Raw genomic sequence first — 45,458 nt, forward strand, 5'->3', positions numbered from 1 at the left:
TGGAGTTCCGCATCCTCAACCGGATGCTCGCCGGCCATGATTTCTACGAAGGCATCCGCGCCGCCATCATCGACAAGGGCTCGAAGCCGCAATGGCGGCCGGCAAGCCTCGCTGCGGTTAGCGAAGCGGATGTCGACGCCTATTTCGCTCCGCTCGGCGAACGGGAACTCTTGATATGAGCGAGGTGACCTCGAGGCGCGTCGTGCTGCAGCCCTCCGGGGTGGAGGTGATCTTCGCCTGGTTCCAGCGCGTCATATCGGGCTACTGCCTGCTGTTCGGCATTCTCTACTGGATCAGGCTGATCGGCTTTTATCCGGGCACACTGTGGCGTTTCGACCTGATGCCCGTGCACTGGCAGGTCGCGGCGGTGGTGCTCGCCGTGTTCTTCCCCTTTGCCGCTGCCGGCCTGTGGATGCTGGCGTCCTGGGGCCCGGTGATCTGGTTCATTTGCGCGGTGACCGAGACGGTCATGTATGCCGGCTTTCCCGAGCTATTCGGCCATCGCTTGCTGATTGTCGTCTCGCATGCGGCGGTGGCGGTGCTCTACATTGTCTTCCGCGTCGTCATCTACCTGCAGAAGCGCCCGGTCCGCCACTAAGCCCTTGAGCACATTGGCGGCCCGGCTGTCGCCTCGAATGAGCCCCGCAATCGTTGCCGAAATCTTTAGGTTAATTATCCTTGCTCGGGTGACCGTTCGTTAAGCCTCTTGCGAAACCTCTTACCGGTAAGCTCTTGTTAGCCCTAGCGTTTAAGTCGAATTTTATGAGTATTCGATAGTGTCGCGATCAAGGTGAAAAACAAAAAATCACCAGGGCGACAAACGAGAGGCAAAGACAATGATCAATTCGCGTCCGGCGGCGAAGACCGCCAACGTATCCGACGATCGCCGCGAGGCTATCCGTTCCCTGTACATGGAATCGCTGCAGCTTGTTGAGCGGCTGCACCGCCGCCTGCTTGATGTGATCAAGGACGAATTCGACCGCAACGGCCGTTCCGACATCAATGCCATCCAGGCGCTGCTGCTGTTCAATATCGGCAATTCCGAGCTGACCGCCGGCGAGCTGCGCTCGCGTGGCTACTATCTCGGCTCGAACGTCTCCTACAATCTGAAGAAGCTGGTCGATCTCGGCTTCATCAACCATCAGCGCTCGCGCATCGACCGCCGTTCGGTCCGTGTCTCGCTGACGCCGAAGGGCAACGAGGTGGCGGAGGTCGTTGCCGGCCTCTACGAGCGTCATGTCGGCTCGATCGAACAGGTCGGCGGCATCAACACCGACGAGTTCAAGCAGATGAACCGCGCTTTGCAGCGGCTCGACCGCTTCTGGAACGACACCATCGCCTACCGGATGTAAGGCGCCGCATCGGATCCGGCCCGCGCCACAGAAGCGCGGCCGAAATATCGACCTTCAGTCAGGGCCGGTGCCGAGAGGCATCGGCCTTTTCTTTTCCTGATCCCAAAGCCCAAATATCCGGCCAGGTTTGCTTTCGCTGCAGCAGTGCCTAATGTCACGGCCTGGAGGGGCACGTTATGGGTGAGGGAAAACGCACGAAGATTTGCTCGGTTGCCGCAGTGCTTTTGTTGGTCTCGCAAACGGCTTTTGCCGAGGAATGGTGGAAAGATTCTTTCGCTGGGGAAGGCAGCGAGCCCTGTGACAACAATGACTCGATAGTGACGTTTACCGACAAAGCAATGGAGATGTGGGAGGTCCGCTGCACGTTGGACAAGGTTCAGAAGATCAACCGCCTGGATGTCGTCATCCTGGATATGACGTGTACGGACGGCGAGAGCACAGACAAGAGGCGGGAGCTGCTGCTCAAACTCGAGGACAACAAAGTCCTGCGCTACCCCCAGCATGAGGTGTTGCAACGATGTTCGGAATTGAAGGCGAAGCCAGGTCCGGGCCCAAAGGTTGAAACCTCACACTGAGGGATCGTGAGGATAGGCAGCGCGTCTCGTGGAGCGGCCGAACCGCCGTCTGCTTGACGCGATCAAGGATGCCGATCGATACCGAAAAAGCACGGGCCTTTCATTTCGCTGCGGCGCCCGATGCAAATCGCGGGCCAAGGCCACGTTGCCGCCATATTCCAATGGAACCGAGAGTGGCAGTGATGCTGGTGTGAAGACCATGCGTTCACCCGCAATCCGTATCGCGCCTGGGCGCTGTCACACCAAGGTGATACGGAGCATGGTTGGCTAATTGTTAAGATTGCCAATTTTACAGTGCGGGCGAGATCGCCCGGTGATCAACGCAGCAAGTGATCGAACTGCTACAAATGTCTGGAACGTCCATGAGAACCAGCCGTCGTTTTTTCCTCTCCGGAGCCTCCGCGCTCGCAGCCGCGGTGGTCGCCGGCGGCGCCAATGCGCAGGATGTGATCGGTGATATCCTGAAATCCTCGGCGCGCGGCAATTGGGACGACCAGTTCGACGCCCGCGCCAGCGAGGGCGGCAAGGTGGCCTCGACGCTGCCGATCTTCAGCCCGCAGACCGTCGTCTTCACGGAACAGGCGGTCGGGCAATACCAGAACATTGTCGGGCAGGGTGGCTGGGTCGAAGTTCCCGCAACCAAGAAGCTGCAGCTTGGCGTCGACGACCCGGATGTGGTGCCGTTGCGCAAGCGGCTGATGGTTTCCGGCGACCTGTCGCAGAGCGCCGGCATTTCGACGGCCTTCGATTCCTATGTCGACTCGGCGGTCAAGCGCTTCCAGCTGCGCCACGGCCTGCCTGCCGATGGTGCGCTCGGCAAATACACCTATGCGGCGATGAACGTTTCGGCGCAGATCCGGCTCGGCCAGCTGCAGACCAATCTGCAGCGGCTGCGCGAGAAGGCCGGCACGCTGGGCAGCCGTTACGTGCTGGTCGACATTCCGGCAGCGCAGGTCGAAGCGGTCGAGAACGACCGTGTCGTGCTTCGCCACACCGCGATCGTCGGCAAGATCGACCGGCAGACGCCGATCGTCAATTCCAAGATCAACGAGATCATCGTCAATCCATACTGGAATGCGCCCGTCTCGATCGTGCGCAAGGACATCATTCCGCTGATGCGGAAAAATCCCGATTATCTCAAGAACAGCCACATCCGCCTGTTCGCGCCCGATGGCAGCGAAGTCGATCCGATGAATGTGGACTGGTCGACCGACGACGCCGCCAAGTACCGTTTCCGCCAGGATCCCGGCTCGGAAAACGCCATGGCCTCGGTGAAGATCAATTTCCCGAGCCCTGACGGCGTCTACATGCACGACACGCCGCAGCAGAGCCTGTTCGGCAAGATGTTGCGTTTCGATTCCTCGGGCTGCGTGCGCGTGCAGAATGTGCGCGACCTCGTCACCTGGATCCTGCGTGACACGCCCGGCTGGGACCGCCAGCATTTCGAGGCGGCGATCAAGACCGGTGAAAACACGCCGATCCAGGTCACCAATCCGGTGCCGGTCCACTTTCTCTATCTCTCGGCCTGGTCGACCGGTCCGGGTGTCGTGCAGTTCCGCGACGACGTCTACGCGCTTGACGGCAACAACGAACTGCAGATCACGTCTGCGCTGTAAGCGTTTGATTCTTATCTAAAAAGGCCGCCTCTCAGGGCGGCCTTTTTATTGATTGGGTGCCGCGGCGTTTTCACGGGACGGGCGGCTGGACGGATCGGCCGGCTTTGCGCATGGTCGGCGGAAAGCCTGGAACCGGACCATGGAAGTCGCCGTCTTCATTCTGGTCGTGCTCGTCTTCGTGGCGCTTTCCGGCGCTCTGGTTCGCCTGGTGCGGGTGCCGTTGCCGGTGCTGCAGATTGCGATCGGTGCCGCGCTCGCCTGGCCGGTGCGCGGCATCCATGTCGAGATCAATCCGGAACTGTTTCTGCTGGTGTTCATTCCGCCGCTGCTGTTCGGCGATGCCTATGGCGCACCGAAGCGTGAACTGATGGCGCTGCGCGGACCGATCCTGGATCTGGCCATAGGGCTGGTCTTCTTCACCATCGTCGGCTTCGGCTACGCCTTGCACTGGCTGGTGCCGAGCATCCCGCTGGTGGTCGCTTTTGCGCTTGCCGCGGTGCTGTCGCCGACCGACGCGGTGGCCGTGTCCTCGATCGTCGACAAGAATGTCGTTCCGGCGCGGCTGATGCACATCCTCGAAGGCGAGTCGCTGCTCAACGATGCTTCGGGCCTCGTCATGTTCCGCTTTGCCGTGGCAGCGGCGCTGACCGGCAGCTTTTCCTTTGTCGCGGCTTCGCTCAGTTTCCTCTATGCCGTGGCTGTCGGCATCCTGATCGGCGTGGCGGCGTTGTTCGTCGCCGCCAAGCTGCTGCAACTGCTCAACCGCATCGGCGGCGTGCCGGCCGAGGCGCAGGTGCTGGTGATGGTCCTGCTGCCCTTCATCGCCTATCTCGGCGCCGAGCATGTCGGAGCTTCCGGCATCCTGGCGGCTGTCACCGCCGGCCTGCTCACCGGCGGCTCCGGCGTGTTTCGCTTCCTCGGTGTCTCGGCGCGCATGCAGACGATGTCGCTGTGGACGACGCTTTCCTTCGTTTTCAACGGCGCTCTCTTCATCGTGCTCGGCCTGCAGCTTCCCGACATCATCCGCCATGTGCCGCCGGAACTCATGAGCCTGCACCCGATCATCCAGCCGATCGCGACCGTCATCGCGCTGACGCTGTGCCTGATCGCGTTGCGCTTCCTGTGGATCTGGGTGGGCGATATCGCGGCCGGCATCGCCGCGCGTCTGGGCAAGCGCAAGGTGGAGCCGTTCGGGTTGGGCGTGCGGCTTGCCGGTTCGGTGGCCGGCGTGCGCGGCGCCATTACGCTGGCCGGCATCCTGTCACTGCCGCTCGCCATGCCGGACGGCTCGCCGTTTCCGGCGCGCGACCTGGTCATTTTTCTGGCCGCCGGCGTCATCATCTGCTCGCTGGTCATCGCCAGCCTCGCTCTGCCGACGATCGCCAGGGGACTGGTCGAGCCCGGTGAGGATGCCGGCGCCGCCGAGGAGCGCCTGGCGCGCGTCGGCGCCGCCAAGGCGGCAATCGCGCGCATCGAGAGCATTGCCGGAGCCGCTGATGATGAGGGAGGCGATGTGCCCGGCGCCAGGCTTGCCGCTGCCGACAGCATCGTCGCTGGCTACCGGCGCCGCATCGCCGCCTCGGACGAAGCCGATGAGGCCCGCGCTGAGGCGCGCGAAGCCGGAAGGCTGGAACTCGAGCTGAGATTTGCGGGCATCGAAGCCGAGCGCGAGGCCGTACGCGCCATGTTTCGCCGGGGCGAGATCAACGACCACACGTCGCAGGCGCTGTTTACCGAGATCACGCTCACCGAGGCCTTGCTGAGAGGCCGCAAGGCGAGGAAATAGCGACCTGAAGGCTTCGCTGGCGCAATCCGGCCAGCAAATTTCGCGCCGCAAACGTGGCGGGGCGAAAACAACTGTGTTAATGGCCCGGCAAATGCAGGTCGCCCAAAAGTGTGCAGCGGTTTTGGGACAACGACTTGCATAAATCGAAAATTGCCCCCGAACCCCGAGGATTTCAGGCCATGGCAACAGCAGCGGCAGTGTCGAACAAATTCGAATCCTTCTTCGAAACCACGCTGGCCGATGCCGATCCGGAGATTTTCGGCGCCATCCGCAACGAACTCGGTCGCCAGCGTCACGAGATCGAGCTGATCGCCTCGGAAAACATTGTTTCCCGCGCGGTGCTTGAGGCGCAGGGCTCGATCATGACCAACAAATATGCCGAGGGCTACCCGGGCAAGCGCTACTATGGCGGCTGCCAGTTCGTCGACGTGGCCGAGGAACTGGCCATCGAGCGCGCCAAGAAGCTGTTCGGCTGCAACTTCGCCAACGTCCAGCCGAATTCCGGCAGCCAGATGAACCAGGCGGTGTTCCTGGCGCTCTTGCAGCCGGGCGACACGTTCATGGGCCTCGACCTCAATTCCGGCGGCCATCTGACCCATGGTTCGCCGGTCAACATGAGCGGCAAATGGTTCAAGGTCGTCTCCTACGGCGTGCGCCAGGACGACCATCTGCTCGACATGGACGCCATCGAGAAGACCGCCCATGAGACCAGGCCGAAGCTGATCCTGGCCGGCGGCACCGCCTATTCGCGCGTCTGGGACTGGAAGCGGTTTCGCGAGATCGCCGATGCGGTCGGCGCCTATCTGATGGTCGACATGGCGCACATCGCCGGCCTGGTCGCCGGCGGCGTGCATCCGTCGCCGCTGCCGCATGCCCATGTCGTGACCACCACGACGCACAAATCGCTGCGCGGCCCGCGCGGCGGCATGATCCTGTGCAATGACGAGGACATCGCCAAGAAGATGAATTCGGCGGTGTTCCCAGGCCTGCAGGGCGGCCCGCTGATGCATGTCATCGCCGCCAAGGCTGTCGCTTTCGGCGAAGCGCTGAAGCCAGGCTTCAAGGTCTATGCCGAGAGCGTTGCCGCCAACGCCAAGGCGCTCGCCTCAAGCCTCAAGGAGACCGGTCTCGACATCGTCTCCGGCGGCACCGACAACCATCTGATGCTGGTCGATCTGCGCCCGAAGAACGCCACCGGCAAGCGCGCCGAGGCAGCGCTCGGCCGCGCCAACATCACCTGCAACAAGAACGGCATTCCGTTCGACCCGGAAAAGCCTTTCGTCACATCCGGCGTGCGTCTCGGCACCCCGGCCGGCACCACGCGCGGCTTCGGCCAGGCCGAATTCCGCGAGATCGGCAAGCTGATCGCCGAAGTGCTGGACGGTCTCAAGGTCGCCAATTCCGACGAGGGCAATGCCGCTGTCGAAGCTGCGGTCAAGGCCAAGGTCGTGGCGCTGACCGATCGTTTCCCGCTCTATCCCTATCTCGGCTGACGCGATAGGAAGTCTTACCGCCTGCTGCAACCACAAGCGTCGTTGCAGCAGGCCGGGGCGGCCGGCAGGAGCCTTGATGATGCGACCATTTCGTTTCGCCGACCTTGGCGCCGTTGGCGCTCTGGCCGCTTTGATCGCCGTGCCTTTCCCCGGCATCGCCTTGGCGCAAACCGCCCCTGCTCAAGCCGCGCCCGCGCAACCCGCACCTCAGCCCGAGCCGGCGGCGCCCGCCCAGCCGGCACCCAAGCTCGAAACTTTCGGCAGATGGTCGACCCTGGTCGACGAGGTCGACACCGGTGAGGATCTGCGCAAGACCTGCGCTGCCTCGACCGCCTTTATCGGCGCGGGCGGCGTGCCCGGTACCTTGACGCTCGTCATCACGAACGGCGATGCACTGCCGCCGGATGCCTACCCGTCCGTAACGATCGCCGTCGACAACAAGGATCTGCCGGCCGGCAAGTCCGTCGCCGCCACCTTCGGCGACGACAAGGGCCGTGTTGCCGCAAAACTCCATTCCGATGGCGCCGTCAACGGCCGGCTCAGCTGGACCGTGGACAACCAGGCCAAGACCAGCCTGGCGCTCCTGCGCGCCATGCGGCGGGCATCGGTGCTTGACGTCTCCTTCGGCGACGCGCCGGTTGGAAGCATATCCATGGACGGCTTCACCAAGGCCTATCGCAGTCTCGGCACATCATGCGGATTTCCGACCGCCGACGTCGCTCCCTGAAGACATCGGTACGCTGTGCGGCCGCCTGGCGAGGCTGGCAATCCTGCTTGCGCCTCGCTATCTCTGTGCGACGAGGGGCTCTGAAGGGCGATTGTTGGCGACACTTTGCCATCGCTGCAAAAACCTCTAAGCCTTTCGCTTCACCAGATTCGCCAACCAAAGGCTTCTCCATGCGCTGTCCCTATTGCCAGTCGGAAGATACGCAGGTGAAGGATTCGCGCCCCGCCGAGGATGGCGCGGCGATCCGCAGGCGGCGCGTCTGCCCCGATTGCGGCGGTCGCTTCACCACCTTCGAGCGCGTGCAGTTGCGCGACCTCGTCGTGGTCAAGAAATCGGGCCGCAAAGTACCCTTCGACCGCGACAAGCTGCTGCGTTCGGTGGAGATCGCCGTGCGCAAACGCAATGTCGATCCCGAGCGCATCGACCGCGCGGTGACCGGCATCGTGCGCCAGCTCGAAAGTTCCGGCGAGACTGAGGTTGCTTCGGGAGAAGTCGGCCGGCTGGTCATGGAAGCGCTGAAATCGCTCGACGATGTCGCCTATGTGCGTTTCGCCTCGGTCTACCGCAATTTTCGCGAGGCCAAGGATTTCCACGAACTGCTGGGCGAGCTCAAGGGCGACGAAATCAAGGGTGAAGAGGAAGCCAGCTGAGCATGACTGCAAGCGAACAGGCCGCCCTTGATCGCCGCTTCATGGCGGCGGCACTCAGACTGTCGCGAAAAAATGCAGGGCGCACCGCGACCAACCCCTCCGTCGGCACGCTGATCGTACGCGATGACGGCAATGGCCCGATGATCGTCGGCACCGGCGTCACCGCTGTCGGCGGCCGCCCGCATGCCGAGACCGAGGCCTTGGCCGAGGCCGGCGACCTCGCGCGCGGCGCCACCGCTTACGTCACGCTGGAGCCTTGCGCCCATCACGGCCGCACGCCGCCTTGCGCCAATGCGCTGGTCAATGCCGGTGTCGCACGCGTCGTCGGTGCGGCCAGCGATCCCGATTCGCGCGTATCCGGCAAGGGCTACGCGATCCTGCGTGCCGCCGGTGTCGAGGTGGTCGAGAAAGTGTTGGCCGAGCAAGCCGCCGAGCAGATGGCCGGCTATTTGATCCGATCATTGAGAAAACGCCCAGAAGTGATTCTCAAGCTTGCGCTTTCCAGCGACGGCAAGATCGGCAGGGAAGGCGGTGGGCAGGTGTCGATCACCGGAGATATCGCGCGCCGCGAAGTGTATCTGATGCGGGCCGAGGCGGATGGCATACTGGTTGGTATCGGGACGGCCCTTGAGGATGATCCGGCCCTGACGGTGCGTTTGCCGGGGCTGGAGAACCGTTCGCCTGCCCGCATCGTGCTCGACCGCCAGATCCGGTTGCCGGAGGCCTCGAAGCTGGTTTCGGGCGTCGACCGGGTGCCGCTCTATGTCGCCGCCTGCCTGGAGGCCGATCCGCTGCGGCGGGCAGCACTCGAACGCGCAGGCGTGCGCTTCATCGGCACTGAAACACATGAGGGCGGCATCGCTCTGCCGGAACTGCTCGAGGATCTGGCCGCGCTCGGCATGGGCAGCGTGCTGGTCGAGGGCGGCGCCAAGGTGGCGAGCGCCTTCCTGGCCGATGGGCTGGTCGACCGCATTGTGCTGTTCCAGGGGCCGGAAGCGATCGGCGACGACGGCATTGCATCGCCGATCGACGCCGACCATATCCCGGCAGGATTTCGCAAACTGCGCGACATGCGTTTCGGCGAAGACAGCTACGCCGAGTGGATAAGGGATATCTGATGTTTACCGGGATTGTCACCGATGTCGGCACTGTCGCTTCCGTCAAGCCGCTCAGGGAAGGGGTGGGGTTGCGCATCGACACCGCCTATGACCCGCAGACCATCGCCATCGGCGCCTCGATCTCCTGCGGCGGTGTTTGCCTGACAGTCACTGCCTTGCCCGACAGCGGCTCGAACGCGCGCTGGTTCGAGGTCGAGGCTTGGGAAGAGGCGCTGAGGCTGACGACGGCCTCGGGCTGGAAATCCGGCACCAAGGTCAATCTGGAGCGGGCGCTGAAGATCGGCGACGAACTCGGCGGCCACATCGTTTCGGGCCATGTCGACGGCATGGCCGAAATCGTCGAGCGCAAGGATGAGGGCGAGGCCGTGCGCTTCACGCTGGAGGCGCCGCGCGACCTGGCGAAGTTCATCGCGCCCAAGGGCTCCGTCGCGCTCGACGGCACCTCGCTCACCGTCAACAAGGTCGAAGGCACGCGCTTCGACGTGCTTTTGATCCACCATTCGCTGACCGTGACCACCTGGGGCGAGCGCAAGGTCGGCGACCGCGTCAACCTCGAGATCGACACCATGGCCCGCTATGCGGCGCGGCTGGTGGAGGCGACGAAAGAGGGGCTTTGATGACCAAGGACAGGGTGAATTCCACGCAGGAAGACAAGTTGATGCGTGAGGTGCAGGCCGATGTGAACACCGAAGAGCACTCGCAACTCGATCTGTCCGTCAACGACAGCAGAGTCTTCGTTGAAGCCTTGATCAATCCTCGATCGGTGAACGATCGTCTGCGCGATACCGTGCGTGGCTACCGTCACAATACAGGCGTATGAGCACTGGAAACCAATAAGTTCTGCGGACCTTCGGCAACGTGGACAATCTTCCGCTTGCGATGAACCCGGCTTCGGCCTAAGTCACCGGCAACTCCCCGGAGACTTTTATGGCTGGTACATCCCAACACGGCAAAGCCTTCATTCGTCCGAAGGCGAAGGCGCATCTGCTTATTGTCGAAGCGCGCTTTCACGACGACCTTGCCGACGCGCTGCTCGATGGCGCGACAAGCGCGCTCGATGAAGCGGGCGCGACTTATGATGTCGTCACCGTCCCAGGTTCGCTCGAAATCCCCGCGGTGATTACCTTCGCGTTGGACGGCGCGACGGAAGGCGGCACGAATTATGACGGCTTTGTTGCGCTCGGCTCCATCATTCGCGGCGACACCTATCATTTCGACATTGTCGCCAATGAATCCAGCCGCGCGCTCATGGATTTGAGCGTGCAGGACTCGGTCTGCATAGGCAATGGCATCCTCACCACCGAGAATGACGCCCAGGCTTGGACTCGCGCCAAGCGCTCGGAAGGCGACAAGGGCGGCTTTGCCGCGCGTGCGGCGCTGACCATGATTGCCCTCAAGGAACAATTGGGAGCGCGATCGTGAGCGAACCCGCTTCGCCCGGCCAGCCTGCGGTGCGCCACGCCAACAAGCGCGGTGCTGCCCGTCTGGCCGCCGTACAGGCGCTCTACCAGATGGATGTGGCCGGTAGCGGCGTCTTCGAGATCACCGCCGAATACGAGGCGTTTCGCCTTGGCAAGGAAGTCGACGGTGCGCTCTACCGCGAGGCCGATGCGCAATGGTTTCGCGCTATTCTGGCGGGTGTCGTCGAGAACCAGAAGACCATCGATCCGATCATCCGCCAGGCGCTGACCGAGGACTGGCCGCTGTCGCGGCTCGATTCGACGCTGCGCGCCATCCTGCGCGCCGGCGTCTACGAACTGATGAAGCGCGAGGATGTCCCCGTCGCCGTCATCGTCTCCGAATATGTCGACATCGCCAAGGCCTTCTACGAGGAAGACGAGCCGAAGCTGGTCAATGCCGTGCTCGACCGTGTGTCACGCCGGGTGCGTGGCGAGGGGCGCGGCAAGGACGCATCATGACGGCCATCGCCCTCGAGGCCGGTCAGGAGGCACGCCGCACGGCGCTGATCCTGGCCGCCTCGCAGGCGATCATCGGCTCGGCGGCCCCCATCGCTATCTCCGTGGGCGCGCTGGCCGGGCAATATCTGCTTGGTCCCGACAAGTCATTGGCGACAGCGCCGATCACCGGCTTCAACATCGGCGTGGCGCTCGGCGCGCTGCCTGCAGCGGCCATTATCCGCAGCATGGGCCAGCGCGGCGGCTTCATGACCGGCACGATCGTCACGGCGCTTGGCGGCCTGATCGCCACGCTTGCGCTTTTTCAAGGCAGCTTCTGGCTGTTTGCCTTCGGCTTGCTCACGATCGGTATCGGCGGCGCCTTCGTCCAGCAGTTCCGCTTTGCCGCCGCCGACAACGCACCGCCTGAATTCAAGGCGCGCGCCATCTCCTTCGTGCTGGCCGGCGGCGTCGTCACCGCCATCCTCGGGCCGCAGATCGTCATCTTCACCCGCGAATTGCTTGCGCCGGTCATGTTTGCCGGTTCGTTCATCTCCATCCTGCCGCTGGCCGCCGTCGGCGCCATCATCCTTTCGTTCCTGCGGCTGCCGGCGAAAGCATCCGGCAAGGTGGAGATCGCCGACAGCGACGCCAGGCCACTGGCTGAGATCGTCACGCAGCCGCGTTTCGTCGCCGCGCTTTTCTGCGCGGTCGGCAGCTATGCGCTGATGAGCTTCGTCATGACGGGCGCACCGCTGGCCATGGTCGGTTGCGGCCTGTCGGAGAACGACGCGACGCTCGGCATCTCCTGGCACGTCATGGCGATGTTCGCGCCAAGCTTCTTCACCGGCTCGCTGATCCATCGCTTCGGCGCCGAACGCATCGTGGCCACCGGCCTGATCCTGCTCATCGGCTGCGCCATTGTCGCTCTGTCGGGCCTGGCGCTGTGGCAGTTCTGGACGTCGCTGATCCTGCTAGGCCTTGGCTGGAACTTCGGCTTCATTGGTGCGACGGCGATGGTGGCCGCCACCTACCGGCCGTCGGAAAAGGGCAAGGTGCAAGGCTTCCACGACTTCGTCCTGTTCGGCTCCGTCGCCTGCGCCTCGCTGATGTCGGGCATGGTCTACAATGCCTGGGGCTGGGAGATGCTGAACTGGATAGTCTTTCCGGTCACCGTCCTGTGCTTCGTGGCGCTCGGCGCGCTCAAGCTGACGAGCCTGCGCAAAGCCGAAGCCTGATCTATCCGCCGTTTCACCTGACACGGCGCTGTCAGCACGATGTCGGTCGAATTTACCGCTCCGGAACAAAAATATTGCGTCTGTACCTATTGTTATGAAACCGTGTGCCCCGACTGGCCGTTGAAGCCATGCTCATATGCGGTCACCGCGTTTCGGTTCATAGCAAGGGGTTTCACAATGTTTTCAGTCAAGTTTCTGGCCGGCGCGGCATTGGCGCTCGGCATTACGGTGGCTACCGCCAATGCCCAGGTGGTTGTCTCTTCCAAGATCGACACAGAGGGCGGCGTGCTCGGCAACATCATCCAGCTCGTGCTCAACGCCAACAACATCAAGACATCGGACCGTATCCAGCTCGGTGGCACGCCGGTGGTGCGCAAGGCGATCACCGCCGGCGAGATCGACATCTATCCCGAATATACCGGCAACGCCGCTTTCTTCTTCGAAAAGGCCGACGACCCGGTCTGGAAAGACGCCGCCAAGGCCTATGAAACGGCCAAGAAGCTCGACTACGACGCCAACAAGATCGTCTGGCTGTCGCCGTCGCCCGCAAACAACACCTGGGCGATCGCGCTGCGCAAGGAAGTCGCCGAGACCAACAAACTTGCCACGCTCACCGACTTCGGCAAATATGTCGCGGGCGGCGGTCAGGTGGTGCTGGCGGCTTCCGCCGAGTTCGTCAATTCGGCGGCTGCACTTCCGGCTTTCCAGACCACCTATGGCTTCACGCTGAAGCCGGACCAACTGATCACCCTTTCGGGCGGCGACACGGCAGCAACCATCGCAGCGGCCGCCAACCAGACCAACGGCGCCAATGCAGCCATGGTCTACGGCACCGATGGCGGCATCGCACCGTCCGGCCTCGTCGTGCTCGACGACGACAAGGGCGTGCAGCCGGTCTACCAGCCGGCGCCGATCATCCGCGAAGCGGTGCTGAAGGAACATCCCGAGATCGAGACGCTGCTGAAGCCGGTCTTCGCCAAGCTCGACCTCGTCACGCTGCAGGAGCTGAACGGTCGCGTGCAGGTCGGCGGCGAGCCGGTCAAGGGCGTCGCCGAGGACTTTTTGAAGAAGAACGGGTTTTTGAAGTAGTCAGTGACACCGGTGCAAGGCACCCCCCTCTGGAAGCTGCTGATCTCCCCCCTTGCGGGGGAGATGTCCGGCAGGACAGAGGGGGGTGCTGTCCCGCCGACCTCCCAACCCGTCAAAGGTGCGTGCCTCGACAGGGTTGCTTCTGAACAAGCCGACACCCGAAAGTTGGCGATCCTTCACACCCCCCTCTGGCCTGCCGGCCATCTCCCCCGCAAGGGGGGAGATCGGATATCGCGTCGGTTTTCGCCAATCCCCAAAGAAAGCTGCGCGATGTGGCAAATCGCCCCTCATGAGGGGCAACCATGACTCCCCGCTTCGACAAGCTCGGCGTGGTCATCGCCGCGATATCAGCCTACGCGGCTTTTGCCGCGCCCTTTGCCACGTTCCGTGCCAACCGCATCGTCCCCGGCCAGGCGCGCTCGATTCTCGAGGCGCTGCCGGCAACGACCGGGACGCTGCTGCTCGCCATCATTGTCGCCGCAGCACTCATCGCGCTGTTCAAGACACCACTTGTGCTGCGCCTTGCCGCCAGCGTGATGGCGCTTGCCGCGCTCGCGCTGCTGATCGGTGTCGCCGGAACATTTCTCACGCCGGCGGGCAACACCTTCGCCAGAGTTTCGCCAGCCTCCGGTTTCTGGATTCTGATCTTTGCCTTCACGCTTTTGCTCGCCGACGTGCTGACAAGGCTGAACCTGTCGCCATTGGCGCGGGTTGGCGTGCTTGTGGTCGCGGCTTTGGCGATCGGGCTGCTGTTGATTTCGGGAAGCTGGGACAATCTGTCGATCCTGAAGGAATATTTCAACCGCGCCGACAGTTTCTGGGCGGAGGGCTCCAAGCATGTGACGCTGGCGCTCGGTTCGCTGGCCGCCGCGGTGATCGTCGGCCTGCCGCTCGGCATCCTGTGCCATCGCGTCGAAAATCTGCGGGCCGGCGTTCTCAACGTGCTCAACATCATCCAGACCATTCCCTCGATCGCGCTGTTCGGCCTGCTGATCGCGCCGCTCGGCTGGGTTGCCGCGCATGTGCCGGGGGCTGCCGCGCTCGGTATTCGCGGCATCGGCACCGCTCCCGCCTTCGTCGCGTTGTTCCTTTACTCGCTGCTACCGGTGGTGGCCAACACGGTGGTCGGTCTCGCCGGCGTGCCGCGCGCGGCCAACGACGCGGCGCGCGGCATGGGCATGACCGACAGGCAGCGCCTGTTCGGCATCGAGTTTCCGCTGGCTTTTCCTGTCATCCTCACCGGCATCCGTATCGTTTTGGTGCAGAACATCGGCCTCGCCACCATTGCCGCGCTGATCGGCGGCGGCGGTTTCGGCGTGTTTGTCTTCCAGGGTGTGGGTCAGACGGCAATGGACCTTGTGCTGCTCGGCGCCGTGCCGACGGTCGCGCTCGCCTTTGCCGCCGCCATCATCCTCGATGCGGTGATCGAAATGACCGCCACCAAGCGCAGGGTTGAAACGGCATGATCGAGATCGAAGGCATCACTAAGCGCTATGACGCGACGACCGTGGTCGATGACGTGTCGATGGTCATCGAGCCGCGCACCATCGCCGTCATTGTCGGCACGTCCGGTTCCGGCAAGACGACGCTGCTGCGCATGATCAACCGGCTGGTCGAGCCGACCTCGGGCATCATCAAGCTCGACGGCGCCGACAATCGTTCGCTGCCCGGTTACGAGCTGCGCCGCAGCATCGGCTACGCCATCCAGGGCCACGGCCTGTTTCCACATCGCACGGTGGCACAGAACATTGCCACCGTGCCGGTGCTGCTTGGCTGGGACAAGGACCGTATCAAGGCCCGGGTCGACGAGCTGATGACGCTCTATCAGCTCGATCCCGAAGCCTTCGGGCCGCGCTATCCGCACGAACTGTCCGGCGGCCAGCAGCAGCGCGTCGGCGTTGCCCGCGCACTCGCCGCCGAGCCCAACGTGCTGTTGATGGACGAACCGTTCGGCGCCCTTGACCCGATCATCCGCACCAAGGCGCAGGAGGATCTGCTGGCGATCCAGAAGCGCTTCGGCACCACCATCATTCTCGTCACCCACGACATGGAAGAGGCCGTGCATATGGGCGACAAGATCGCGGTCATGGATGCCGGCAAGCTGGTGCAATACGCCAAGCCAGCCGAGATCCTGGCAAAGCCGGCAAGCGCCTTCGTCGAGACCCTGGTTGGCGCCAGCGAGAGGCCGTTCCGGTTGCTGTCGCTCGGCCGGGTCCGCGATGCCGTGGAGAAGGGCTCCGCCGAAGGCGAGGCGATCCCCGGCGATGCCAGCCAGCGCGACGCGCTGGCCGAATTGCTGTGGTCGGGCCGGCCGGCGCTGCCGGTCTCAGGCACCGACGGCAAGCCGCTTGGCCGCGTGACCATCGACGGGCTGGTGAAGCGCGCGGCGAGGCCGGCATGAAGGCCTGGCTTCCATCGCTGCTCAGGCTAGCCTTGGTGGTGCTGCTCGTTGCCTTCGTCACCAATCCGGGCTGGTTCGAGCCGCTGCTGAAGCCGCTGACCGAAAACAATGCGCCGGTGATCTACAATCAGGGCAGCCTGCTGACACTGACATTGCTGCATTTGCGCACGGTTCTGATCGCCACCGTGGCCGCAACCATCGTCGCGGTGGCGCTTGCCATCCTGGTCACCAGGCCGGCCGGCGCCGAATTCCTGCCGCTATCGCGCAGCCTGGTCAACATCGGCCAGACCTTTCCGCCGGTGGCGGTGCTGGCGCTTGCGGTGCCGGCCGTCGGCTTCGGCGAGAAGCCGACGCTGATCGCCCTGTTTCTCTACGGCCTGTTGCCGATCTTCGAAAATGCGCTGACCGGCCTGACGACGCTGCCGGCCAATGTCGTCGAAGCGGCGCGCGGCGCCGGCATGACCGGTTGGCAAAGGCTCACCAAGGTCGAGCTGCCGCTCAGCGCCCCGATCATTCTCGGCGGCATCAGGCTGTCGGTGGTGATCAGTCTTGCCACCGCGACCATCGGTTCGACCGTGGCAGCCAAAACGCTGGGCGAAGTGATCATCGCCGGGCTGTTGTCCAACAATCTCGCCTTCGTCCTGCAGGGCGGCCTGATCGTGGCAGCCCTTGCCGTGCTGATCTATGACGGTCTATCGGCGATCGAGCGCTACACGGCGCGCCGCATGGGCCGGGAGACCGAGTAGCCGCGTCTTGCGTCAAGGCCAATTTCAATCGATCTAATAGGAGAGTGCTAACGGCAGCCGCCGCTTGGCCCCAACCATTTAGGCGAAAGCCGGGCAAAAACCGAACAATATCTTGACGTTCGCAGCCCTGTTTCGCATACACCGCTGCGAAGAGGCGGATTCCGTGCACGGAATCCGGTCTTTGTCTCAACGGCCCAGGGAGGGGTTCTTTTGGGCCATCAATCGAGGAAAATCCGGCAATGACAATTATTTCCGCCGTCATCGCCTGCGGCCTGCTTTCAATCCTTTACGCCATCTGGGCGACACGTTCGGTCCTTGCGGCCGATCAGGGCAATGCACGCATGCAGGAAATCTCCGCGGCTATCCGCGAGGGCGCACAGGCCTATCTGGCGCGTCAGTACACCACCATCGCCATCGTTGGCGTCGTCGTCCTCGTGCTCGCCTGGTGGCTGCTGTCCATCACCGCCGCGATCGGCTTCCTGATCGGTGCAGTGCTTTCAGGCGCCGCCGGCTTCATCGGCATGCATGTCTCCGTTCGCGCGAATGTTCGTACGGCGCAGGCCGCATCGAACAGCCTCGCTGCCGGCCTCGACATCGCGTTCAAATCGGGCGCCATCACCGGCATGCTGGTTGCTGGCCTGGCCTTGCTCGGCGTTTCGATCTACTACCTCATCCTGACCCACTTCATGGGCCTCCAGCCCAATGATCGCATCGTCATCGACTCGCTGGTCTCGCTCGGCTTCGGCGCATCGCTGATCTCGATCTTCGCCCGTCTCGGCGGCGGCATCTTCACCAAGGGCGCCGACGTCGGCGGCGATCTCGTCGGCAAGGTCGAAGCCGGTATTCCCGAAGACGATCCGCGCAACCCGGCCACCATCGCCGACAATGTCGGCGACAATGTCGGCGACTGCGCCGGCATGGCCGCTGACCTGTTCGAAACCTATGCGGTGACCGTTGTCGCCACCATGGTTCTGGCTGCCATCTTCTTTGGCGGTACCGCCGTTCTGGGTGCAGCCATGCTTTATCCGCTCGCTATCTGCGGCGCCTGCATCCTGACCTCGATCGTCGGCACCTTCTTCGTCAAGCTCGGTTCCAACGGCTCGATCATGGGCGCACTCTACAAGGGCCTGATCGTCACCGGCCTGCTGTCCATCGTCGGCCTCGGCGTCGCCACCCATGTCACCCTCGGCTGGGGCGAGATCGGCACCGTCGCCGGCATGGTCATCACCGGCAAGAACCTGTTCATATGCGGCCTGGTCGGCCTCGTGGTGACCGGTCTCATCGTGGTCATTACCGAATACTACACCGGCACCAACAAGCGCCCGGTCAACTCTATCGCCCAGGCGTCGGTCACCGGTCACGGCACCAACGTCATCCAGGGCCTTGCGGTCTCGCTGGAATCGACGGCGCTGCCCGCGATCGTCATCGTCGGCGGCATCATCTCGACCTATCAGCTTGCCGGCCTCTTCGGCACGGCGATCGCGGTCACGACGATGCTCGGTCTTGCCGGCATCATCGTTGCGCTCGACGCCTTCGGCCCGGTCACCGACAATGCCGGCGGCATTGCCGAAATGGCCGGCCTGCCCAAGGAAGTGCGCCAGTCCACCGACGCGCTCGACGCGGTCGGCAACACCACCAAGGCGGTGACCAAGGGCTATGCCATCGGTTCGGCCGGTCTCGGCGCACTGGTGCTGTTTGCCGCCTACTCGAACGACCTGAAGTTCTTTGCCGCCAATGGCGACAAATATCCCTACTTCCAGGGCATTGGCGAGATCTCCTTCGATCTCTCCAACCCCTACGTCGTCGCTGGCCTGATCTTCGGCGGGCTGATCCCGTATCTGTTCGGCGGCATCGCCATGACGGCCGTCGGCCGCGCGGCGGGCGCCATCGTCGAGGAAGTACGCAAGCAGTTCCGCGAGGATCCGGGCATCATGGCCGGCACCTCGAAGCCGAACTACGCACGCGCGGTCGACCTGCTGACCAAGGCGGCAATCAGGGAAATGATCATCCCGTCGCTGCTGCCGGTGCTGGCGCCGCTCGTCGTCTATTTCGGCGTGCTGCTGATCTCGGGCTCGAAGGCGTCCGCCTTTGCCGCCCTTGGTGCCTCGCTGCTCGGCGTCATCGTCAACGGCCTGTTCGTCGCCATCTCGATGACCTCTGGCGGCGGTGCCTGGGACAACGCCAAGAAGTCCTTCGAAGACGGCTTTGTCGACAAGGACGGCGTCAAGCATCTCAAGGGTTCCGAGGCGCACAAGGCTTCGGTGACCGGCGACACGGTCGGCGATCCCTACAAGGACACCGCTGGCCCGGCCGTCAACCCGGCGATCAAGATCACCAACATCGTCGCGCTCTTGCTGCTGGCCGTGCTCGCGCACGGCTGATCAAAAGCATCCACTCGAAAACAGAACCCGCGGGAGCGATCCCGCGGGTTTTTTGTTGAAGCGATGACAACGTCGACCCTTCAGCGCTTCGCTTCGCCTGGGTCCTCCAGTGCGTGGTGTGCAAGCATCTCATCCAGGCTCGGCTCGCGTTTCCTTGGCCACGGCCACACCGGTGACCGATCCCCATAACAAAAACCCGCAGGATCGCTCCCGCGGGTTTTTGGTCGCCTGAGATGATGAGGCTTCCGGAATGAAAGCCGAAAGGAATTAGACGCCGCCGCCCGGAATGCTGGGTGCCAGCTTGCTGGCACCGTTGATGATCTGGCTGAGGAAGTTCTGGTCCTTGCCGCCGGTCGGTGTGGTGCGCGAGATGAAGTCGAACATCTTGCCGTCCTTCATCCCGTAATTGGCGATCTGGGTGACGCGGCCATCGGCGCCGAAATAGACCGCCAGCACATGCTGGTCAATCAGCCGTGGCTTGTCGAAGGCGACGTAGCGCTTGCGCGTCTGCGAAATGTAATAGAAGGCCTCGTTGTCGAAGGTCGCGGTCGTCGACGGCGTGCCGAGCGCCAGAAGCACCTGCTCGCGGCTCGAACCGACCGGCACCAGGTCGATTGCCTGCTGGTCTATGACGTAACCTTGCGTCAGCGTCTCACTTGGGCTGAGGTCGCCGATCATCTTGGAGGTGTGGCAGGCGGACAGTGCCGAAACGATCATCAGCAGCGAGATCGCGCCGGCGGGCCTGGACGAGAAGGTCGACTTGAAATTCAGCGCGCGCAACAACAACTCCATTAGCTGGCCGCAACTTGCGCTGGGCCGCGAAACCGGTAAACCAGCTTGCTTGCCGATGCAACAAGCCCACTTCAACAAACGGTCCCCAGGAGACCATCCCCAATGTTCCAGCGCTTTTTTGGCCGCGAACGCTACGCCAACCGCGCTATCACCGAGGCGCTTTACGCACAAATCGTGGCGGCGGCGCGGCAGACCGTGTTTTATTCCCACTGGAATGTGCCAGACACGCCGCTTGGCCGTTTCGAGATGCTGTCGCTGCACATGTTCCTGTTCCAGCACAGGTTGCGCGGGGAGGGCGGTGCGGCGCAAGAGGTCGCCCAGGTGCTGATCGACGAGTTCTTCCTCGACGTCGACCATTCGTTGCGGGAATTGGGCATTGGCGACGTGGGCGTGCCCAAACGCATGAAAAAGCTGGCAAAGATGTTTTATGGCCGAACCGCTGCCTATGACGATGCCCTGAAAAGAAACGACCATGAAGGGCTGACCGCGGCTCTTGCCCGCAATGTCCGGCCCGACGCGGGCGCCTGGCTGGAAGCATCGCTGCTGGCCAACTATGTTACCGACGCGCGCAGTCATCTGGCCGCGCAGACATCCGAATCGATTGTCTCCGGCACGCTGACCTTTCCCGCCGCCAAGGAGGTTGAACAATGAAGCATGTTGACCCGCAAAGCCCGGTCTCCTTCCGGGCAAACGTTACGCGCCTGCCGCAGAAGGGCCTGCCGCTGGTTATCGAGGCCGATGCCGCGCAGCGTGCGGCACTGGCCGAGGAGCACGGGCTGATTTCGGTCGAATCCTATCGCGCCGAGCTTCTGGTCGCGTCGTGGAAGCGCAATGGCGTGAAGATAAGCGGTCGCGTCGAAGCCGACATCACCCAGGCCTGCATCGTCACGCTCGAGCCTGTCGAGGCGCATATCGACGAACCGGTCGAAGCGCTGCTGCTGCCCGAGGATTCCAAGCTTGGACGGCAGGGTTTCGATGGTGGCGGCGAGATCCTGCTCGACGCGGAAGGCCCTGACAGTCCAGAGACATTTTCCGGTGACACGATCGATGTCGGGGCAATCGCCGAACAGTATTTCGGGCTCGCCATCGACCCCTATCCGCGCAAGCAGGGCGCATCGCTCAACACCGGCAGCGAGAACGAACCGGCGGAGAATGAATTTCAGCAAAAACTGCGATCCTTGCTGGGAAAATCCTGAAAAGCTCGCCCGCGACGGAAAAGTCGGTTGTGCGGCAGCCCAAAACCGTTATTTTCGCCGAACCTTCGCGGTCGCTAAAGCGACCTGCCGCCTAACCGTGAGATAAATACCGCGTGATCAGGATTTCCATCGATGCCATGGGCGGCGATCACGGACCAGCCGTGGTCATTCCAGCGCTCATGACGGTCGCGACCCGTCGTCCCGACATCCGCTTCGTCATCTTCGGGCGTGAGGAGGTCGTGCGCCCGGAGCTTGCCAAATTTCCCAAGCTCGCCGAGATCAGTGAATTCTTCCATTGCGAAATTGCGGTCAGGATGGACGACAAGCCGAGCCAGGCGCTGCGCCACGGCCGCTGGAAGTCATCAATGTGGAAGGCCGTCGAAGCGGTCAAGGCCGGCACGGCCGACGCCTGCATTTCCGCCGGCAACACCGGCGCGCTGATGGCGATGTCGAAATTTTGCCTGCGCACCATGGCCACCATCGATCGCCCGGCGATCGCAGCCCTTTGGCCGACATTGCGCGGCGAAAGCGTGGTGCTGGACGTCGGCGCGACCATTGGGGCCGATGCGCAACAGCTCATTGATTTTGCCATTCTCGGCACCGGCATGGCGCGCTCGGTCTTCGGCATAGCCCGGCCCAGCGTCGGCCTGCTCAATGTCGGCGTCGAGGAGATCAAGGGCCAGGAAGAGGTCAAGGAGGCCGGGCGCATGCTGCGCGAAGCCAACATGGCCTCGATGAACTATCACGGTTTCGTCGAGGGTGACGATATCGGCAAGGGCGTGGTCGACGTCGTCGTCACCGAAGGCTTTGCCGGCAACATCGCGCTGAAGACGGCGGAAGGCACGGTGCGCCAGATCGGTGGCTATCTGCGCGCCGCGATGAGCCGGACTCTGATGGCCAGGATCGGCTATATCTTCGCCAAGGGCGCCTTCGATCGCCTGCGCGAAAAGATGGATGTCGGCCGCTCCAATGGCGGCGTTTTCCTGGGGCTGAGCGGCATCGTCGTCAAAAGCCATGGCGGTGCTGATTCTGACGGGTTCGCCGCCGCGATCGAACTCGGCTATGACATGGTCCGCAACAACCTACTCGACCGCATCGAGGCCGATCTGGACCTGTTTCATGCGCGCAACCCGCGTGCCCTGTCAGCTAGGAAATCCGACGTCGTCACCGACGCAAAGGAATAGGAAAGAACTTTGATCAGATCAGTCGTGCGCGGCACGGGCGCCGCGCTGCCCCGCCGAATCATGAAGAATGCCGATTTCGAAGGCATGGTCGAGACCTCTGACGAGTGGATCGCCCAGCGTACCGGTATTCGCCAGCGACATATCGCTGGTGACGACGAGACCACGGCTTCGCTCGGGGAAGCAGCGGCACGTGCCGCACTTGCCAATGCGGGCCTCACGCCCGCCGACATCGATCTGATCGTGCTGGCGACCTCGACGCCAAACAACACATTCCCGGCCACCGCCGTCGAGATCCAGAACCGGCTCGGCATGCATCACGGCTTTGCCTTCGACCTGCAGGCGGTCTGTTCGGGCTTCGTCTATGCCGTGACCACCGCCGATCTCTACATCCGCGGCGGCCTGGCCAAGCGTGTCCTGGTGATCGGTTCGGAAACATTCTCGCGCATCCTCGACTGGAGCGACCGCTCGACCTGTGTGCTGTTCGGCGACGGCGCCGGCGCCATGATTCTGGAAGCAGGCGAGGGGGCGGGCACGATCGCCGACCATGGCGTTCTGGCGGCCAGCCTGCGCTCCGATGGCACGCACAAGGACAAGCTTTTCGTCGACGGCGGGCCGTCGACCACGGGTACGGTTGGCCATCTCCGGATGGAGGGTCGCGAAGTCTTCAAGCATGCGGTCGGCATGATCACCGACGTCATCGAGGCGACGTTCGCGCAAGCCGGTATCTCGGCCGATGATCTCGACTGGTTCGTGCCCCACCAGGCCAATAAACGAATTATTGACGCTTCCGCCAAGAAGCTCGGGATAGCTGAGCAAAAGGTGGTGGTTACGGTCGATTTGCACGGTAACACCTCGGCTGCTTCCGTGCCGTTGGCGCTGTCGGTGGCCGTCGCCGACGGCCGCATCAAGAAGGGCGATCTCGTCCTCCTGGAAGCGATGGGTGGCGGCTTCACCTGGGGCGCTGTCCTGGTTCGCTGGTAAGTGCCGAACGGTCCAGTTTCGGTCCTTGACCTTGACGGATCAATTACTTAGGCTCTGCCGTTGTTGTGCCGAATTTCATGTTTTGAGCTGATGGGACGGTCGCATGGGGGGAAAGACACTTACGCGCGCCGACCTTGCCGAGGCAGTTTACCGGAAGGTCGGCCTGTCGCGCACTGAATCGGCCGAGCTCGTCGAAGCGGTGCTGGATGAAATCTGCGAAGCCATCGTGCGCGGCGAAACGGTGAAGCTGTCGTCCTTCGCGACATTCCACGTCCGCTCCAAGAACGAACGCATCGGCCGCAATCCCAAGACCGGCGAGGAAGTGCCGATCCTGCCGCGTCGGGTGATGACCTTCAAGTCGTCGAATGTGCTGAAGAGCCGTATCTTGCGCTCCCATCAGAGCGGCAAGGCCAAAAGCAGCAAGTAGTCCATTGCGCGGTTGAAAACTGCCGCCGCCATGACGCCGGGCTTGAATATTGCTTCATAAACCGCTGAAATAAGCCCCGATTCGGCAGGTAGGCCGGATCATCGTCCAGCGTGAGGATTCGCCCATGGACAAGAGCCCCGACGCCTTTCGTACCATCAGCGAGGTCGCCGAAGATCTCGATCTGCCGCAGCATGTGCTGCGTTTCTGGGAAACGCGTTTCAACCAGATCAAGCCGATGAAGCGCGGCGGCGGCCGTCGTTACTACCGGCCGCAGGATGTCGAACTGATCAAGGGCATTCGCCACATGCTCTACGACCAGGGCTACACCATCAAGGGCGTGCAGAAGCTGTTGCGCGAGAACGGCAACCATTTCCTGGTTGCCATCGGCAATGGCGACATGGCCGCCGTCGAGGCGATCTCACAGCGAAGGCAGGCTGACCAAGTGCCGCTGACGCCGGCGGCCCAGCCGCGTGGCATGGACGACGAACTGGTCGGCCAGCCGCGGGTGAAGCCCAGCCGCCGCTTTTTCGGCCTGGGCAAGAGCGACGAGGACGGTCCGGTGCAGCCGGATGCATCGAAACTCTCGCGCGACAACAGGGCCTTGCTGCAGGAGGCGCTGTTCGACCTCCTGGAATGCAAGCGCCTGCTTGACCAGGTGCGCTGACCGCAGCCCGACGCGACATCGATAGTTCGAAAACCGGAACCCGTCTTCGGGTGAGGCGTTACGCTTCCTTCTGCAAGTGAAGGAAACATACCATGGCATCATTTTCGACCCTCTCGGACATCGATCTCGACAGGCAGGTCGCGGTTCTCAGCAAGGAACTGGCCAGCTTGAAGAGGGCTGTGGCGAGGCGAGGCGGCGCCTACTACGAGGACGGTCGCGATGCCGCGCTCGACACCTATTCCGATCTTGCCGGCCGCCTGCACGATGCCATGCCGGCAATCCGCAAACAGGGCAGGGTGATCGAGAAGTCGGCCCGCGACCATCCGGCAGCTGCCGCCGCAGTGGGCCTTGTGGTGCTCGGTCTTGTCGCCAGTCTGCTGTTCAGCCGGCGCTGAATTCTAAAACCCAAATCCCACAGATACGAGCAAGAAGAAGTGACGGCTCGCCCTAAGGTGATCCGTCATTTTCCTTGCGAGCGGCCATGTCTGTTGTCGCTCCGGCATCTGGCGAGGAGCGTGTCGGCATAGAGGCGCCCAACACCTCTGTGTCGCCGGCGCAGGAATGCGGATTGGTCAAGCCGCCAGAGCCGCTCGATTCGCCGGTGAACGCCGGATTGGTGGTGGTGCCATAGCCAGCGCCGGGATGACGATCTCACCGGCGTCGCGCATTGGATTTGCGTGAATTGTCGATCCGCGATCGAGCCTCGCGGGGCGGAGTAGCCGGCCTTGGACAGGAAGCCAAGGCCGGTCTTCTCGGTGGCGGTCTGCGGAGCTTAGGCCTTGTTTCCGATCACATGGTGGTGGTGGCGGTGATGATGGTGGTGGCGGACATGGTGGCGATGATGATGGTGGTGACGATGATGCTTTGCCATCGGGGCGGCATCCGCACTCGTCGCACCGATGACGGGCACCGTGAAAGCCAATGCAACTGCAAGCCCGAGGGCCGAGAGGAGGGACTTCTTCATGGATCGTTTCCTTTTGTTTCGCGGGCGTATGGATCGGGGCGATAGCCCGGCCGCCGCGAATGGAATTACGCGCCTGAATTTTTTCGTCAGTATTTCCCGATTGTAGAATTTTGTTTCTGTACTGTTTCTGCCCAATTCAGCCTCCTGCCACCATGCACGGCAAGATCGAGAGGCGGCCATTGGCCGCCCGTCCCACTACATCGGCGGCACGACGCCGTTGTTTCCGACCACGACGCGGCTGGCGCTCAGCGCGCCGTCACTGCCCCGCTCAGCGGTGACAAAGACCGTCGCACCCGGCTTGAGGTCGGTAGGCGTCGCCGGCGCGAAGGTCACGACGGGCGTGGTGTCGGGGATCGAAATCTTCTTGGTCTGGCCATTGTCATAGGTCAGGGTGACGGATCGCCCGCTTATATCGGTAACGTCGGCGACGGTGCCGTTGGTCATCCGGCTGTTTGGCTGCAGGTCCCAGGGACGGTCGCCCTCGCCAGTGCCTTTCAGCGCGGCCGGAAAGACCACCACCTCCAGGGCGCCGCTGCCGCCATCCGCTTTCGAAACGGAGGCAATGCCGAGGAAATCCCCCTGCTTGATGTCCTTTGCCGAGGCGTTGGCGACGCCCGAGATCTTCCAGCCAGCCTTGAGCTTGATCGCGTCGGTATCGCCCTGGCGGGTTTTCACGGTGAGCAGCGTGGGCTCAAAACTGACCACCGTGCCGCGCACACGCAGCGCGTCTGCGGCTTGGGCGGCGCCCGCGCCGGCGACGGAAAGGCTGGAAATCGTGCCGAGCACGACCATGAATGTCTTCAAGTTCATTGCAAAAATCCTTCCGGGAACGAGCTGGCTGGAACCGGATGGTTTCACGCCAGCGACCCGGAGATAACGAACGTGCGCGGCGAAACTGCCGGCAAAAGGCCGATCGGACCTTCAAAACAACTTGATCGCGACGTGTACGCGAGAGGGCCGCGCCAGGCGCCTGGTTCACGATCCCGTGACGGCCCTTTTGGCTCTTGGCAAATCGCCGGCGAGAGGGCATCTTCCCGACCGTCTCAGGCAACACTCCTCATTTGATCAAACTCTTTCAGTCATGGAGTTGCCAATGCCCCATAATGCGAAAAGCGAACCCCACTCCGAACCGGCAACCAACGGGAGCGGGCCAGATTACAACACCCTCAGAGCGATGCGGGAGACCCGCGGTTACAGCGTGGAAGAGCTCTCCCTGACATGCGGCCTGGCGGTGGACGAGATTGAGGATATCGAAAGCGGGAGAGTGACCGACCCGTCGAAGCTGCGTCGTATTGTGTCCGCGCTTCACCTTCCCCAGGAGGCTCTGATCACCCCGGCTGCGCCGACGCCGGCGGCGCAAGGTCGATCGCTGGCGTAGATCCGCACCATGCATTCCAGAGAACCCGCCAAGGCCCCTTGGCGGGTTTCTTTGTACCTGCCGCAGCGCTTTGCTTCAGCCTGGCACTTGCCGATCTGTCTATCGCACGTGCCTATGCGTCTGGCTGCTGGACCGTAATCCGCCGTCCATAACGTTTTTGAACCGTCGGTTTTTCGATATGAGCCTGGAATCCGTTCGTGCCTTCTTCGCCGCCCATGCGCCGGACATCCATGTCATCGTCACGCAGGCGAGCTCGGCGACGGTGGCCCTGGCGGCCGAGGCGCATGGCGTGCTGCCGGCCCAGATCGCCAAGACGATCTGCCTGCGCGTCGGCGACCGCACCATGCTGGTGGTGACCAGCGGCATCGCCAGGCTGGACAACCGCAAGTTCAAGGACCAGTTCGGCGGCAAGCCGCGTATGCTCGACGCCACCGAGGTTGTCGAAGCAACCAGCCATCCGGTCGGCGGCGTCTGCCCGTTCGGCCTGCCGGCGCCGCTGCCGGTCTATTGTGACGTGTCGCTGCGCGAATTCGACGAAGTCGTGCCCGCTGCCGGCGCCACCAATGCGGCCGTGCGGATTGCGCCGCAGCGCATGGTTGAGCTCATTGGGGCTGAATGGGTTGATGTGTGCCAAGGGTAGAGTTGGCGCCCAAGCCGGAGTTCAAATGGGAGAGGACATGGTTGCCCAGATCCGAGATTTGGCCGGGCTGACCGGGGCATCTGGAGGGGCGGACTTCGGGGGCAAGTCCTGCTTTGAATTGGTCGGAGTGGCCGGATTCGAACCGACGACCCCTTGACCCCCAGTCAAGTGCGCTACCGGGCTGCGCTACACTCCGGACCGGTCGCGATGTATCGTGATAACCCCGTGCGGGTCAACCGAATTCCGCGACTTTTATCCCGCTGCGATTGCCGGTGCCGGCGAGCCCTGCAAGGCAGGCCGCAACAGCCGCTGATGGCTGTATTCCAGCGCGATGGCGCCCCAGATCAGGCCGAGCAGCAGATAGACGTGGCGCCAGTGGTCGATGTCGATGAAGGTGCCGAGCCCGATATTGCCGATAAAGGCGACATAGGCGCACAGGAGATAGGGCTGCCACGGCCGGTCGCGCAGCAGGATGCGGAAGCCGGCTGCTATCGTCCATAAGACGAGCGCCAGGAACGACACGAAGCCGAGCCAGCCATAATCCATCAGCATCTTCAGCCAGATGTCGTGGGTGTCTTCACCGAAGATCGTGCCGAAGACCAGCGGGCCGATGCCGAACGGATGCTCCATCGCCATTTGGAAGCCGATGCCGTAGCGGGCGAAACGGCCGAGGCGGGCGGTGTCGTAGCTCTGCTCGAGATGGGCACGGTTGGAGAACATCTCCGAGACGCCGGGCAGCTGCAGGATGACGATCATGGCGACGACCAGCAGCGCCAGTGCTGCAATCGTCATCACCACCACGCGCAGCCGGAACATTCCGCTGGCGCTCTGCAGGAACAGGCAGCCGGTGAGCAGGACGGCCGAAACGGCGAACATGCCCCAGGCACCGCGCGAGAAGGAAAAGAAGATGCCGGCGGTGATGATCAGCAGTGGTACCGCCAGCAGCGGCATGCGTGTCACCGGTCCGGTCAAAAGCAGATAGAGCAGATAGATGCCGGGCAGCACCAGGAAGGGGCCGAACACGTTCGGGTCCTGGAAGGCGCCGGCGGCACGATCGTATTTGGTGAACATCTCCGCGCCCGGAAAGGCATGGAAGTAGCCTGCAATGCCAAGCAGCGAGGTGGCCACGGCCGAAACCACATAGGCAATGAAGATCAATCGGTAGAGGCCCGGCTGTACGGCGGTGATCGATGCGAAGAACACCGCGCTGAAGGCGAGAAACAGCGAGACGGCGAGATAGAGCGGTGTGTTGGCGAGGTCCGCCATCTGCGTCATAGAGATCATGCCGCCGATGTTCATCGTCACCAGCAGCACCAGCAGCGGCGTGGCCGCGCGGGAAATCCGCAAGCCGAAAAGCGCACAGATGGCGATCAGCCCGGCCATGTAGAGCTCATAGGGCGCCGGCTCGCTGATGACGAAGCCGGACAGCAGAATGCCGAGGAAGACCGCGCCCGAGGAAATCAGCGCGACCAGCTTGGCGTTGACCGCCGCGCGCGGCAGATCATGGCTGATCGCGCTCAATAGGCGTTTTCCGTGTTGAGCAGCCGGAGCGGCGTGAGGAACAGAATCCGCAAATCGAACAGCAGCGACCAGTTCTCGATGTAGAAGAGATCATACTCGGTTCGCATGCGGATCTTCTCGTTGGTGTCCATCTCGCCGCGCCAGCCATTGATCTGCGCCCAGCCGGTGACGCCGGGCTTGACCTTGTGGCGGGCGAAATAGCCGTCGACAACCTCGTTGTAGAGCAAATTATGCGACTGTGCGGCGATGGCATGCGGGCGTGGACCGACCAGCGACAGCGAACCCAGCAGCGAGTTGAAGAACTGCGGCAGCTCGTCGATCGAGGTCTTGCGGATGAAGCGGCCGACGCGGGTGACGCGCGGGTCGTTCTTGGTCACCGTCTGCTTGGCGGTCGGATCGGCCTTGTCCGTATACATCGAACGGAACTTGTAGACCTCGATGATCTCATTGTTGAAACCGTGCCGCTTCTGATGGAACAGCACCGGCCCCTTGCTGTCGAGCTTGATGGCGATGGCGGTCGCCAGCATCACCGGCGAGAACACGACGATGCCGATCAGGCTGAAGACAATGTCGAAGGCGCGCTTGGCGACCGAATCCCAGTCGTTGATCGGCTTGTCGAAGATGTCGAGCATCGGCACCGCGCCGATGTAGGAATAGGCGCGCGGGCGAAACTGCAGCGCGTTGGAATGCGCCGAAAGCCGGATGTCGACCGGCAGCACCCACAGCTTCTTCAGCAACTGCAGAACGCGCGATTCGGCGGTCAGCGGCAGCGATACGATCAGCATGTCGATGCGGGCGATGCGGGCGAATTCGATCAGTTCCGAAATGGTGCCGAGCTTGGGGTAGCCGGCGACGATGGGCGGCGAGCGCTTGTCGCCGCGATCGTCGAAGATGCCGCAGATGCGGATATCGTTGTAGGGCTGCTTTTCGACCGAGCGGATCAGGATTTCCGCCGCCTTGCCGCCGCCGACGATGACGGCGCGCCGCTCCATGCGGCCATCGCGCGCCCAGGCCCGGATCAGCTTCGACATCACCAGCCTGAGGCCGAAGATGAGAACGAAGCCGATGACGAACCAGCTGCCGAACAAAAGGCGCGAATAGTCCTGCGACATCTTCATGACGAATGCCGTCAGCGCCATCAGGGCGAAAGTGCCGGCCCAGACGAGCAGCACGCGGCCGAAATTGGCGATGGGCCGCATCAGGGCGACGATCTGGTAGCAGTCGGTGACGTCGAGCAGCACCACGGCAAGGAACGAGCCCGCTGCGATCGTCACCGGATATTGCCAGGCGAGATAGTTGAAGAACCCGACATAGTGGAAATAGACGGCGAGTCCGGACAGGAACAGCAAGCCGAATTCGACCATGCGCAGGACACCGCTGACCATGATCGGCGACATCGTATCGCGCCGGTACTGCGAGGCGACCTGGCGGGCGACATCGTTCATGCCGCTTGGCGTGTCGCCGTCGGCCGGGCCGTCGAATTTACGCACCGCCTCTGCTGAAAAGCGGCGCGCGGGGTCGATCTCGTTCATGAGGGCTTTCCGCAAGCTTCCCCCCGGTCATAGCAAAAGAGAGCTAAGAAACCCTTGAAACAACGCATGGCTTTGGAACGGCTTGGTCCTGCGCCTACGTGTCGAGCGCGGCGAAATAGGCCTTCTCGATGTCGGCGGCCATCACATCGGCGCCGAAGCGTGCCTTGAGGTTGGCGCTATCGGGCATCAGGTCGCGATAGGCGGCCGGGTCGGCCAGCGCCTGGCTCATCCTGTCCGCGAGCTCGATCGGGTCAGGTCGGATCAGGGCGGGGGAACCGATGTCGAATATCTCCGGAATGCCGCCGACCGCGGTTGCGATCATCGACTTTCCCGCGGCAAGCGTTTCCAGGACGATATAGGGCATGGCTTCGGCGCGCGAGGGAACGATGATAAGCGCGGCAAGGGCAAAGGCCTCCCTGGCCGGCATCGGCGGCAGGAAGCGGACATGGCGCTCGAGCCCGAGGCGTTTCACTTGCCCGTGGTAACGCGGAAGGTCGTCGCCGTCGCCGACCATCACCGCGGTCAGCGCGCGGCCGAACCGCGGGCCGGCGAGCGCCAATGCGTCGATGAAGATGTCCGGTCCCTTCAGGTCGCGCATCATGCCGATATAAAGCAGGTCGGCTGCGTCCGGCGCGGTGATCACCGGCTCGAATTCAGTGGCGCGCAGGCCGTTATAGACGAGGGTGTTGGGAATGGGCGGCTCGCCTACCTTGTGGCGATAGGTCCGCCGCTCATAGTCCGAGACAAACAGCAGATAGTCGGTGAAGCGAGCCATGAAGCGCTCGAGCGCGAAGAACAGCTTTCCGGTGGTCGTGTTCTCGTCATAGTGGAGCGAGCCGCCATGCGGCGAATAAAGGCGGGCTACGCGAGACCTTGATACCCGCAACAATGAGCCGAACAGACGGGCATAGGCGCCACCCTTGGCGCCGTGCCCATGCAGTACGTCCGGCCGCAATTCCTTGATGATCCTGTACGTGCGCCAGGCCGAGGCAAGGTCGCCGGGACCGACGTGGCGCTGCATCGGCGTGCGATGAATGCCGAGCGCCAGCAAGTCCTTCATCTGCTCGAACAGATGTTCCTCGAACGTGCCGCCTGTCGTCGAATCGCAGACGATGCCGACGGAATGCCCGGCGGCGACCTGCGCCTCGGCCAGGTCGCGCACATGCCGGAAAATTCCTCCGACGGGTGAGCGAAAGCAATGGACGATCCTGAGCCTGTCCGCCACTTGGTATCTGTCAGAACAGACGTTCGCGGACGTAGACCGTATCGCCCGGCAGCAACGGGTCGGAGGTGACCACGCGGCCGGTCATCACCTTGCCGTTGATGTCGCGGGTGATGTCGACGCTTTCCTGGTTGGCGCGCGGCGTGAAGCCGCCGGCAATGGCGATCGCCTTCTGCACCGTCAGGCCGGGAACATAGGAATATTGGCCGGCGGCACCCACTTCGCCCATGACGAAGATCGGGCGGTAGCGGTCGATCTCGACCGAAACGTCGGGATCGCGCAGATAGCCTTGCCGCAATTTGTCGGCAATCTCCTTTTCCATTTGCTGCGCGGTGTGGCCGCGCGCTGGTATGGCGCCGACAAGCGGGAAGGAGAGATAGCCGGATTGATCGACGCTGTAGGTGTTGGTCAGCCCGTCCTGCTCGAACACGGTCACGCGGACGCGGTCGCCGGCGCCAAGACGGTAGGGCTGATCGAGCACCTCATGGAAGGCGGCCGGCGTCGGCCGGTAGCTGGAACAGCCAGCCAGCATCGATACGGCAAGCAGCGCGCGAAACAGGGAAGCAGTGCTTTTCATGGCCGGACAGGTACCTTCGACTGGTCGCTGCAACGTCGCAGCAACTCTAGGGATCGAGGTCCGTTATCATCCTGTTAGGGTTAATGGCCGGTAAAGGGAGCGGCCGACACGTGGCGCATCGGCAAGAGTTTTTGTGATTTTTGGCGGTTTTGTTTGTCACCCGCCAGTAAACCCTAACGGAAACTTACCACGATCTTAACGGCTGAGTTACCATAGTTGTTTACGGTGCGTGCTGACCCAGTATCGGAGTAGGGATGCATGTCCGTTCAGTCCGCGGCCGCAGATGTCGATGTCGATCTCAGGCAGCTCTTCGCCAGCCTGGCGAGGAACTGGCTGCGTATAGTCCTCGTCGTCCTGTTGGCAACCGGGCTGGCCTTCGCTTTCGCCTCGCTGGCAACCCGGCACTACAAAGCCGAGACGCAGGTGGAGATCGCGCCGCGCGAATCCATCTACACGCGGCCGGCCAGCAACAACAACGACACCGACAAGCCTATTCTCGACGAACAGGGCGTCGCCACCCAGGTCCAGATCATTTCCTCCAACGAAATCCTCAAGCAGGTCTCGCAAAAGCTCGGTCTGGAAAAACTGCCCGAGTTCAATGAAGCGCTCGACATGTCGGCGCTGAGCCGCGCTCTGGTCCTGGTCGGCCTGAAAAGCGACCCGATGGAAATTCCGACGGAAGAGCGCGTGCTCAAGAAAATGCACGAGAAGCTCAACGTCTATGGCGTCGAGAAGACCCGCATCATTGCCATCGAGTTCTCATCGGAAGATCCCAAGCTCGCGGCCGCCACACCAGACGCGATCGCCGCCGCCTATATAGCGGGGCAAGGGGCGGCCAAGCTCGAATCGAACAGCGCCGCGGCGGACTTCCTGGCGCCGGAAATCGCCGACCTGCAGCGGCAGGTCAAGGATGCCGAGGCGAAGGTCGCCGCTTATCGCGCCCAGTCCGATCTTCTGATGGGTGGCAACAATTCGGTGCTGGCCACCCAGCAGCTTTCAGAACTGTCGAGCGAACTGTCGAAAGTGCGCGCCAACCGCGCCGCTGCGGAAGCGACCGCCGACGGTGTGCGCAGGGCGCTGCAGAATGGCGGTTCGCTGGATGCCGTGCCGGAGGTTCTGTCATCGGACCTGATCCAGCGCTTGCGTGAGCGACAGGTCGAATTGCGCTCCAACATCGCCGATCTGTCGACGACACTGCTTGGCAATCATCCGCGCATTCGCGCGCTGAAATCGCAACTGTCCGATCTCGACGCACAGATCCGCAGCGAGGCCCAGAAGATCATGAAAGGCCTGTTGATGCAGGCCGAGACGGCAAAGGCCCGCGAGAACCAGCTTGTCGCAGACGTCAACACGTTGAAAGCCGCTTCGGCGCAGGCCGGCGAACAGCAGGTCGATCTGGACGCACTGCAGCGCGACGCGACCGCCAAGCGACAGCAACTCGAGCTCTACCTGACCAACTACCGCGAAGCGGCATCGCGCCAGGATCGCAACTATCTGCCGGTCGACGCCCGGATCGCCTCGAAGGCTTCTGTTCCCTCCGAGGCCTATTTCCCGAAGGTCGGGCCGATCGTCGGCGCGGCTTTCGCCGCATCGCTGCTGATCATGGCCATAGTGACGCTTCTGCGGGAGCTGTTTTCAGGCCGCGCGATGCGGCCGGCGAGCGGTTCCCGTTTCGAACGGATCGATGAGGTGGCGATGCCCCATGTGGCCCAGACGCCGGTCTCCGAGCCATTTGTCCGCCACGAGCCTGTCATCCTGCGGGACCCTGTCATTCGCCAGGAACTGCCTGAACGTGCGGATGAAGCCGATGCGGAGCCCTATGCCGCCGCGATGCCGGCCATGGCCGAAGCGCAGGACGTGGTCGCAATGCCCGCTACGGCTGCGACTGAGCAAACGGCTGTCGAGCCCGAACCGGCGCGTTCCACCCTGGGCGAGATCGATATCGAGAAGGCTGCCGAAAAGCTGATCTCCAGCGGTGCGGCGCGCGCCATATTCGTCTCGCCGGAAGGCGACGAGGCGGCTGCATCCGCGATCCTGGTGGCGCGCGAGGTCGCCGACGCCGGCCTGCGCGTGCTGTTGCTGGACCTCACCGCGTCGGGGGCCGCCTCGCGGCCGATGCTGGACAGCGGCCTTTTCCCGGGCATCACCAACCTGCTCGCTTCGGAAGCGCAGTTCAGCGACGTCATCCACGCCGATCTCTACTCGGACTGTCACGTCATTCCCGTCGGAACCGCCGATCCGGTTCGTGCCATGCGTGCCGCCGACCGGCTGCCGATCATCATGCAGTCGCTGACGACAGCCTACGACCTCGTCCTGGTCGAGTGCGGACCGGCCGACGCGCAAGGCATCGGCCGCCTGACTGGCGATGCCACCGAGGTCTTTCTCTCCATGCTGGAGGCCGACGATGAGGTGACGCAGGCTGCGGTCAAGCTGATCGAGAACGGCTACCCCGACCTGACGCTGGTGACGCCGCTCGGCCACGAACCGCCCGGCAATCCGGTGCCGGGACGGCGCACTGCCGCTGCCTGAGGGAGCCGCGGATCGCTTGGCGGAGCCGTTCAGCGGTTCGCCCGATCTATCCCAGTTCCAGGGTCGTTACGCCGAACACCCTTTGCAGGTCCAGTTCCGGGGCAGGACCTTTGTACATGCGCGTGGTGGTGAAGGTCGGCGCAAAGCCGGCCGCATCGAGCGCAGTTATGAAGCCGGTGTTGTCGGCGGGGACGTCGATGTGCAGCTCGCCACCGTCACAGGCACCGGCCAGTCCCTCCAGGAGTTGCAAAGCGGTTTCCATATCGTCGGCAAACAGCGGGCCGATCTTGAAGCCGGATCGACAGCGGCGCGCCACGCCAAAGCCGGTGACGCCGCGCGAACCGATTGTCGCCAGCCCATGATGCGGTTCCTGCAGCCATCGCTTCAGGAAGGTGCCTCGGGGCGCCGGAAAACAATGGGAGTCATAGGCGATGACATCGGACAGGAGCTGCGTTGTAATCATCCGCAACCCATCGTCCCTGACCGCCGGGCCTGCCTTGCGCCCGGTGAAGCGGATGGTCTCGTAGGCCGGTGCGAAGCCCTTGCGCCGGTAATTGGCCTGCTGCTCGGCGACGCCGTCAAGGCCGACGGTCCGGCCAGCGAGCCTTTTCATGCCGGCGTCCCACACCGTCTTGCCGTAGCCCATGCCGCGCATGTCAGGCCGGGAGATGTAGAGGCCGATGAAACCGAATTCGCTTCCATAGGCCACGGCCGAAATTGCCGCGGCCATGTCGTCGCCGACAAAGGCGCCGATGAAGCCTTCGGGGTCCGCCGCCTGGAGCATCGCCGGGTCTTCAAGACCTGGGTTCCAGCCTTCCGCGGCCGCCCAGTCGACGAGAAGCCCCAGTTCCTGCAGGGACAGTGTGCGGATGATCGGCTTCATGGCGTCAGCTATCTTCTTCCGAGGGCGCTGCCTGACCGGCGGCTTTGCGGCGCAGCACCTTGGTCAGCTTCCAGATCATCGGGCTGTTCTTGACGAAGGCTTTCAGCCGCGCGCCTTGCCGAAGCGTCAGCGCCAGCATGCGGCCCTTCACGGTCAACGGGACCAGCACTTCGAAATGCCGCGTTTCGATATCGCACCACAGCCGCTTGTAAGGCTCATCTCCGACCGAAAAGTCATAGACCTCGAAACCAGTCTCGCAGGCTTCCTGGATGTTGTCGAAGAACAGGAAGTCGCCGGGGCTGGCGTGCCCGAGATCGTCCTCGGCGATCGCTCCGAATTCGCAGATCAGGCGTTTGCCCGAGCGGCTTGAACCGGTGATGGCGCGCAGCTTGCCGGCAACCGCGAGTCCGTGCAGCACGAACGAAGGCTTGTCCTCGGCAAGCGCCTGCATGAACAGCGCGCGGAAGAAGCCGCGTACCTGCGCGTCGCCAAAAACATTGGCGATGCCCATCTTGCGGAAGCGGAGCTCCTTCATCTCGAAGAAGGCGTCGAGCAGCGTGTCCACCTCGTCGGGGGTGCGGGCCTCAATGCGCCGATAGCTGCCTACGGCCTCGAATTTCCGGATCTGCGACCGGTGCTTCTTGCGTTTGCGTTTGCCGCTGGCGCGGGAAAGCAGCGCATCGAAGCCGCCGGCGAGATCGACGGCCAGCGACAGATTGGGGCTGGAAAAATGGTCAAGCGATGCGAGCGGATTGGCGACGCCGTCGAGATCGGGCAGCAACCGCTCGAGCGCGACCAGATCGATGTCCGGGCGTGCCTTGGCGATGGCCGCCAGTACCGATCGGAGGGCCGGTATATCCGCCTTGGCCAGCCAGTTCGGGTCCGCGGCGACGAAGTTGCCGTTGGCGTGGCGCCCACCCATGAAGCGGGCGATCCGGAACAGCCCCTTGGAGGCAACCTCCAGCGCCAGCGAAAAAACCGGTTTGCCCTCGACACTCAGCGTCGCGACAAGCAGGTCCGGTCGTGTCTCGGCCGCCCAGTTCAGGATCCAGGCAGCACTCTGCGCCGGCCCAAACAAAGCCGAGCGGCAGAACTCGGCATAGGCCGCGAGTCCGTCCGTGGACGCCACTGAAATCGACAGGTCGGCATGGTCCCGTGGCAAGGCCCGCGACGATGCCTCGGTCGCCGCAAGCCGATTGCCGTCAAATGACGCAGTTGCGTCAACCATACCTCAATCCTTAGGGCGTATTGATCGCGATTTGGGGGTTCGCATAGGCGCATTCCGTGCTTGGATCAGCCTAGGCGCAAAAGGTGAATGAATGATCGACGGCGGGGAGGCAATCCGGAAACTGGCGCTGAACGTCGCCCGCTATACCGGCCTTGCACCGCTGGCCAAGCCGTTCATCGGCGGCATTGGCGCCATCCTGATGCTGCACCGTGTTACCGCGACGCCGGAAAAGCCGGACAGCGTCAACCGGCATCTGAATATCGCGCCCGGCTTCCTTGACGCCATGATCGCCGACATGAAGGCGCATGGCTATGCCTTCGTCTCCATGGACGAAGCGGTGGAGTGCATCAAGGCTGGCGGCAAAGGCGGTCAGTTTGCCACCATCACCGCCGACGATGCCTATCGCGACAACATGGTCGAGGCGCTGCCGGTGCTCGAGAAGCACGGCGCGCCGATCACCATCTATGTCGCACCCGGGCTGATCAACGGCACAGCCGACCTGTGGTGGGATGTAGTCGAGGACATCGTCAACGCGCGCGATACCTTGACGCTGACGCGGCCGAAGGGTCCGCTGACGATCGATTGCTCGACCCCCGCGAAGAAATTGCAGGCCAATGCACGCCTGCACGCCTATCTCACCTCGGAAGTCCGCGAGGAGGACCTGCAGGCCGTGTTGCGTGACCTGGCTCGCGCAAACGGCATCGACGCCGACGGCCCACGCTTGCGCACATTGATGAGCTGGGATGAAATCCGTCGCATCGCCGCGCATCCGCTGGTGACGATCGGCGCCCATACGATCAACCACAGCAACCTGAAGCGGCTCTCCGAAGCCGATGCCCGGCACGAGGTTGGCGCCGTGCGCGCCATGTTGCAGGCCGAACTGGGCGAAATGCCCCGCCATTTCGCTTATCCCTATGGCTATGCCAGCGCCGTCGGCTGCCGCGAAGTGGGCTTTGCCCGCGACGCCGGCTATACCTCCGCCGTGACGACGCGCCACGGCGTGCTGCGCGCCGAGCATGCCGGGTTCCTGCACGCCTTGCCGCGCATCTCCGTCAACGGCCGCTACCAGAGCCTCGCCCACATCCGCACCATGCTGTCGGGCGTGACGACGCCGCTCGCCAACGCCGGCAAGATGGTCGTCACCATCTGACGCTGGCGTTTTCGCCTAGCGCTTGGCTCTCGGCTCCAGCATCAGCCACTTGATGATGCCCATCGCCGGCAGCACCCAGAGCAGGCCGCTGAGCAAGAAAAAAAGGAAATGCACCCACGGACCCGACTCCGACAGCCGGGCGACCGCGAAGATCGATGCGACCAGCGCATAGACAATGACCAGCGCCACCAGCAGAAACATTCCGATCAGCTTTTTCAGGCGCAGGGGCATGGTGGTCTCCTGATCGAGCATGCCGGAATTCGCACAGGCGGCCTGGCCGGCTCAAGGGGTATTGGCCTCGCATAGGCCTTGAGGCGAGACTGTGCAACCGGTGAGACGCGGCGCGACGGCGTGCCGCGCCGTATGGTCTTGCCAGCACGGGTGCGATGGTCCACCAATCCGCCAAATCAACCTGCCGGGACAAGATCATGGCTGCCATATCAGCTGCCGCGCCATACGTTGCCCGCGACCGCGACCTGCATAACCGGGCGCTGCTGCGCGGCTGGCTCTATGTGGTGCTTCTGGTGCTGTTTGCGCTGGTGCTGGTCGGCGGCGCCACCAGGCTGACCGATTCCGGCCTGTCGATTACGCAGTGGAAACCGATCCACGGCGTGATCCCGCCGCTCAACGATGCCGAGTGGCAAGAGGAATTCCAGCTCTACCAGCAGATCCCGCAATATGCCGAGCTCAACAAGGGCATGAGCATCGAGGCCTTCAAGTCGATCTTCTGGTGGGAATGGGCGCACCGCATCCTGGCGCGCAGCGTCGGTCTGGTCTTTGCGTTGCCGCTGCTGGTTTTCTGGGCGACGCGCCGCATCGAGCGCGGCCTGGGCCCGAAACTCGTGGGCATTCTCCTGCTCGGCGGCCTGCAGGGCGCCATCGGCTGGTGGATGGTGGCTTCAGGATTGGTCGACCGCGTCTCCGTCAGCCAGTACCGGCTGGCGACCCACCTGACGCTTGCCGCGCTGATCTTCACCGCCACCATGGTGGTCGCGCGCGGACTGGCGCCGCATTCCGAGCCTGCCGCCGATGGATCGACGCAGAGGCTGGCCGGCTTCATCGTGCTGCTGGCGCTGATCCAGATCTATCTCGGCGGCCTGGTCGCCGGGCTTGACGCCGGCCTCAGCTACAACACCTGGCCGTTGATGGACGGCAAGATCATCCCGGGCGATCTGCTGATCCTCGAGCCGGCATGGCGCAATTTTTTCGAGAGCCCAAAGACGGTGCAGTTCGTCCATCGGCTTGGCGCCTACACGGTATTCGTCGTGGCGTTGTGGCACGTGATCGCCACGCGCCGGCGGCTGCCTGAAACAACGCATGCGCGCCGCGCGACGCTGCTGTTCTTGGCTGTGCTGGTGCAGGCCTCGATCGGCATCGGCACGCTGCTGATGCATGTGCCGCTGCATATGGCGCTGACCCATCAGGGATTTGCGCTCATCGTCCTGGGGTTTGCAGCCGCCCATTGGCGCGGCACCAAGGGCGCCTATCCCTTGCCGCACGAAATCGCACGCAGGGCCTGACCTCGAACCGATCGGGCCAACTACATCCAGAATTCGTTTGTAGATGTCGTCTTCTCGCCATCGAATTCCGCCTGCCGCAACGCCGCGGCGGATGGTGCGGACTGGTCCTGAGCGGCTTTGGCTACCTTGTCGGCGGCCTTGAGCGCATCAAGCCTGGCCTGGGCCGTGGCGATATCCTGCTGCACCTGGGCAGCCTTTACCTGATCCGTGATCGCCTTGGCCTGGTCTTCCAGGTCCTGGATCTGCTTTTCGAGCGCGGCCTCCTGAGCCGCATTGCTCGATGAGCTGGACGAGGAATACTGGGTCGCCTGTGACGAACCCGAAATCGCGCTGACCATGACAAATCCCGAAGTGGAGCCGAGACCAGTCTGTAGCCCATCGCGGTGAACAAGCGGTTAGCACCGCGCCGTTGCCCCGTGCGATCAGAAGCTTGCCCGCACCGCCCGGATCGCCTCGGCGATCGACAATTCGCGGCTCTCCTCGACCTCATTGTCGTCCTCATGATGCCAGGACGCCGACAGGCACCCATAGGCAATGGCATGATCGAGGATGGCCGGCGGTGTCTGGCCCAGCGTTCTGGCAAAGATCCCGGCCATGTGTGCGATCCGCTCCGGGTCGAGGCAGAGCTCGTCCCGGTCGAGCGGGTTGTAGAACATGTTCGCGGCGTCGAAGCCGGGGTCGCCGAGAACGCCCTTCGGATCGATGGCCAGCCAGCCGCGCGGCCCGTGCAGGATGTTCTCGTGATGCAGGTCGCCATGCAGGGGCCTGATATCGTGCGGATTGGCCAGCAGTCGATCGGCGATGATGGCGGCCTCGACATAGAGGCTGTCATGGCCCGAATCGCGGTCGATTGTCGCCTTCTTGAACAGGCTTGAAAACCGTTCCCGGAGCGGCTGAAGCTCGGGCGGGAAGGGGTATTTCCCCTGTGAAAATAGTTTCGCCATCACCTCGGCCGCGATTTCGGTGGCGGCGTTGTCGCCCTGTTGGTCGAGCACCTGCTCCAACAAGGTCTCACCGGCATATTCGAGCAGCATGCTGTGGCCGTCGCGGCCGAGCAGGCGCACCGCGCCTTCGCCGCGTCGCCAGGCGAGATAATGCTCGCCGCGCAACTCGTCGGCGACATCGTCGAAAGGCTTGAGCGCCTTGACGATCGCCGGCGAGCCGTCTGCGCGCAAAACCTTCCAGATGCGGCTCGAAAAGGTCTCGGCAATGAGTTCGGGCGCGCTGACGTTCCAGCGCACCGGAAAGGCGGGCGTGTCCATCAGAGGCCGAGCATCAGGTCCATGTTCTGCACGGCGGCACCGGAGGCACCCTTGCCGAGATTGTCGTAGACAGCCAGCAGCAGGGCCTGCGCCCGTTTGTCGTTGGCGAAGACGTAGACCTTCATCCGGTTGGTGCCGTTGTAGATCTCCGGATCGATCTCCGGCACGCGCTCCGAATGCGCATAGGGCGCCACCTCGACCAGGCCGCCCTTGATGGCGGCGAAATGGTCGGCAATCGCCGCATGCAGCTCCGCACCGGTCGGCACATGGTCGAGACCGCCAAGCTGCAACGGCACCACAGTGATCATGCCTTGCGCGAAATTGCCGACCGCCGGCTGCATGATCGGATCATGCGACAGCCTGGCATAGGCCCTCAATTCCGGCACGTGCTTGTGCTGAAGGGTGAGGCCGTAGGGCAGGAATTCCGAGGCGTCCTCGCCCTTGGCGACATAGTCCTCGATCATCGGCCGTCCGCCGCCCGAATAGCCCGAAATGCCGTTGACGGTGATCGGGAAATCGGCCGGCAGCAGGCCGGCGGCGACCAGCGGCCGCAGCGTGGCGATCGGTCCCTGCGGCCAGCAGCCGGGGTTGGCGACGCGTTTTGCCGAGGCGATCGCCTTTGCCTGGTCCTTGTCCATCTCGGCGAAACCATATGCCCAGCCTTCAGCCACGCGATGCGCGGTCGACGCATCGATGACTTTGGTGGTGTCGTTGGCGATCAGCGAGACGCTTTCCTTCGCCGCATCGTCGGGCAGGCACAGTATCGCGACATCGGCGGCGTTGAGGAACTCGGCGCGTGCCGCCGTTTCCTTGCGGCGCTCGGTCGGGATGGAAATGATCTCCAGATCACTGCGCTCGGCAAGCAGCGCCCTGATCTGCAGGCCTGTGGTGCCGTGTTCGCCGTCGATGAAGATTTTCGGTTTCATGGGTTGATCAAATTCCTTGATATTTCAAGACTATATGCCCTGACCTTGAATCACTGCGGCACCATTGTGGTTGCCGTTGTTCAACTCTTCAAGCCGGGCCTTTCGCTCAGCCAGCAGGCCGAGATATTGCATAGCCACCATCGAGCCGGCGATCGCCGTTATATCGGCGTGATCATAGGCCGGCGCAACCTCTACGACATCGGCGCCGACAATATCGACCTGGTTGAGTTGACGCAGCGTCGACAGGATCTTCGCCGAGGACGGCCCGCCGGCAACTGGCGTGCCTGTGCCAGGCGCATAGGCCGGATCGAGGCAGTCGATGTCGAAGGTGAGATAGGTCTTCTTGCCGCCGGTGCGGTCGACGATGGCGTAGGCGATATCGGACGCCCGCATCTCCTCGATTTCATGGCCATGGAGGATCTTGATGCCGAACGTGTCGGGCGCATGGGTGCGGATGCCGATCTGGATCGAACGGTCGGGATCGATGATGCCTTCCTTGACGGCACGGCCAACGAAGGATCCGTGGTCGATGCGCTTGCCGTCGTCCGGCCAGGTATCCTGATGGGCGTCGAACTGCACCAGTGCGAGCGGACCATGGATGGCGGCATGCGCCTTGAGCAGCGGCCAGGTGACGAAATGGTCGCCGCCGAGCGTCAGCAGGAAGGCGCCGGATTTGAGGATCTTGGCCGCTTCGCGCTCGATCGTGCCGGGGGTCTTCTGGTGATTGCCCGAATCGAGCAGGCAATCGCCATAGTCGACGACCGCCAGATGCTCGAACAGATCGCGTGAAAACGGATATTGCGGGTCGTTGTCGAGGATCGCCGAGGCGCGGCGGATGGCCTGCGGCCCGAAGCGGGCGCCCGGCCGGTTGGTGACGGCGGCATCGAAGGGAATACCCCATACCACAGCATCCGCGCCCTTCACGTCCTTGGTGTATTTGCGCCGCATGAACGACAGCGCGCCGGAATAGGTCGGCTCGAACGCGGCGCCCGTTTTGGAACGGGCGGTGAAGGCGTTGTCGATGTTGTTGTTCGCCATTACGGATCCTCGTTTTTCATCGGGTTGCAACAACTACAGAACCGGCACGGAAGATGCCAGTCACAGCTTGGCGAGACGGAATGGCGCTGCCCGAGTGCCACGGCAAGACAGGATTGTATCATCATGACGCAGACCGCGTTTCTCAACCCCACCCGTGCCGCGGCGTCGACCCACACCGGCACGGTCGCCGGTGAACGCTTCCTGGTGCTCGATTCGTGGCGTGGCATCTGCGCGCTTCTGGTGGCGCTGTTTCACTTTCCGACCGCTTCGACGATTTCGCAAAGCGCCTTCATCGGTTCGTCCTACCTTTTCGTCGACTTCTTCTTCGTCCTTTCCGGTTTTGTCATCGCCAGCAGCTACGGCGATCGGCTGAACCAGCCGGAACAGGTCGCGCGTTTCGCCCTGGTCCGTTTCGGCCGTATCTACCCACTGCACCTTCTGATGCTTGCCGCCTTCGCTGGCTTCGAGCTGCTGCGGCTGATGCTGCCGCAATTGCACGGCACCGGGGCTGCGCCCTTCACCGGAGGCTTCGACCCTGGGAGTCTGCTTGCCAATCTTCTGCTGCTGCAAGGTGTCGGCTTCGAGGATCAATTGACCTGGAATGCGCCAAGCTGGAGCATTTCCGCCGAGTTCTTCGCCTATCTCTTGTTTGCCGGCGTGGTCTTCGTCGCCGGCGCGCGCGCCTGGATATGGTTCGTCGCCGCCGCCGCCACCGCGCCGCTGTTCCTGCTCGGCTTCTCGACCCATCATATGGATGTGTCCTTCGATTTCGGCTTCATCCGCTGCCTGTACGGCTTCTCGCTCGGCGCCTTGCTGGCCTGGTTTCAGCATGATTCCATTGCAGGCGCGCGACAGGTCCTCGCCAGGAATGGCCCGCGGATGGACTGGACCCTTGCCGAGATCGTCATGGTGGCCGTCATCGTGCTTTTCGTTTCGCTGGCCGGCGGCAATGATTTCGGCATCGCGGCACCCCTGGTGTTCGCGCTGGCGCTGTTTCTGTTCGCCCATGAAGGCGGCTGGATCAGCGCCTTGCTGAGGGCGCCGTTCATGCTGACCCTCGGCGCGCTGTCCTACTCGATCTACATGGTCCACATCTTCGTCCAGGCGCGCATGATCAACGTCGCCGGGCTCGTCGAGCGCAAGCTCGGCCTCGGCCTGATCGGCGACTTCACGCTGCGCGGCCAGCCTGCCACCGGCTTCGGTGCCGGCTGGATGGGAGCGGTGGCAATCGCCGTCATGCTCGCCGCCACCATTGCCGCCTCCTGGATCACTTGGCGCCTCATTGAGATGCCGGCCATGGCGTGGTTCCGCAGGCTCTCAAAACGCATCTGACGCGCACTCCCCGCGAACAACCGCTAGCCGGCTTCGTTCACCTGGATGTCACGAGGGTCGCCTATCCCGATTTCGATCCGGCAAGGAGCGATTCTCGATGCGGACCATCTGGCTGAGCCTTCTGTTTTCCTCGGCACTTGCGGCCTTTTCTGGCCAGTCATTGGCCGGCGAGACCCGCGCCAGGCAGATTCTTGACCGCTTCGAGCACGCCAACCAGTGGCGCGACCACGTCATGGTGGTCGCGCATCGCGCCGGCAGCATGCAGGCGGGCAAGACGCTCTACGCGGAAAATTCGATTGCCGCCGTGGAGGGGGCGATCGCGATGGGCGCAGAAATCGTCGAGGTCGATATCAGGCGCTCGAAGGACGGTGAGTTCGTCGTCATGCATGACAGCTGGCTCGACCGCACCACGACCTGCAAGGGCGAGGTGGTCAAATACACACTGGCCGAACTGAAGACCTGCAGGCTGGTGATCGAGGGCACCGGCGCCGTCACCAATGAGACGGTTTCGACGCTGCGCGAGATGCTCATGGCAACCAGGGACAGGATCCTCATCAACCTCGACAACAAGCTCGACGTCGGCGACCTCTCGGGCATGATCGCGGTGGCTCGCGATCTCGGCTTGGCCGAGCAGGTCATCGTCAAGGAGAATTTGTGGAACCAGGCCAGGATCACCACGGTTAAGGCCGCCATGGCCGCTATCGGCGGCGGCTTCCAGTTCATGCCGATCATCGCCGATGATGCGGTGCGTGATGCCGGCTTCGCCCGGACGGTCGACCATGCCTTTTCGCCGCGCGCGATCGAGCTCATCAACTGGCGGGCAGGCGCCGACACGCTGACCGAGACCGGCGGACCGTTGTTCAGCACACGCATGCGCGCGGCCGCGGTGAGGGGAAACTGGCATATCTGGGCCGACACCTACGCCATCGCTGGCAAGCCGGGCGGCTTCCTTGCCGGCGGCCGCGGCGACGAACTGGCCGTGCAGGCCAGCCTGCCGCGCGAAAGCTGGGGTTTCTGGGCCGATCGCGGCGCCACCATCATCCAGACCGACGAGCCGAAGGCGGCCATTGGCTGGCTGGCGGTGAACGGTTTTCGCGTGCCTTATGCGAACGAGGCGCGGCCCGTTGAGCCGGCGAATACGGCGAGTATCAACTAAGCGGCGGCTGCAGCAGCCAATCTCCCCCCTTGCGGGCCTGTTGCAAAATTGTGTGGATGTGGTTCCCTGTTTTTGAAACGGGGATCTTGCGATGACGACGAAGCCGAGCGGTCAGTTCAGTTTTGTGGAGGCTCTGCTGCCGCAGGGTCTTGGTCGGAGCGGTCGCCTGGACCGGTTGTCGTTGCTGGTGAATTGGTATCGCTTCGAGAAGATCCTGGCACGGCTGCGCTCGCCGGCCGGACCAGGCCGGCCTGCCTACAATTCGTTGGTGATGTTCAAGGCGCTTCTG

General features: G+C 63.2%; 49 protein-coding genes and 1 tRNA gene (1 of these 50 only partly in view). 36 read left to right on the forward strand and 14 right to left on the reverse strand.

Features of this window, described 5'->3' with window-relative positions; translation table 11 throughout:
- The 20 genes from NKI99_RS19125 to NKI99_RS19220 all read left to right on the forward strand — a co-directional run.
- A protein-coding gene (locus tag NKI99_RS19125; protein ID WP_352611697.1) for an enoyl-CoA hydratase/isomerase family protein crosses the window boundary here: on the forward strand, window positions 1-179 show its end. The gene continues 865 nt to the left of window position 1, outside the view; only the last 179 of its 1,044 coding nucleotides appear in the window; its start codon lies off the left edge, out of view; its stop codon occupies window positions 177-179.
- Window positions 176-598, forward strand: a complete 423-nt coding sequence (locus NKI99_RS19130; RefSeq protein WP_023810222.1) for a DUF6163 family protein — start codon at window positions 176-178, stop codon at window positions 596-598. The genes NKI99_RS19125 and NKI99_RS19130 overlap by 4 nt, the downstream gene beginning before the upstream one ends.
- Window positions 599-836: 238 nt before the next feature.
- Complete coding sequence (gene ldtR / locus NKI99_RS19135; RefSeq protein ID WP_008875359.1) at window positions 837-1,352, forward strand: transcriptional regulator LdtR; 516 nt, start codon at window positions 837-839, stop codon at window positions 1,350-1,352.
- A 176-nt stretch (window positions 1,353-1,528) separates the two neighbouring features.
- Window positions 1,529-1,927 (forward strand): hypothetical protein, encoded by a 399-nt coding sequence (locus tag NKI99_RS19140; RefSeq protein ID WP_352611698.1) that lies wholly within the window; start codon window positions 1,529-1,531, stop codon window positions 1,925-1,927.
- 362 nt (window positions 1,928-2,289) lie between these two features.
- A complete protein-coding gene (locus NKI99_RS19145) occupies window positions 2,290-3,543 on the forward strand; it encodes a L,D-transpeptidase family protein (RefSeq protein ID WP_352611699.1) in 1,254 nt (417 codons plus the stop codon).
- A gap of 139 nt (window positions 3,544-3,682) precedes the next feature.
- Entirely contained in the window at window positions 3,683-5,329 is a 1,647-nt protein-coding gene (locus tag NKI99_RS19150) for a Na+/H+ antiporter (protein WP_352611700.1), read from the forward strand.
- Window positions 5,330-5,508: 179 nt separating this feature from the next.
- Complete coding sequence (glyA, locus tag NKI99_RS19155; RefSeq protein WP_352611701.1) at window positions 5,509-6,822, forward strand: serine hydroxymethyltransferase; 1,314 nt, start codon at window positions 5,509-5,511, stop codon at window positions 6,820-6,822.
- Window positions 6,823-6,898: 76 nt separating this feature from the next.
- Complete coding sequence (locus NKI99_RS19160) at window positions 6,899-7,549, forward strand: hypothetical protein (RefSeq protein WP_128305713.1); 651 nt, start codon at window positions 6,899-6,901, stop codon at window positions 7,547-7,549.
- Between the two features lie 170 nt (window positions 7,550-7,719).
- Window positions 7,720-8,199 carry a transcriptional regulator NrdR gene (gene nrdR, locus NKI99_RS19165; protein WP_023810227.1) on the forward strand — a complete coding sequence of 160 codons (480 nt, stop codon included), beginning with the start codon at window positions 7,720-7,722 and terminating at the stop codon, window positions 8,197-8,199.
- A 2-nt stretch (window positions 8,200-8,201) separates the two neighbouring features.
- Window positions 8,202-9,317, forward strand: coding sequence for a bifunctional diaminohydroxyphosphoribosylaminopyrimidine deaminase/5-amino-6-(5-phosphoribosylamino)uracil reductase RibD (ribD, locus tag NKI99_RS19170; RefSeq protein WP_352611702.1), 1,116 nt, complete (start codon window positions 8,202-8,204; stop codon window positions 9,315-9,317).
- Window positions 9,317-9,934: a riboflavin synthase gene (locus NKI99_RS19175; RefSeq protein ID WP_352611703.1), complete on the forward strand. Its 618-nt coding sequence runs from the start codon at window positions 9,317-9,319 to the stop codon at window positions 9,932-9,934. Before ribD ends, NKI99_RS19175 begins: the two co-directional genes overlap by 1 nt.
- Complete coding sequence (locus tag NKI99_RS19180) at window positions 9,934-10,137, forward strand: type II toxin -antitoxin system TacA 1-like antitoxin (RefSeq protein WP_023810230.1); 204 nt, start codon at window positions 9,934-9,936, stop codon at window positions 10,135-10,137. The genes NKI99_RS19175 and NKI99_RS19180 overlap by 1 nt, the downstream gene beginning before the upstream one ends.
- A 107-nt stretch (window positions 10,138-10,244) precedes the next feature.
- Entirely contained in the window at window positions 10,245-10,739 is a 495-nt protein-coding gene (gene ribH, locus NKI99_RS19185; RefSeq protein ID WP_352611704.1) for a 6,7-dimethyl-8-ribityllumazine synthase, read from the forward strand.
- Window positions 10,736-11,236 carry a transcription antitermination factor NusB gene (gene nusB, locus NKI99_RS19190; RefSeq protein WP_023798402.1) on the forward strand — a complete coding sequence of 167 codons (501 nt, stop codon included), beginning with the start codon at window positions 10,736-10,738 and terminating at the stop codon, window positions 11,234-11,236. Before ribH ends, nusB begins: the two co-directional genes overlap by 4 nt.
- A complete protein-coding gene (locus tag NKI99_RS19195; RefSeq protein WP_352611705.1) occupies window positions 11,233-12,450 on the forward strand; it encodes an MFS transporter in 1,218 nt (405 codons plus the stop codon). Before nusB ends, NKI99_RS19195 begins: the two co-directional genes overlap by 4 nt.
- Window positions 12,451-12,627: 177 nt before the next feature.
- Complete coding sequence (gene osmF, locus NKI99_RS19200; protein ID WP_128305719.1) at window positions 12,628-13,539, forward strand: glycine betaine ABC transporter substrate-binding protein OsmF; 912 nt, start codon at window positions 12,628-12,630, stop codon at window positions 13,537-13,539.
- 302 nt (window positions 13,540-13,841) lie between these two features.
- The gene (locus NKI99_RS19205) at window positions 13,842-15,005 is read left to right on the forward strand and encodes an ABC transporter permease (protein WP_023810234.1); all 1,164 of its coding nucleotides are present in this window, start codon (window positions 13,842-13,844) and stop codon (window positions 15,003-15,005) included.
- Window positions 15,002-15,940: an ABC transporter ATP-binding protein gene (locus tag NKI99_RS19210; protein ID WP_023810235.1), complete on the forward strand. Its 939-nt coding sequence runs from the start codon at window positions 15,002-15,004 to the stop codon at window positions 15,938-15,940. Before NKI99_RS19205 ends, NKI99_RS19210 begins: the two co-directional genes overlap by 4 nt.
- On the forward strand, window positions 15,937-16,686 hold the full coding sequence (locus tag NKI99_RS19215; RefSeq protein WP_128305720.1) for an ABC transporter permease: 750 nt from the start codon (window positions 15,937-15,939) through the stop codon (window positions 16,684-16,686). Before NKI99_RS19210 ends, NKI99_RS19215 begins: the two co-directional genes overlap by 4 nt.
- A 239-nt stretch (window positions 16,687-16,925) precedes the next feature.
- A complete protein-coding gene (locus NKI99_RS19220; protein ID WP_023810237.1) occupies window positions 16,926-19,067 on the forward strand; it encodes a sodium-translocating pyrophosphatase in 2,142 nt (713 codons plus the stop codon).
- A gap of 267 nt (window positions 19,068-19,334) precedes the next feature.
- Here NKI99_RS19220 and NKI99_RS19225 read toward each other — a convergent pair whose 3' ends face one another.
- Window positions 19,335-19,847 (reverse strand): outer membrane protein assembly factor BamE, encoded by a 513-nt coding sequence (locus NKI99_RS19225; RefSeq protein WP_023810238.1) that lies wholly within the window; start codon window positions 19,845-19,847, stop codon window positions 19,335-19,337.
- Between the two features lie 114 nt (window positions 19,848-19,961).
- Here NKI99_RS19225 and NKI99_RS19230 point away from each other — a divergent pair, with 114 nt between their 5' ends.
- The 8 genes from NKI99_RS19230 to NKI99_RS19265 all read left to right on the forward strand — a co-directional run bounded on the left by NKI99_RS19230 (window position 19,962) and on the right by NKI99_RS19265 (window position 24,942).
- Complete coding sequence (locus NKI99_RS19230; protein WP_023810239.1) at window positions 19,962-20,510, forward strand: ubiquinol-cytochrome C chaperone family protein; 549 nt, start codon at window positions 19,962-19,964, stop codon at window positions 20,508-20,510.
- On the forward strand, window positions 20,507-21,055 hold the full coding sequence (locus tag NKI99_RS19235; RefSeq protein WP_023810240.1) for a YceD family protein: 549 nt from the start codon (window positions 20,507-20,509) through the stop codon (window positions 21,053-21,055). Before NKI99_RS19230 ends, NKI99_RS19235 begins: the two co-directional genes overlap by 4 nt.
- 113 nt (window positions 21,056-21,168) lie before the next feature.
- A complete protein-coding gene (gene plsX, locus NKI99_RS19240; protein ID WP_023810241.1) occupies window positions 21,169-22,239 on the forward strand; it encodes a phosphate acyltransferase PlsX in 1,071 nt (356 codons plus the stop codon).
- A gap of 9 nt (window positions 22,240-22,248) precedes the next feature.
- A complete protein-coding gene (locus NKI99_RS19245) occupies window positions 22,249-23,220 on the forward strand; it encodes a beta-ketoacyl-ACP synthase III (protein ID WP_023810242.1) in 972 nt (323 codons plus the stop codon).
- Between the two features lie 103 nt (window positions 23,221-23,323).
- The gene (locus NKI99_RS19250) at window positions 23,324-23,647 is read left to right on the forward strand and encodes an integration host factor subunit alpha (RefSeq protein WP_023810243.1); all 324 of its coding nucleotides are present in this window, start codon (window positions 23,324-23,326) and stop codon (window positions 23,645-23,647) included.
- Window positions 23,648-23,771: 124 nt separating this feature from the next.
- Entirely contained in the window at window positions 23,772-24,311 is a 540-nt protein-coding gene (locus tag NKI99_RS19255; RefSeq protein ID WP_023810244.1) for a MerR family transcriptional regulator, read from the forward strand.
- A 92-nt stretch (window positions 24,312-24,403) separates the two neighbouring features.
- The gene (locus NKI99_RS19260) at window positions 24,404-24,706 is read left to right on the forward strand and encodes a hypothetical protein (RefSeq protein WP_128305467.1); all 303 of its coding nucleotides are present in this window, start codon (window positions 24,404-24,406) and stop codon (window positions 24,704-24,706) included.
- An 86-nt stretch (window positions 24,707-24,792) separates the two neighbouring features.
- Window positions 24,793-24,942, forward strand: coding sequence for a hypothetical protein (locus tag NKI99_RS19265; protein WP_164893064.1), 150 nt, complete (start codon window positions 24,793-24,795; stop codon window positions 24,940-24,942).
- Window positions 24,943-25,470: 528 nt separating this feature from the next.
- Here the strand turns inward: NKI99_RS19265 and NKI99_RS19270 are convergent.
- Window positions 25,471-26,085: a hypothetical protein gene (locus NKI99_RS19270; RefSeq protein WP_128305466.1), complete on the reverse strand. Its 615-nt coding sequence runs from the start codon at window positions 26,083-26,085 to the stop codon at window positions 25,471-25,473.
- Window positions 26,086-26,368: 283 nt separating this feature from the next.
- On the opposite strand from NKI99_RS19270, the gene NKI99_RS19275 reads away from it, so the two are divergent.
- Together NKI99_RS19275 and NKI99_RS19280 are read left to right on the forward strand one after the other, a co-directional pair.
- Window positions 26,369-26,653 (forward strand): helix-turn-helix domain-containing protein, encoded by a 285-nt coding sequence (locus tag NKI99_RS19275; RefSeq protein ID WP_127320647.1) that lies wholly within the window; start codon window positions 26,369-26,371, stop codon window positions 26,651-26,653.
- A gap of 178 nt (window positions 26,654-26,831) precedes the next feature.
- Complete coding sequence (locus tag NKI99_RS19280) at window positions 26,832-27,293, forward strand: YbaK/EbsC family protein (protein ID WP_128305465.1); 462 nt, start codon at window positions 26,832-26,834, stop codon at window positions 27,291-27,293.
- Between the two features lie 119 nt (window positions 27,294-27,412).
- Here the strand turns inward: NKI99_RS19280 and NKI99_RS19285 are convergent.
- The 5 genes from NKI99_RS19285 to NKI99_RS19305 form a co-directional block, all read right to left on the reverse strand.
- Window positions 27,413-27,489: transfer RNA gene (locus NKI99_RS19285), tRNA-Pro, on the reverse strand.
- Window positions 27,490-27,545: 56 nt separating this feature from the next.
- Window positions 27,546-28,814 (reverse strand): O-antigen ligase family protein, encoded by a 1,269-nt coding sequence (locus NKI99_RS19290; RefSeq protein ID WP_128305464.1) that lies wholly within the window; start codon window positions 28,812-28,814, stop codon window positions 27,546-27,548.
- On the reverse strand, window positions 28,811-30,346 hold the full coding sequence (locus NKI99_RS19295; protein ID WP_128305463.1) for an undecaprenyl-phosphate glucose phosphotransferase: 1,536 nt from the start codon (window positions 30,344-30,346) through the stop codon (window positions 28,811-28,813). The genes NKI99_RS19290 and NKI99_RS19295 overlap by 4 nt, the downstream gene beginning before the upstream one ends.
- A 94-nt stretch (window positions 30,347-30,440) precedes the next feature.
- Entirely contained in the window at window positions 30,441-31,571 is a 1,131-nt protein-coding gene (locus tag NKI99_RS19300; RefSeq protein ID WP_128305462.1) for a glycosyltransferase family 4 protein, read from the reverse strand.
- Between the two features lie 10 nt (window positions 31,572-31,581).
- Window positions 31,582-32,145 (reverse strand): polysaccharide biosynthesis/export family protein, encoded by a 564-nt coding sequence (locus tag NKI99_RS19305; protein ID WP_013532220.1) that lies wholly within the window; start codon window positions 32,143-32,145, stop codon window positions 31,582-31,584.
- 258 nt (window positions 32,146-32,403) lie between these two features.
- On the opposite strand from NKI99_RS19305, the gene NKI99_RS19310 reads away from it, so the two are divergent.
- Complete coding sequence (locus tag NKI99_RS19310) at window positions 32,404-34,674, forward strand: GumC family protein (RefSeq protein ID WP_352611706.1); 2,271 nt, start codon at window positions 32,404-32,406, stop codon at window positions 34,672-34,674.
- Between the two features lie 46 nt (window positions 34,675-34,720).
- On the opposite strand, the gene NKI99_RS19315 is transcribed toward NKI99_RS19310, so the two are convergent.
- Complete coding sequence (locus NKI99_RS19315) at window positions 34,721-35,557, reverse strand: GNAT family N-acetyltransferase (protein WP_352611707.1); 837 nt, start codon at window positions 35,555-35,557, stop codon at window positions 34,721-34,723.
- Between the two features lie 4 nt (window positions 35,558-35,561).
- Complete coding sequence (locus tag NKI99_RS19320) at window positions 35,562-36,785, reverse strand: GNAT family N-acetyltransferase (RefSeq protein WP_352611708.1); 1,224 nt, start codon at window positions 36,783-36,785, stop codon at window positions 35,562-35,564.
- Window positions 36,786-36,876: 91 nt separating this feature from the next.
- Here NKI99_RS19320 and NKI99_RS19325 point away from each other — a divergent pair, with 91 nt between their 5' ends.
- The gene (locus NKI99_RS19325; protein WP_352611709.1) at window positions 36,877-37,935 is read left to right on the forward strand and encodes a polysaccharide deacetylase family protein; all 1,059 of its coding nucleotides are present in this window, start codon (window positions 36,877-36,879) and stop codon (window positions 37,933-37,935) included.
- Window positions 37,936-37,950: 15 nt separating this feature from the next.
- Here the strand turns inward: NKI99_RS19325 and NKI99_RS19330 are convergent, their stop codons facing one another.
- Window positions 37,951-38,166 carry a DUF2842 domain-containing protein gene (locus tag NKI99_RS19330; RefSeq protein WP_023810263.1) on the reverse strand — a complete coding sequence of 72 codons (216 nt, stop codon included), beginning with the start codon at window positions 38,164-38,166 and terminating at the stop codon, window positions 37,951-37,953.
- A 197-nt stretch (window positions 38,167-38,363) separates the two neighbouring features.
- Here NKI99_RS19330 and NKI99_RS19335 point away from each other — a divergent pair, with 197 nt between their 5' ends.
- Window positions 38,364-39,455, forward strand: a complete 1,092-nt coding sequence (locus NKI99_RS19335; protein WP_128305459.1) for a COX15/CtaA family protein — start codon at window positions 38,364-38,366, stop codon at window positions 39,453-39,455.
- 20 nt (window positions 39,456-39,475) lie between these two features.
- On the opposite strand, the gene NKI99_RS19340 is transcribed toward NKI99_RS19335, so the two are convergent.
- From NKI99_RS19340 to speB, 4 genes are all read right to left on the reverse strand, one after another.
- Window positions 39,476-39,793 (reverse strand): hypothetical protein, encoded by a 318-nt coding sequence (locus NKI99_RS19340; RefSeq protein ID WP_352611710.1) that lies wholly within the window; start codon window positions 39,791-39,793, stop codon window positions 39,476-39,478.
- A gap of 84 nt (window positions 39,794-39,877) precedes the next feature.
- Window positions 39,878-40,720, reverse strand: coding sequence for an aminoglycoside phosphotransferase family protein (locus NKI99_RS19345; RefSeq protein ID WP_352611717.1), 843 nt, complete (start codon window positions 40,718-40,720; stop codon window positions 39,878-39,880).
- Entirely contained in the window at window positions 40,717-41,643 is a 927-nt protein-coding gene (argC, locus tag NKI99_RS19350) for an N-acetyl-gamma-glutamyl-phosphate reductase (protein ID WP_352611711.1), read from the reverse strand. Before argC ends, NKI99_RS19345 begins: the two co-directional genes overlap by 4 nt.
- 30 nt (window positions 41,644-41,673) lie before the next feature.
- Window positions 41,674-42,681, reverse strand: coding sequence for an agmatinase (gene speB, locus NKI99_RS19355; RefSeq protein ID WP_127288726.1), 1,008 nt, complete (start codon window positions 42,679-42,681; stop codon window positions 41,674-41,676).
- A 123-nt stretch (window positions 42,682-42,804) separates the two neighbouring features.
- Between speB and NKI99_RS19360 the strand changes: the two genes are divergently transcribed.
- The 3 genes from NKI99_RS19360 to NKI99_RS19370 all read left to right on the forward strand — a co-directional run.
- The gene (locus tag NKI99_RS19360; RefSeq protein ID WP_352611712.1) at window positions 42,805-44,013 is read left to right on the forward strand and encodes an acyltransferase family protein; all 1,209 of its coding nucleotides are present in this window, start codon (window positions 42,805-42,807) and stop codon (window positions 44,011-44,013) included.
- A gap of 97 nt (window positions 44,014-44,110) precedes the next feature.
- Window positions 44,111-45,169: a glycerophosphodiester phosphodiesterase family protein gene (locus NKI99_RS19365; RefSeq protein ID WP_352611713.1), complete on the forward strand. Its 1,059-nt coding sequence runs from the start codon at window positions 44,111-44,113 to the stop codon at window positions 45,167-45,169.
- Window positions 45,170-45,260: 91 nt separating this feature from the next.
- On the forward strand, window positions 45,261-45,458 hold a 198-nt coding region (locus tag NKI99_RS19370), incomplete at its 3' end, for a transposase (protein WP_502905548.1).

This window comes from Mesorhizobium sp. M0239 (assembly GCF_040321815.1).
Classification (GTDB): domain Bacteria; phylum Pseudomonadota; class Alphaproteobacteria; order Rhizobiales; family Rhizobiaceae; genus Mesorhizobium.

Coding starts and splice junctions, on each gene's coding strand:
- NKI99_RS19130 (WP_023810222.1), top strand. CDS start 176: ATGAGCGAGGTGACCTCGAGGCGCGTCGTGCTGCAGCCCTCCGGGGTG.
- ldtR (WP_008875359.1), top strand. CDS start 837: ATGATCAATTCGCGTCCGGCGGCGAAGACCGCCAACGTATCCGACGAT.
- NKI99_RS19140 (WP_352611698.1), top strand. CDS start 1,529: ATGGGTGAGGGAAAACGCACGAAGATTTGCTCGGTTGCCGCAGTGCTT.
- NKI99_RS19145 (WP_352611699.1), top strand. CDS start 2,290: ATGAGAACCAGCCGTCGTTTTTTCCTCTCCGGAGCCTCCGCGCTCGCA.
- NKI99_RS19150 (WP_352611700.1), top strand. CDS start 3,683: ATGGAAGTCGCCGTCTTCATTCTGGTCGTGCTCGTCTTCGTGGCGCTT.
- glyA (WP_352611701.1), top strand. CDS start 5,509: ATGGCAACAGCAGCGGCAGTGTCGAACAAATTCGAATCCTTCTTCGAA.
- NKI99_RS19160 (WP_128305713.1), top strand. CDS start 6,899: ATGATGCGACCATTTCGTTTCGCCGACCTTGGCGCCGTTGGCGCTCTG.
- nrdR (WP_023810227.1), top strand. CDS start 7,720: ATGCGCTGTCCCTATTGCCAGTCGGAAGATACGCAGGTGAAGGATTCG.
- ribD (WP_352611702.1), top strand. CDS start 8,202: ATGACTGCAAGCGAACAGGCCGCCCTTGATCGCCGCTTCATGGCGGCG.
- NKI99_RS19175 (WP_352611703.1), top strand. CDS start 9,317: ATGTTTACCGGGATTGTCACCGATGTCGGCACTGTCGCTTCCGTCAAG.
- NKI99_RS19180 (WP_023810230.1), top strand. CDS start 9,934: ATGACCAAGGACAGGGTGAATTCCACGCAGGAAGACAAGTTGATGCGT.
- ribH (WP_352611704.1), top strand. CDS start 10,245: ATGGCTGGTACATCCCAACACGGCAAAGCCTTCATTCGTCCGAAGGCG.
- NKI99_RS19195 (WP_352611705.1), top strand. CDS start 11,233: ATGACGGCCATCGCCCTCGAGGCCGGTCAGGAGGCACGCCGCACGGCG.
- osmF (WP_128305719.1), top strand. CDS start 12,628: ATGTTTTCAGTCAAGTTTCTGGCCGGCGCGGCATTGGCGCTCGGCATT.
- NKI99_RS19205 (WP_023810234.1), top strand. CDS start 13,842: ATGACTCCCCGCTTCGACAAGCTCGGCGTGGTCATCGCCGCGATATCA.
- NKI99_RS19210 (WP_023810235.1), top strand. CDS start 15,002: ATGATCGAGATCGAAGGCATCACTAAGCGCTATGACGCGACGACCGTG.
- NKI99_RS19215 (WP_128305720.1), top strand. CDS start 15,937: ATGAAGGCCTGGCTTCCATCGCTGCTCAGGCTAGCCTTGGTGGTGCTG.
- NKI99_RS19220 (WP_023810237.1), top strand. CDS start 16,926: ATGACAATTATTTCCGCCGTCATCGCCTGCGGCCTGCTTTCAATCCTT.
- NKI99_RS19230 (WP_023810239.1), top strand. CDS start 19,962: ATGTTCCAGCGCTTTTTTGGCCGCGAACGCTACGCCAACCGCGCTATC.
- NKI99_RS19235 (WP_023810240.1), top strand. CDS start 20,507: ATGAAGCATGTTGACCCGCAAAGCCCGGTCTCCTTCCGGGCAAACGTT.
- NKI99_RS19250 (WP_023810243.1), top strand. CDS start 23,324: ATGGGGGGAAAGACACTTACGCGCGCCGACCTTGCCGAGGCAGTTTAC.
- NKI99_RS19255 (WP_023810244.1), top strand. CDS start 23,772: ATGGACAAGAGCCCCGACGCCTTTCGTACCATCAGCGAGGTCGCCGAA.
- NKI99_RS19260 (WP_128305467.1), top strand. CDS start 24,404: ATGGCATCATTTTCGACCCTCTCGGACATCGATCTCGACAGGCAGGTC.
- NKI99_RS19265 (WP_164893064.1), top strand. CDS start 24,793: ATGTCTGTTGTCGCTCCGGCATCTGGCGAGGAGCGTGTCGGCATAGAG.
- NKI99_RS19270 (WP_128305466.1), bottom strand. CDS start 26,085: ATGAACTTGAAGACATTCATGGTCGTGCTCGGCACGATTTCCAGCCTT.
- NKI99_RS19275 (WP_127320647.1), top strand. CDS start 26,369: ATGCCCCATAATGCGAAAAGCGAACCCCACTCCGAACCGGCAACCAAC.
- NKI99_RS19280 (WP_128305465.1), top strand. CDS start 26,832: ATGAGCCTGGAATCCGTTCGTGCCTTCTTCGCCGCCCATGCGCCGGAC.
- NKI99_RS19295 (WP_128305463.1), bottom strand. CDS start 30,346: ATGAACGAGATCGACCCCGCGCGCCGCTTTTCAGCAGAGGCGGTGCGT.
- NKI99_RS19305 (WP_013532220.1), bottom strand. CDS start 32,145: ATGAAAAGCACTGCTTCCCTGTTTCGCGCGCTGCTTGCCGTATCGATG.
- NKI99_RS19310 (WP_352611706.1), top strand. CDS start 32,404: ATGTCCGTTCAGTCCGCGGCCGCAGATGTCGATGTCGATCTCAGGCAG.
- NKI99_RS19315 (WP_352611707.1), bottom strand. CDS start 35,557: ATGAAGCCGATCATCCGCACACTGTCCCTGCAGGAACTGGGGCTTCTC.
- NKI99_RS19320 (WP_352611708.1), bottom strand. CDS start 36,785: ATGGTTGACGCAACTGCGTCATTTGACGGCAATCGGCTTGCGGCGACC.
- NKI99_RS19325 (WP_352611709.1), top strand. CDS start 36,877: ATGATCGACGGCGGGGAGGCAATCCGGAAACTGGCGCTGAACGTCGCC.
- NKI99_RS19330 (WP_023810263.1), bottom strand. CDS start 38,166: ATGCCCCTGCGCCTGAAAAAGCTGATCGGAATGTTTCTGCTGGTGGCG.
- NKI99_RS19335 (WP_128305459.1), top strand. CDS start 38,364: ATGGCTGCCATATCAGCTGCCGCGCCATACGTTGCCCGCGACCGCGAC.
- NKI99_RS19340 (WP_352611710.1), bottom strand. CDS start 39,793: ATGGTCAGCGCGATTTCGGGTTCGTCACAGGCGACCCAGTATTCCTCG.
- argC (WP_352611711.1), bottom strand. CDS start 41,643: ATGAAACCGAAAATCTTCATCGACGGCGAACACGGCACCACAGGCCTG.
- speB (WP_127288726.1), bottom strand. CDS start 42,681: ATGGCGAACAACAACATCGACAACGCCTTCACCGCCCGTTCCAAAACG.
- NKI99_RS19360 (WP_352611712.1), top strand. CDS start 42,805: ATGACGCAGACCGCGTTTCTCAACCCCACCCGTGCCGCGGCGTCGACC.
- NKI99_RS19365 (WP_352611713.1), top strand. CDS start 44,111: ATGCGGACCATCTGGCTGAGCCTTCTGTTTTCCTCGGCACTTGCGGCC.